This is a genomic window from Cupriavidus sp. LA-1 (assembly GCF_055385985.1).
In genome coordinates this window covers 387,609-443,274 of record NZ_AP031387.1, presented here as the reverse complement: position 1 = coordinate 443,274, position 55,666 = coordinate 387,609, and the positions used below count along the sequence as shown (strand labels likewise).

At 67.3% G+C, this 55,666-nt stretch carries 53 protein-coding genes (2 of these 53 only partly in view); 26 read left to right on the top strand and 27 right to left on the bottom strand.

The features are described 5' to 3' along the window. Together ACZ5MJ_RS02180 and ACZ5MJ_RS02175 are read left to right on the top strand one after the other, a co-directional pair. On the top strand, positions 1–669 hold the 3' portion of the coding sequence (locus ACZ5MJ_RS02180) for an ABC transporter permease (protein ID WP_464222045.1). The gene continues 30 nt to the left of window position 1, outside the view; only the last 669 of its 699 coding nucleotides appear in the window; its start codon lies off the left edge, out of view; the stop codon is at positions 667–669. Continuing rightward, complete coding sequence (locus ACZ5MJ_RS02175; protein WP_464222043.1) at positions 666–1,364, top strand: ATP-binding cassette domain-containing protein; 699 nt, start codon at positions 666–668, stop codon at positions 1,362–1,364. Before ACZ5MJ_RS02180 ends, ACZ5MJ_RS02175 begins: the two co-directional genes overlap by 4 nt. A gap of 181 nt (positions 1,365–1,545) precedes the next feature. Here ACZ5MJ_RS02175 and ACZ5MJ_RS02170 read toward each other — a convergent pair whose 3' ends face one another. The 5 genes from ACZ5MJ_RS02170 to ACZ5MJ_RS02150 all read right to left on the bottom strand — a co-directional run bounded on the left by ACZ5MJ_RS02170 (position 1,546) and on the right by ACZ5MJ_RS02150 (position 9,038). Then, on the bottom strand, positions 1,546–2,901 hold the full coding sequence (locus ACZ5MJ_RS02170) for an IS1182 family transposase (RefSeq protein WP_464219218.1): 1,356 nt from the start codon (positions 2,899–2,901) through the stop codon (positions 1,546–1,548). 87 nt (positions 2,902–2,988) lie between these two features. After that, positions 2,989–4,917, bottom strand: a complete 1,929-nt coding sequence (locus ACZ5MJ_RS02165; RefSeq protein WP_464222041.1) for a chorismate-binding protein — start codon at positions 4,915–4,917, stop codon at positions 2,989–2,991. 108 nt (positions 4,918–5,025) lie between these two features. Continuing rightward, on the bottom strand, positions 5,026–6,162 hold the full coding sequence (dnaJ, locus tag ACZ5MJ_RS02160) for a molecular chaperone DnaJ (protein ID WP_464222040.1): 1,137 nt from the start codon (positions 6,160–6,162) through the stop codon (positions 5,026–5,028). 173 nt (positions 6,163–6,335) lie between these two features. After that, a complete protein-coding gene (dnaK, locus tag ACZ5MJ_RS02155; protein WP_464222038.1) occupies positions 6,336–8,282 on the bottom strand; it encodes a molecular chaperone DnaK in 1,947 nt (648 codons plus the stop codon). 201 nt (positions 8,283–8,483) lie between these two features. Next, complete coding sequence (locus ACZ5MJ_RS02150) at positions 8,484–9,038, bottom strand: cob(I)yrinic acid a,c-diamide adenosyltransferase (protein ID WP_464222036.1); 555 nt, start codon at positions 9,036–9,038, stop codon at positions 8,484–8,486. Between the two features lie 320 nt (positions 9,039–9,358). Between ACZ5MJ_RS02150 and ACZ5MJ_RS02145 the strand changes: the two genes are divergently transcribed. The 12 genes from ACZ5MJ_RS02145 (at position 9,359) to ACZ5MJ_RS02090 (ending at position 19,764) form a co-directional block, all read left to right on the top strand. Next, positions 9,359–10,789 carry an FAD-binding oxidoreductase gene (locus ACZ5MJ_RS02145; protein ID WP_464222035.1) on the top strand — a complete coding sequence of 477 codons (1,431 nt, stop codon included), beginning with the start codon at positions 9,359–9,361 and terminating at the stop codon, positions 10,787–10,789. A gap of 12 nt (positions 10,790–10,801) precedes the next feature. Next, the gene (locus ACZ5MJ_RS02140) at positions 10,802–11,692 is read left to right on the top strand and encodes a LysR substrate-binding domain-containing protein (protein WP_464222033.1); all 891 of its coding nucleotides are present in this window, start codon (positions 10,802–10,804) and stop codon (positions 11,690–11,692) included. A gap of 9 nt (positions 11,693–11,701) precedes the next feature. Continuing rightward, the gene (locus ACZ5MJ_RS02135) at positions 11,702–11,902 is read left to right on the top strand and encodes a hypothetical protein (protein ID WP_464222031.1); all 201 of its coding nucleotides are present in this window, start codon (positions 11,702–11,704) and stop codon (positions 11,900–11,902) included. Beyond that, the gene (locus ACZ5MJ_RS02130) at positions 11,853–12,248 is read left to right on the top strand and encodes a GNAT family N-acetyltransferase (RefSeq protein ID WP_464222030.1); all 396 of its coding nucleotides are present in this window, start codon (positions 11,853–11,855) and stop codon (positions 12,246–12,248) included. The genes ACZ5MJ_RS02135 and ACZ5MJ_RS02130 overlap by 50 nt, the downstream gene beginning before the upstream one ends. 273 nt (positions 12,249–12,521) lie before the next feature. Then, positions 12,522–14,036: an FAD-linked oxidase C-terminal domain-containing protein gene (locus ACZ5MJ_RS02125; protein WP_464222029.1), complete on the top strand. Its 1,515-nt coding sequence runs from the start codon at positions 12,522–12,524 to the stop codon at positions 14,034–14,036. 8 nt (positions 14,037–14,044) lie between these two features. Beyond that, positions 14,045–14,962 (top strand): ion transporter, encoded by a 918-nt coding sequence (locus ACZ5MJ_RS02120; protein WP_464222027.1) that lies wholly within the window; start codon positions 14,045–14,047, stop codon positions 14,960–14,962. A gap of 27 nt (positions 14,963–14,989) precedes the next feature. Beyond that, positions 14,990–16,093 (top strand): glycolate oxidase subunit GlcE, encoded by a 1,104-nt coding sequence (gene glcE / locus ACZ5MJ_RS02115; protein WP_464222025.1) that lies wholly within the window; start codon positions 14,990–14,992, stop codon positions 16,091–16,093. A 53-nt stretch (positions 16,094–16,146) separates the two neighbouring features. Further along, on the top strand, positions 16,147–17,400 hold the full coding sequence (gene glcF / locus ACZ5MJ_RS02110; RefSeq protein WP_464222023.1) for a glycolate oxidase subunit GlcF: 1,254 nt from the start codon (positions 16,147–16,149) through the stop codon (positions 17,398–17,400). Positions 17,401–17,478: 78 nt separating this feature from the next. Next, entirely contained in the window at positions 17,479–17,874 is a 396-nt protein-coding gene (locus ACZ5MJ_RS02105) for a CidA/LrgA family protein (RefSeq protein WP_432258172.1), read from the top strand. Beyond that, positions 17,871–18,596 carry an LrgB family protein gene (locus ACZ5MJ_RS02100; protein WP_432258173.1) on the top strand — a complete coding sequence of 242 codons (726 nt, stop codon included), beginning with the start codon at positions 17,871–17,873 and terminating at the stop codon, positions 18,594–18,596. Before ACZ5MJ_RS02105 ends, ACZ5MJ_RS02100 begins: the two co-directional genes overlap by 4 nt. An 85-nt stretch (positions 18,597–18,681) precedes the next feature. Then, a complete protein-coding gene (locus tag ACZ5MJ_RS02095; RefSeq protein WP_432258174.1) occupies positions 18,682–19,053 on the top strand; it encodes a VOC family protein in 372 nt (123 codons plus the stop codon). A gap of 21 nt (positions 19,054–19,074) precedes the next feature. Next, positions 19,075–19,764 carry a helix-turn-helix transcriptional regulator gene (locus ACZ5MJ_RS02090; RefSeq protein WP_464222021.1) on the top strand — a complete coding sequence of 230 codons (690 nt, stop codon included), beginning with the start codon at positions 19,075–19,077 and terminating at the stop codon, positions 19,762–19,764. Between the two features lie 3 nt (positions 19,765–19,767). On the opposite strand, the gene ACZ5MJ_RS02085 is transcribed toward ACZ5MJ_RS02090, so the two are convergent. The 3 genes from ACZ5MJ_RS02085 to ACZ5MJ_RS02075 form a co-directional block, all read right to left on the bottom strand. Continuing rightward, complete coding sequence (locus ACZ5MJ_RS02085) at positions 19,768–20,262, bottom strand: glutathione peroxidase (protein WP_464222018.1); 495 nt, start codon at positions 20,260–20,262, stop codon at positions 19,768–19,770. 55 nt (positions 20,263–20,317) lie between these two features. Further along, positions 20,318–21,457, bottom strand: coding sequence for a PilT/PilU family type 4a pilus ATPase (locus ACZ5MJ_RS02080; protein WP_464222015.1), 1,140 nt, complete (start codon positions 21,455–21,457; stop codon positions 20,318–20,320). 64 nt (positions 21,458–21,521) lie between these two features. After that, positions 21,522–22,565: a type IV pilus twitching motility protein PilT gene (locus tag ACZ5MJ_RS02075; RefSeq protein ID WP_464222012.1), complete on the bottom strand. Its 1,044-nt coding sequence runs from the start codon at positions 22,563–22,565 to the stop codon at positions 21,522–21,524. Positions 22,566–22,621: 56 nt separating this feature from the next. On the opposite strand from ACZ5MJ_RS02075, the gene ACZ5MJ_RS02070 reads away from it, so the two are divergent. Then, positions 22,622–23,317: a YggS family pyridoxal phosphate-dependent enzyme gene (locus ACZ5MJ_RS02070; RefSeq protein WP_464222011.1), complete on the top strand. Its 696-nt coding sequence runs from the start codon at positions 22,622–22,624 to the stop codon at positions 23,315–23,317. Between the two features lie 46 nt (positions 23,318–23,363). Further along, positions 23,364–24,200 carry a pyrroline-5-carboxylate reductase gene (gene proC / locus ACZ5MJ_RS02065; protein WP_464222010.1) on the top strand — a complete coding sequence of 279 codons (837 nt, stop codon included), beginning with the start codon at positions 23,364–23,366 and terminating at the stop codon, positions 24,198–24,200. A gap of 77 nt (positions 24,201–24,277) precedes the next feature. Here proC and ubiA read toward each other — a convergent pair whose 3' ends face one another. The 4 genes from ubiA to recG form a co-directional block, all read right to left on the bottom strand. Continuing rightward, complete coding sequence (ubiA, locus tag ACZ5MJ_RS02060) at positions 24,278–25,135, bottom strand: 4-hydroxybenzoate octaprenyltransferase (RefSeq protein ID WP_464223633.1); 858 nt, start codon at positions 25,133–25,135, stop codon at positions 24,278–24,280. A 153-nt stretch (positions 25,136–25,288) separates the two neighbouring features. Next, the gene (locus ACZ5MJ_RS02055) at positions 25,289–25,774 is read right to left on the bottom strand and encodes a Dps family protein (protein ID WP_018311510.1); all 486 of its coding nucleotides are present in this window, start codon (positions 25,772–25,774) and stop codon (positions 25,289–25,291) included. A gap of 196 nt (positions 25,775–25,970) precedes the next feature. Continuing rightward, entirely contained in the window at positions 25,971–26,921 is a 951-nt protein-coding gene (locus tag ACZ5MJ_RS02050) for a LysR substrate-binding domain-containing protein (RefSeq protein ID WP_464222008.1), read from the bottom strand. A 134-nt stretch (positions 26,922–27,055) separates the two neighbouring features. After that, on the bottom strand, positions 27,056–29,236 hold the full coding sequence (gene recG / locus ACZ5MJ_RS02045) for an ATP-dependent DNA helicase RecG (protein WP_464222007.1): 2,181 nt from the start codon (positions 29,234–29,236) through the stop codon (positions 27,056–27,058). A gap of 220 nt (positions 29,237–29,456) precedes the next feature. On the opposite strand from recG, the gene queA reads away from it, so the two are divergent. The 5 genes from queA (at position 29,457) to secF (ending at position 35,334) form a co-directional block, all read left to right on the top strand. Next, positions 29,457–30,527 (top strand): tRNA preQ1(34) S-adenosylmethionine ribosyltransferase-isomerase QueA, encoded by a 1,071-nt coding sequence (gene queA / locus ACZ5MJ_RS02040; RefSeq protein ID WP_464222005.1) that lies wholly within the window; start codon positions 29,457–29,459, stop codon positions 30,525–30,527. 16 nt (positions 30,528–30,543) lie between these two features. Next, positions 30,544–31,674 carry a tRNA guanosine(34) transglycosylase Tgt gene (gene tgt, locus ACZ5MJ_RS02035; protein ID WP_464222003.1) on the top strand — a complete coding sequence of 377 codons (1,131 nt, stop codon included), beginning with the start codon at positions 30,544–30,546 and terminating at the stop codon, positions 31,672–31,674. Positions 31,675–31,888: 214 nt separating this feature from the next. Next, on the top strand, positions 31,889–32,215 hold the full coding sequence (yajC, locus tag ACZ5MJ_RS02030; protein ID WP_078197811.1) for a preprotein translocase subunit YajC: 327 nt from the start codon (positions 31,889–31,891) through the stop codon (positions 32,213–32,215). A gap of 210 nt (positions 32,216–32,425) precedes the next feature. Then, positions 32,426–34,297 carry a protein translocase subunit SecD gene (gene secD / locus ACZ5MJ_RS02025; protein ID WP_464222000.1) on the top strand — a complete coding sequence of 624 codons (1,872 nt, stop codon included), beginning with the start codon at positions 32,426–32,428 and terminating at the stop codon, positions 34,295–34,297. A gap of 65 nt (positions 34,298–34,362) precedes the next feature. Then, complete coding sequence (gene secF, locus ACZ5MJ_RS02020) at positions 34,363–35,334, top strand: protein translocase subunit SecF (RefSeq protein ID WP_464221999.1); 972 nt, start codon at positions 34,363–34,365, stop codon at positions 35,332–35,334. An 88-nt stretch (positions 35,335–35,422) separates the two neighbouring features. On the opposite strand, the gene ACZ5MJ_RS02015 is transcribed toward secF, so the two are convergent. The 8 genes from ACZ5MJ_RS02015 to purB all read right to left on the bottom strand — a co-directional run bounded on the left by ACZ5MJ_RS02015 (position 35,423) and on the right by purB (position 44,175). Further along, on the bottom strand, positions 35,423–36,430 hold the full coding sequence (locus ACZ5MJ_RS02015; RefSeq protein WP_464221997.1) for a response regulator: 1,008 nt from the start codon (positions 36,428–36,430) through the stop codon (positions 35,423–35,425). Continuing rightward, entirely contained in the window at positions 36,427–37,560 is a 1,134-nt protein-coding gene (locus ACZ5MJ_RS02010) for an ATP-binding protein (RefSeq protein WP_464221995.1), read from the bottom strand. The genes ACZ5MJ_RS02015 and ACZ5MJ_RS02010 overlap by 4 nt, the downstream gene beginning before the upstream one ends. Before the next feature lie 6 nt (positions 37,561–37,566). After that, complete coding sequence (locus ACZ5MJ_RS02005) at positions 37,567–38,904, bottom strand: sensor histidine kinase (RefSeq protein WP_464221993.1); 1,338 nt, start codon at positions 38,902–38,904, stop codon at positions 37,567–37,569. A 5-nt stretch (positions 38,905–38,909) separates the two neighbouring features. Then, positions 38,910–40,313, bottom strand: a complete 1,404-nt coding sequence (locus ACZ5MJ_RS02000; protein ID WP_464221992.1) for a methyltransferase domain-containing protein — start codon at positions 40,311–40,313, stop codon at positions 38,910–38,912. A gap of 347 nt (positions 40,314–40,660) precedes the next feature. Continuing rightward, complete coding sequence (locus tag ACZ5MJ_RS01995; RefSeq protein ID WP_115012955.1) at positions 40,661–41,251, bottom strand: YceI family protein; 591 nt, start codon at positions 41,249–41,251, stop codon at positions 40,661–40,663. Between the two features lie 72 nt (positions 41,252–41,323). Beyond that, positions 41,324–41,893, bottom strand: a complete 570-nt coding sequence (locus ACZ5MJ_RS01990) for a YceI family protein (protein WP_464221991.1) — start codon at positions 41,891–41,893, stop codon at positions 41,324–41,326. 68 nt (positions 41,894–41,961) lie between these two features. Then, on the bottom strand, positions 41,962–42,516 hold the full coding sequence (locus ACZ5MJ_RS01985; protein ID WP_464221990.1) for a cytochrome b: 555 nt from the start codon (positions 42,514–42,516) through the stop codon (positions 41,962–41,964). Positions 42,517–42,798: 282 nt separating this feature from the next. Continuing rightward, a complete protein-coding gene (purB, locus tag ACZ5MJ_RS01980) occupies positions 42,799–44,175 on the bottom strand; it encodes an adenylosuccinate lyase (RefSeq protein WP_464221989.1) in 1,377 nt (458 codons plus the stop codon). A gap of 385 nt (positions 44,176–44,560) precedes the next feature. Here purB and ACZ5MJ_RS01975 point away from each other — a divergent pair, with 385 nt between their 5' ends. Further along, on the top strand, positions 44,561–45,175 hold the full coding sequence (locus ACZ5MJ_RS01975; protein ID WP_464221988.1) for a glutathione S-transferase N-terminal domain-containing protein: 615 nt from the start codon (positions 44,561–44,563) through the stop codon (positions 45,173–45,175). A gap of 66 nt (positions 45,176–45,241) precedes the next feature. Here ACZ5MJ_RS01975 and mnmA read toward each other — a convergent pair whose 3' ends face one another. Together mnmA and ACZ5MJ_RS01965 are read right to left on the bottom strand one after the other, a co-directional pair. Then, positions 45,242–46,327 (bottom strand): tRNA 2-thiouridine(34) synthase MnmA, encoded by a 1,086-nt coding sequence (gene mnmA, locus ACZ5MJ_RS01970; protein WP_464221985.1) that lies wholly within the window; start codon positions 46,325–46,327, stop codon positions 45,242–45,244. Then, positions 46,324–46,815: an NUDIX hydrolase gene (locus ACZ5MJ_RS01965; RefSeq protein ID WP_464221984.1), complete on the bottom strand. Its 492-nt coding sequence runs from the start codon at positions 46,813–46,815 to the stop codon at positions 46,324–46,326. The genes mnmA and ACZ5MJ_RS01965 overlap by 4 nt, the downstream gene beginning before the upstream one ends. A gap of 273 nt (positions 46,816–47,088) precedes the next feature. Here ACZ5MJ_RS01965 and ACZ5MJ_RS01960 point away from each other — a divergent pair, with 273 nt between their 5' ends. The 4 genes from ACZ5MJ_RS01960 (at position 47,089) to ACZ5MJ_RS01945 (ending at position 51,479) form a co-directional block, all read left to right on the top strand. Beyond that, on the top strand, positions 47,089–48,210 hold the full coding sequence (locus tag ACZ5MJ_RS01960) for a Re/Si-specific NAD(P)(+) transhydrogenase subunit alpha (protein ID WP_464221983.1): 1,122 nt from the start codon (positions 47,089–47,091) through the stop codon (positions 48,208–48,210). Positions 48,211–48,380: 170 nt separating this feature from the next. Beyond that, complete coding sequence (locus ACZ5MJ_RS01955) at positions 48,381–48,722, top strand: NAD(P) transhydrogenase subunit alpha part 2 (protein ID WP_035817213.1); 342 nt, start codon at positions 48,381–48,383, stop codon at positions 48,720–48,722. Then, on the top strand, positions 48,722–50,197 hold the full coding sequence (locus tag ACZ5MJ_RS01950; RefSeq protein WP_464223632.1) for an NAD(P)(+) transhydrogenase (Re/Si-specific) subunit beta: 1,476 nt from the start codon (positions 48,722–48,724) through the stop codon (positions 50,195–50,197). The genes ACZ5MJ_RS01955 and ACZ5MJ_RS01950 overlap by 1 nt, the downstream gene beginning before the upstream one ends. Before the next feature lie 235 nt (positions 50,198–50,432). After that, on the top strand, positions 50,433–51,479 hold the full coding sequence (locus ACZ5MJ_RS01945) for a response regulator (RefSeq protein WP_464223630.1): 1,047 nt from the start codon (positions 50,433–50,435) through the stop codon (positions 51,477–51,479). An 18-nt stretch (positions 51,480–51,497) separates the two neighbouring features. On the opposite strand, the gene ACZ5MJ_RS01940 is transcribed toward ACZ5MJ_RS01945, so the two are convergent. The 5 genes from ACZ5MJ_RS01940 to holA form a co-directional block, all read right to left on the bottom strand. Beyond that, a complete protein-coding gene (locus ACZ5MJ_RS01940; RefSeq protein ID WP_464221978.1) occupies positions 51,498–52,751 on the bottom strand; it encodes a THUMP domain-containing class I SAM-dependent RNA methyltransferase in 1,254 nt (417 codons plus the stop codon). Between the two features lie 64 nt (positions 52,752–52,815). Further along, a complete protein-coding gene (locus ACZ5MJ_RS01935; RefSeq protein WP_464221976.1) occupies positions 52,816–53,421 on the bottom strand; it encodes a DsbA family protein in 606 nt (201 codons plus the stop codon). Positions 53,422–53,466: 45 nt separating this feature from the next. Then, the gene (locus ACZ5MJ_RS01930) at positions 53,467–53,889 is read right to left on the bottom strand and encodes a CopD family protein (protein WP_013957963.1); all 423 of its coding nucleotides are present in this window, start codon (positions 53,887–53,889) and stop codon (positions 53,467–53,469) included. Positions 53,890–53,941: 52 nt separating this feature from the next. Further along, entirely contained in the window at positions 53,942–55,222 is a 1,281-nt protein-coding gene (locus ACZ5MJ_RS01925) for a glutamate-5-semialdehyde dehydrogenase (protein WP_464221974.1), read from the bottom strand. 87 nt (positions 55,223–55,309) lie between these two features. Beyond that, positions 55,310–55,666: the 3' portion of a DNA polymerase III subunit delta gene (holA, locus tag ACZ5MJ_RS01920; protein ID WP_464221973.1), read on the bottom strand. It continues 702 nt past the right edge of the window; only the last 357 of its 1,059 coding nucleotides appear in the window; its start codon lies beyond the right edge, outside the window — the gene reads right to left on this strand; it ends in the stop codon at positions 55,310–55,312.

The following is a 55,666-nucleotide window of genomic DNA, read 5'->3' as shown; positions in this document are numbered from 1 at the left end:
TTCCGCCTGCTGGCCAGCGGCGACGCCGGCCTGTGGTTCATTGTCTGGACCTCGCTGATGGTGGCGGTGCTGGGGCTGGCCATCGCCACGGTGCCGGCGATTGCCGCGGCCTGGCTGGTCGCCACGCGGCAGTTCCCGGGCCGGCGCGCGGTGGTGGTGGTGGCGCAAGCCTTCCTGTCGTTCCCGACCGTGCTGGTCGGGCTGATCCTTTACCTGCTGCTGACGCGCCAGGGCCCGCTGGGCAGCCTGCACCTGCTGTTCACGCCGTCGGGCATGGTGCTGGGGCAGGCGGTGATCGGCTTCCCGGTGGTGCTGGCGTTTGCGCTGTCGACCCTGCAAGGCGCCGACGTGCGCCTGCGCGAGACCGCCTGGGTGCTGGGCGCCGGCCGCTGGCGCACCTTCCTGACCGTGCTCCGCGAGCTGCGCTTCGGGCTGATGGCGGCGGTGGTCGCCGGCTTCGGCCGCGTGATTGCCGAGGTCGGCTCGGCCTTGATGATCGGCGGCAATATCGAAGGCTCGACCCGCACCATCACCACGGCCATCGCGCTGGAAACCAGCAAGGGCGAGTTCGCGCAGGGTATTGCGCTGGGCATCGTGCTGGTGGCGCTGGCGCTGCTGGTCAATATCGGCATGGCCTGGCTGCAGGGTGCCGGAGGCTTGCGCCGATGACACCCTCGGCTGCCCATGACCACAGCCCGCTGCTGACCGTGCGCGGGCTGGCGCGCAGCATCGGCCTGCGCAAGCTGTTTGCGATCGACATGCTGGTGATCCCGCGTGCCACCGCGATCGTGCTGACCGGCATGAACGGCGCCGGCAAGACCACCCTGCTGCGCATGCTGGCCGGGCTGGAGCCGGCACCGGGCGCCACCGCGCGGTGGACCGACGCACAGGGCCAGGCGCACGACGCCCCCCTTAGCCCGCTGCCGCCGGCGCTGCGCCGGCGCATCGCCTACCTGCACCAGCACCCCTACCTGTTCCGCACCTCGGTGCGCGAGAACATCGCCTACGGCCTGCATGCACGCGGCCTGCCGCGCCACGACATCGCCCGCCGCGTGGGCGAGGCGCTGGGCTGGGCCGGCGTGTCGCAACTGCAGGACACCGCGCCCGAATACCTGTCCGGCGGCGAGATCCAGCGCGTGGCGCTGGCGCGCGCCAAGGTGCTGGAACCGGACCTGCTGCTGCTGGACGAGCCCACCTCGAGCCTGGACGGCCATGCGCGCGAGCAGGTGATTGCGCTGGTCGGCGACCTCGCCGCCGAAGGCCGCACCGTGGTGATGATCTGCCACGACCGCGAGCTGATCAACCTGCCGGGCGTGGTGCGCTGGAAGCTGGGCGACGGCGTGCTGGACACGCATCACCCGTAGCGGCTGCGCCTAGGAGTTCGTCGGAGTTGAGGTGAAGCGTGATTCAAAACATCAGGTCGTGACGGGGTTCGCTTCGGTTGGCGGGCTCATCGCAGTCGTGATACGCGATGAAGGTATTTGAGAGTGGATGAGGAAGGCAATCGGGTGCTTTTTGACCGCACAAGAAGCCCGCTGATCGGCCCTATGCACCCCGTAATACGTTCATCCGCTTGATGTTCCACGCGAGCGCCACCAGCGACCATTCCGCCGCGACGTTGGACAGTCCGCGCAGCGAGAACTGCCGGAATCCCATCACTCGCTTGATGATGCCGAACACCGGCTCGACCGTGCTCTTGCGCAGCCCGTACAGTGCTCGCCCCGCCTTCGTTTTGTGTCGGTGTGTCATCCTGACGATTGGATCGGTGCTCTCAGGCGGCGCCGGATCGTCGGCGAAGCGTTCCATCAGCGGCAGATGATGGGCGTCGCGCTGGATCGCAATCAGCGGGGTGATGTCCGCCGCCTCGCAGGTGACGACGTTGGCCGCACTGAAGTAGCCCGCATCCGCCAGCAAAATCTCAGGCTGGCCCAATGGCTCGGGCAGCGCCCCCAGCACGTCGATCATCGGTGCGACCTGGCGCTTGTCGTTGCTTTGCTGGGTCACTGAGGTGCCCACGATCAACATCGTCTCGACATCCACCGCTGCCTGCGCGTTGTAGCCTTGCTCGAAGCCGCCGCTGGACACCGGCATGATGCGCGACTCTTCGTCCGTCAGGTTGATCTGGTCGCGTTCCTTGGCACCGCCTTGCGGCGGCTCCGGGTCCTTGCCCCGCGGCTTCTTGCCGTCTTTGCGCTGCGCCTCGCGACGCGCCACCTTGGCTTCATACTCCTGCTGCTCTTGCTCGAACCGTTCCTGCGCCCGTGCCTCGATCTTCGCCTTCGCTTCGGCCAACGCCTTCAGTCGCGCTTCGCGCCGTGCGATCTCCGCCGGTACATCCATCCCATCTGGCAGACTCTCTCGATCGGCGGTCTCGGCCATCGCCATCAACTGCTGCACTTCTTCATGCAACTGCGCTTCGATCCGGCCGATATACCCGTGCGACAGCGCGCGGTGCCTGCTCGCATTCGCCTTCACCTTGGTGCCATCCAGCGCAATCCGGCCCAGCTTGACCAGCTTCATCTCCTTCGCGATCAGCAGCACCTGCACGAACAGCTTCTCTAACTGGCTCGCAAACCGCTTGCGAAAGGTGGCCAGCGTGTCATGGTCCGGATGCGTGTTCGCCGCAATGTAGCGGAACGCCACCGAGTCATAGGTCGCTCTCTCAATCTTGCGGCTCGAAGACACTCCGGTCGCATACCCGTACACCAGCAAGCCAAGCAGCACCTCGGGGTGATGCGCCGCCATGCCGCGACCCGCGTACGCCCCACTCAGCTCCGACAGGTCCATCTGCTCGATGACTTCCACTACGAACCGCGCCAGATGACCTTCCGGCAACCAGTCCTCCACTGACGGTGGCAACAGATAGTCGGTCTGACGATCAACGGGCACGAAACGACTCATCTATGGGCTCACTCAGCGAACTGTGAATTTATCAACGCCCAACCCGTCCCGCCGGACGACTGGAGATCCCGAAAATCCGACAAACTCCTAGGCCAATAGCGTGGCGGGCAACACGCCGCGCAGCGCGTTGACCACCATGATGGCTTCGGCACGCGCCAGCATCGCGCGCGTGATCACCGCCTCCTCCACCGTCTCTCCCGGCATGCCCAGCGCCGCCCCGCCCTCGTCCAGCACCACCGCGCGCATCACGCCGGGCAGGATGTCGGCCGACAGCGGCGGCGTCAGCCAGCGCCCATCGATCCGCACGAAGACCGAACTGCGCCCGCCTTCCAGCAGTTCGCCGCGCGTATTGAAGAACAGCCGGTCGAAGCCGCCGGCACGCTCGGCAGCCTGCCATCCCGCATCGAACGCCGCGCGCGCACTGGTCTTGTGGCGGCGCAGCGGGTCGGCAACCGGCAGCGGGTCCGGGGCGATGCCGATGCCGACCGGTCCTGCCGGCATCGGCGCCACCGCACCGCCGGCAAATGCCAGCGTGCCAGCCTTGTCCAGGCTCAGGCGCAATCGCCAAATGCCGGCACCCAGTTGCATCACCTGCAGGGCCACCGCCGCGCGCGCGGCATCGGCGTCAAAGGCAAAGCCGAACGCCTGCGCCGACGCCCCGATGCGCGCCAGGTGCCGCGCCAGGTGCTGGCACACCCCGTCCTGCACGCGCATGGTCTCGAACAGCGTGAAGCCGGGATCGTGCCGCGTCAGGAAGCGTGCCTTCCAGCCGCATTCGGCAAACTCTTCCGCCGCCACGCTGTCGTGGACGATGCCGCCGCCCACGCCCATCTCGCCGGCGCGCAGTCCGTTGGCCGCGGCGGGCGCCAGCACCAGCGTGCGGATCGCCACCGACAGCGCGAACGGACCGGCCATGGCATCGGCGCACGGCGCATCGATCCAGCCGATCGCGCCGGTGTACAGCCCGCGCGGCGCGCGCTCCAGGTCGGCGATGATCTGCATGGTGCGCCGCTTGGGCGCGCCGGTGATCGAGCCGCACGGGAACAGCGCCGCCATCAGCGCGCCAAAGCCGGTGCCGGGCCGCGCGGTCGCGGTCACGGTGGAAGTCATCTGCAGCACCGCGCCGAACGGCTGCACCGCAAAGCGCTCGGGCACGGCCACGCTGCCCGGCTGCGCGATGCGGCCCAGGTCGTTGCGCAGCAGGTCGACGATCATCACGTTCTCGGCGCGGTTCTTGGCATCGGCGGCCAGCGCGGCGGCGGCCTGCGCATCGCGCGCGACATCGCCGGAGCGCGGTGCGGTGCCCTTCATCGGCCGCGTCAGCAGATGGCCGTGGCCGTCGTGGCGCACAAACAGCTCGGGCGACAGCGACAGCACCGTGGCGCCGTCCGGCAGGCTGGCCAGCACGCCATAGGGCACCGGCTGCGCGGCGCGCAGCGCGGCGTACAGGGCGAGCGGATCGCCAAACGCGCCGAAGCGCAGGCGCTGGGTGTAGTTGACCTGGTAGGTGTCGCCGGCTTCGATCCACTGGTGGATGCGGGCGATGGCGTCATCGAAGGCTGCGCGGGGGGTGTCGGAAGTGACATCCATCAGGCCCGCGGGGTTCGCGTCTGCCCTGGGCTGCAGCCATGCCGTGACCGCTGCGGCATCGAGCCGGCGCAGGTCACGGAACCACAGCAGGCGCAGCGCGCCGTCGTGGAACGGCATGGCGTGGCCGGTATGCACCGGGGCATCGACCAGCGCGCCGCCGAATTCGTAGGGCGTGAACAAGGTGGCATGCCAGCCCTGGCGCCAGCCGTCGGCGAGCATCGCGTCGAGCTGCGCGATGTCGCTGCCGGCGGGCAGGACGTCTTCGCGGATGAAACCGATGTAGAGGCGCGATGCAGCTTCCGCCGCCTGGGCCGTGGCATCGTCAAGAAGAACGAAGGTGTCTCCTCCCCCCGACTGGGTGCTCCCCTCTCCCGCTTGCGGGAGAGGGGCCGGGGGTGAGGGCGGGGGCTGGATGCTGGCTACCACGGGGAAAATCGTCAGAAAGGAAGCGGCGGGGACAACCCTGGCATTATCGCGCGCCAAAAACAAAACCGGCCACGCTCGCACGTGGCCGGTCCGATACGGCAAACCCGGTCAGCTGAAGAAGCTCTTCACCTTGTCCAGCCAGGATTGCTCCTGCGGGCTGTGGCGCGAGCCGCCCTCATGCACCGAGCGGTCGAACTGGCGCAGCATGTCCTTCTGCGCCTCGGTCAGCTTGACCGGCGTCTCCACGTTCACATGCACGTACAGGTCGCCCGGATAGCCGGAGCGCACGCCCTTGATGCCCTTGCCGCGCAGGCGGAAGGTCTTGCCGGACTGGGTGGCCTCAGGCACCGGGAAGGTGGCCTTGCCGCTCAGCGTCGGCACTTCCAGGTCGCCGCCCAGCGCCGCGGTGGCGAACGAGATCGGCATCTGGCAGTGCAGGTCGTCGCCGTCGCGCTCGAACACCGCGTGCTGCTTGATGTGGACTTCCACATACAGGTCGCCCGGGGGGCCGCCGTTGATGCCCGGCTCGCCGTTGCCCGACGAGCGGATGCGCATGCCTTCGTCGATGCCGGCCGGGATCTTCACTTCCAGCGTCTTCTGCGACTTCAGCTTGCCCTGGCCGTGGCACTTGGTGCAGGGCTTGGGGATGAACTTGCCGCTGCCGTGGCACTTCGGGCAGGTCTGCTGCATGCTGAAGAAGCCCTGCGACACGCGCACCTGGCCTGCGCCATGGCAGGTCGGGCAGGTTTCCACGCTCGAGCCCGGCTCGGCGCCATTGCCGTGGCAGTGGTCGCAATCGTCCCAGTGCGGCACGCGGATCTGCGCTTCGTGGCCGTGCGCGGCCTGCTCCAGCGAGATCTCCATGCTGTAGCGCAGGTCGGCGCCGCGGTAGGCCTGCGGACCGCCGCCACCGCGGCGGCCGCCAGCCTGCTGGCCGAAGATGTCGCCGAAGATATCGCCGAAAGCCTCGGCAAAGCCGCCGTAGCCCTGGCCGCCGCCGAAGCCGCCAGCCATGTTCGGATCCACGCCGGCATGGCCGTATTGGTCGTACGCGGCCTTCTTCTCCGGGTCGGAAAGCATCTCGTAGGCCTCTTTGACCTCCTTGAATTTTTCCTCGGATTCCTTGCTGTCCGGATTGCGGTCCGGGTGGTATTTCATCGCGAGCTTGCGATAAGCCTTCTTGACTTCGTCTTCGCTCGCGTTCTTGCCTACCCCGAGCACTTCGTAGTAGTCACGTTTTGCCATGGTGGCTCATTACCTCATTGGCCGGCGGGCACATGCGGCACCTGCCGGCGAATAGCAAAAAAGCCGAGCGCGGCATCCGACGGCGGTTCCCCGCTGGGTCTGATGGCCGTCGCCCGGCGTCGGGGCGGACAGCGGTGCCGGCCAGTGCCTGCACCGCCGCCCGCGTATCCCGATTACTTCTTGTCGTTGACTTCCTTGAATTCGGCGTCCACGACGTTGTCGTCCTGCGGCTGGGCGTGCTGCTGGCCTCCGGCCGCACCGGCGGCACCGGCCGCCGCACCTTCGCCGGCCTTGGCCTGCATGTCGGCGTAGACCTTCTCGCCCAGCTTCTGGCTGACTTCGGACAGCGCGTTGACCTTGGCGTCGATCTCGGCCTTGTCGCCGCCGCGTGCGGCGTCTTCCAGTTCCTTGATCGCGGCTTCGATCTTTTCCTTCTCGCCCGCGTCCAGCTTGTCGCCGTACTCGGTCAGCGCCTTCTTGGTCGAGTGGATCAGCGCGTCGGCCTGGTTGCGGGCATCAGCCAGCTCGCGGGCCTTCTTGTCTTCCTCGGCGTTGGCCTCGGCGTCCTTGACCATGCGCTGGATCTCGTCTTCCGACAGGCCCGAGTTCGCCTTGATGGTGATGCGGTTTTCCTTGCCGCTGGCCTTGTCCTTGGCGCCCACGTGCAGGATGCCGTTGGCGTCGATGTCGAACGAGACCTCGATCTGCGGCGTGCCGCGCGGTGCGGGCGGAATGCCTTCGAGGTTGAACTCGCCCAGCAGCTTGTTGCCGGTCGCCATTTCACGCTCGCCCTGGTACACCTTGATGGTCACGGCCGGCTGGTTGTCGTCGGCGGTCGAGAACACCTGCGCATGCTTGGTCGGGATGGTGGTGTTCTTGGTGATCATCTTGGTCATCACGCCACCCAGGGTCTCGATCCCCAGCGACAGCGGCGTCACGTCCAGCAGCAGCACGTCCTTGCGGTCGCCCGACAGCACCGAGCCCTGGATCGCGGCACCGACGGCCACGGCTTCATCCGGGTTCACGTCCTTGCGCGCTTCCTTGCCGAAGAACTCCTTGACCTGTTCCTGCACCTTGGGCATGCGGGTCATGCCGCCGACCAGGATCACGTCGTCGATATCGCTGACCTTGACGCCCGCGTCCTTGATCGCGGTGCGGCACGGCTCGATGGTGCGCGTGATCAGCTCTTCCACCAGGGACTCGAGCTTGGCGCGGGTCATCTTCAGGTTCAGGTGCTTCGGACCCGAGGCATCGGCCGTGATGTATGGCAGGTTGATCTCGGTCTGCTGCGAACTCGACAGTTCGATCTTGGCCTTTTCAGCGGCTTCCTTCAGGCGCTGCAGCGCGAGCACGTCCTTGGACAGGTCGACGCCCTGGTCCTTCTTGAACTCGCTGATGATGTAATCGATGATGCGCTGGTCGAAGTCCTCGCCACCGAGGAAGGTGTCGCCGTTGGTCGACAGCACTTCGAACTGCTTCTCGCCGTCCACGTCCGCGATCTCGATGATCGAGATGTCGAAGGTGCCGCCGCCGAGGTCATACACGGCGATCTTGCGGTCGCCCTTCTCGTTCTTGTCCAGGCCGAAAGCCAGCGCGGCCGCGGTCGGTTCGTTGATGATGCGCTTGACGTCCAGGCCGGCGATGCGGCCGGCGTCCTTGGTGGCCTGGCGCTGCGAGTCGTTGAAGTAGGCCGGCACGGTGATCACGGCTTCGGTCACCGGCTCGCCGAGGTAGTCCTCGGCCGTCTTCTTCATCTTGCGCAGCACTTCGGCGGACACCTGCGGCGGCGCCAGCTTCTGGTCACGCGCCGACACCCATGCGTCGCCGTTGTCGGCCTTGACGATGGAATACGGCATCAGGCCGATGTCCTTCTGGACTTCCTTCTCTTCGAACTTGCGGCCGATCAGGCGCTTGACCGCGTACAGCGTGTTGCGCGGGTTGGTGACGGCCTGGCGCTTGGCCGGCGCGCCGACCAGGATCTCGCCGTCTTCCATGTAGGCGATGATCGACGGAGTGGTGCGGGCACCCTCCGAGTTTTCGATGACCTTCGGGCTGTTGCCCTCCAGGATCGCGACGCAGCTATTGGTGGTACCGAGGTCGATACCGATGATCTTACCCATTATTCTCTCCTCTTGAGCCGGCGCTATCCGCGCGGCTGCAATTCAACCTGAGGCCGAAATGTGGCCGTCCGGGGTCTTTTCAAGGGCAGAACCGGTAAATCCGAGTAATTTTCTCGGTTTCTGTCCCTTCTCAACGGCATCCGCCGCCGGGGCTTGAGCCGGCGGCGCCGCCCGGCCGCCGAAAGTGCCCCACTCATTACATCAGGATGCGTCGCGATCGCGCTGCCACAACACGTCCGAACCGCCGCCGACCCGGTTCAGCACCCGCGCCAGCACGAACATCAGATCCGAGAGCCGGTTCAGGTACTGGCGCGGCGCCTCGTTCAGCGCCTCGGCCGCGCCCAGCGCCACCAGCGCGCGCTCGGCGCGCCGGCACACGGTGCGGCAGACATGGGCCTGCGCCGCGGCGCGGCTGCCGCCGGGCAGGATGAACTCGGCCAGCCGCGGCAGGTTGGCGTTGTAATCGGCCAGCCAGGTGTCGAGCTGCGCGACCTGCCCGGGCTTGAGCAGGGTGTAGCCCGGGATGGAGAGCTCGCCACCCAGGTCGAACAGGTCGTGCTGGATATGCAGCAGCGCGGCGCGCACGTCATCCGGCAGGTCCTCGGTCAGCAGCACCCCGACGTGGCAGTTCAGCTCGTCGACGTCGCCGATGGCGGCGATGCGCAGGCTGTCCTTGCCGGTGCGGCTGCCATCGCCCAGGCCGGTGGTGCCGGCGTCGCCGGTGCGGGTGGCAATCTTGGACAGGCGGTGCCCCATGCCGGTCTCCTCGCAAGCATGTTGTTGTGGTACGGCCCGCAACGCAGGCCGGGGGAAAGGCGCATTATCGCGCCGGAACACGTCGGCGGGCCACGCACTTGTGTGCCTGCACTGGCCGTGCGGCAATCGGCCAGTACCTGCCGCCCCCCGACGCTCCACGTGCCCGGCCAGGGTGCATGAGCCGCCGCGCGGCGTAGAATGCCGGTATCCCCCATTCATCGTCCATTCGATAACCGGGTCGCGCCCCGCCGGCCATTCCGGAGCATTTTTCCGGACCACGCCGCCGGCACTACCGCCGCGCCGACCCGCCGGAGACCCGCATGAACCACCCCACGCCGCCCGCCCCCCTCGCCCGCCGTCCGCTGCCGCCCGCCTTCAGCGAAGCCCTTGCGGCACGCTTTGGCGAGCGCTTCACCACCTCCGCCGGCGTGCGCGAGCACCACGGCCGCGACGAATCCCCGTTCCCGCCGGCGCTGCCCGACGCCGTGGTCTTTGCCCACAGCACCGAGGAGGTAGCCGAGGTGGCACGCCTGTGCAACCACCATGGCGTGCCGCTGATCCCTTACGGCGCCGGCTCGTCGCTGGAGGGCCACCTGCTGGCGGTGGCCGGCGGCGTCAGCCTGGACCTGTCGCAGATGAACAGGGTCCTGGCGGTGCAGCCCGAAGACCTGACCGTGACCGTGCAGCCCGGCGTCACGCGCAAGCAGCTGAACCAGGAAATCAAGGACACCGGCCTGTTCTTCCCGATCGACCCGGGCGCCGACGCCTCGCTGGGCGGCATGTGCGCCACGCGCGCCTCGGGGACCAACGCGGTGCGCTACGGCACCATGCGCGAGAACGTGCTGGCGCTGACGGTGGTGACCGCCGACGGCCGCGTGATCCGCACCGGCACGCAGGCGCGCAAGTCGTCGGCGGGCTATGACCTGACCCGGCTCTTTATCGGCAGCGAAGGCACGCTCGGCATCATCACCGAGGTGACGGTGCGCCTTTACCCGCAACCGGAGGCGATCTCCGCCGCGGTGTGCGCCTTCCCCAGCATGGGCAGCGCGGTGCAGGCAGTGATCCAGACCATCCAGCTGGGCGTGCCGGTGGCGCGCGTGGAGTTTGTCGATGCGCTGGCGATCCGCGCCATCAACCGCCACGACAGCCTGACCCTGCCCGAGACCCCGCACCTGTTCTTCGAATTCCACGGCACCGAAGCCGGCGTGCGCGAGCAGGCCGAGACCGTGCAGCAGATCACCGCCGAGCACGGCGGCCAGGGCTTCGAGTGGGCCACGCGCCCGGAAGACCGCAGCCGGCTCTGGAACGCGCGCCATACCGCGTACTTCGCCATGCTGCAGCTCAAGCCGGGCTGCAAGTCGGTGACCACCGACGTGTGCGTGCCGATCTCGCGCCTGGCCGACTGCGTCACCGAGACCGAGAAGGACCTGAACGCCTCGTCGCTGCCCTGCCCCATCGTCGGCCATGTCGGCGACGGCAACTTCCACGTGGCGATCCTGGTCGACCCCGACAAGCCCGAGGAAATGGCCGAGGCCGAGGCCATCAACCAGCGCATCGTCGAACGCGCGCTGGCGATGGGCGGCACCTGCACCGGCGAGCACGGCGTGGGCCTGCACAAGCAGCGCTTCCTGGTGGCAGAGCACGGCGAGGACGCGCTCGACCTGATGCGCGCGATCAAGGACGCGCTGGACCCCAACCGTATCCTGAACCCGGGCAAGATCTTCAGCGCCACGCGCGGCGGCTCGCGGTAAGGCGCCTGGCTGATGGCCGCCATGTTCAATCGCGTCCCGCCGCTGCATCTGCTGATCGCCTTCGAGGCGGCGGCGCGCCTGGGCAGCTTCGCGCGCGCGGCCGAAGAGCTGTCGGTCACGCCCAGCGCGGTCTCGCACCGCATCAAGAACCTCGAGGAACTGTGGGGCGAAGACCTGTTCGTGCGCGCCAACGCGGCGCTGCGGCTGACCGCCGCCGGCACGCGCTACCTGCGCAACGTGCAGGACGCGCTCAAGTCGCTGAACGAGCTGGCGCGGCCCGAGTACAACAAGCTGCGCACCCGGCTGCGGGTGGCGATCCCGCCCACCTTCGGGCGCCAGCACCTGGTGCCGCGCCTGCCCGAGTTCGGCGCGCTGTATCCGCATATCGACCTCGAGCTGCACCTGGCCATTCCGTTCCTGGACGTGAAGGCCGAGGACACCGATGTCGAGATCCGCTACGGCACTGGCCGCTACCCCGACCTGAAGACCACCAAGCTGCTGGTCGAGCCGGTGTTCCCCGCCTGCGGGCGCGAGTACTACGAGCGCGTCAACGGCCGCGCCATCACCAGGCCCGAGCACCTGCACGGCCTGGTGCTGCTGCGCAGCCCGCTGGAGCCGTGGAAGCCCTGGTTCGAGACCGCCGGCCTGGACTGGCCCGAGCCCCAGACCGGTCCGCAGTTCAACGACATCGGCCTGATGCTGGAGGCGATCGCCTCCAACCAGGGCGTGGCGCTGGTGCGCCAGCGCATGGCGCGGCACTGGCTGTCGCTGGGCCAGATGGTGCGGCTGCTCGATGTGGAATCGGTCTCGCCGCACGGCTACTACATCGTCGAGCGCGAGCAGGCCCCGCTCAAGCCCGAAGCGCGCTATTTCGTCGACTGGCTGCTGAGCCTGGACTGGTAGGAGACCTCAGTGGAAAAAGAAGGCATGGAAATCCGCCTGCTGACCCCCGCCGATGCCGCCGCCTTCCGGGCGCTGCGGCTGCAAGGCCTGGCCGAAGCGCCCGAAGCCTTCGCCGCCAGCCTGGAAGAGGAACAGGACCTGTCGCTGGAAGCCATCGCCGGTGCGCCTGGCCGCGACCGGCGACAAGGCCGTGTTCGGCGCCTTTATTGACGACACCGATGGCACCGCACTGGCCGGCGTGGTGGGCGTGATGCGCGAGGAAAAAGCCAAGCACCGGCACAAGGCCTTTATCTGGGGCATGTACGTGGCCCCGCGCTGGCGCGACCGCAAGCTCGGCCGCGCGCTGATGGACCGCGCCATGGCGCGGGCCGCCGCCATGCCTGGCGTGCGCCAGGTGACGCTGTGCGTCAATGCCGGCAGCGCGGGCGCGGTGCGGCTGTACGAGTCGCTCGGCTTCGTGCGGACCGGGCTGGAGCCGGATGCGCTGTACATCGCGCCGCACTTCCACGACAAGCTCGACATGGTCTGCTTCCTGCCGCGGCCGCCGGCGCGCTGAGCCCGCGGGCGCACGCGCGGACCCGCCTTCCCTGCCCGCGCAAGGCGGTGCTACGCTGGACTTGCGGCCACTGCGCGCAACGGCTGGAGGCGGCTGGCGACGCAGCATCATGAGCAATTTTGATCGGCCTGCCATGCGGAATTCACGTCCCGCGTGGTGCCCGCGCCAGGTGCCCTGCGCTATAGTCATCCGTCCTCCGCGGCAGGCCCTGCACCGCCGCGACCGGCAGGCCGCGCACCGGCCGCCATCCCGGAGACCCCACAGGAGTCGCTCATGAATGCCCCGCACGAAGCCCAAACCATCGCCACCGGCAGCGCCCAGGCCACGGCCGAAGGCCGCCGCGGCGCGCTGCTGGCCGGCCTGGCGCAGATCCTGCCGGACGCCGCGGTGCTGAGCAAGCCGGAAGACACCGTCCCCTATGAATGCGACGGCCTGGCCGCGTACCGCCAGGTGCCGATGGCCGTGGCCCTGCCCGACACCGAGGAACAGGTCTGCGCCATCCTGCGGCTGTGCCACAAGCTGGGCGTGCCGGTGGTGCCGCGCGGCGCCGGTACCAGCCTGTCGGGCGGCGCCATGCCGATCGCCGAGGGCCTGGTGCTGTCGCTGGCCAAGTTCAAGCGCATCCTGTCGGTCGATCCGTACGGGCGCACCGCGGTGGTCCAGCCAGGCGTGCGCAACCTGGCGATTTCCGACGCCGCCGCGCCCCACAACCTGTACTACGCGCCGGACCCTTCGTCGCAGATCGCCTGCACCATCGGCGGCAACGTCAGCGAGAACTCGGGCGGCGTGCACTGCCTGAAGTACGGCCTGACCGTGCACAACGTGCTGCGCGTGCGCGCGGTGACGATGGAGGGCGAGGTGGTGGTGTTCGGCTCCGAGGCCCCCGACTCGCCGGGCCTGGACCTGCTGGCGGTGCTGATCGGCTCGGAAGGCATGCTCGCCGTGGTCACCGAAGTCACGGTGCGCCTGATCCCCAAGCCGCAGCTGGCGCAGGTGATCATGGCCTGCTTCGACGATGTCGAGAAAGGCGGCAACGCGGTGGCGGAAGTGATCGCCGCCGGCATCATCCCGGCCGGGCTGGAAATGATGGACAAGCCCGCCACCGTCGCGGTCGAGCAGTTCGTGCATGCGGGCTATGACCTGGACGCCGCCGCCATCCTGCTGTGCGAATCCGACGGCACCCCCGAAGAAGTGGCCGAGGAGATCGAGCGCATGAGCGCGGTGCTGACGGCATCGGGCTGCACCCGCATCGTGGTCTCGCAGAACGAAGCCGAACGCCTGCGCTTCTGGAGCGGGCGCAAGAACGCCTTCCCGGCGGCCGGGCGGATCTCGCCGGACTATTACTGCATGGATGGCACCATCCCGCGCAAGCATATCGGCACGCTGCTCAAGCGCATCGAGGCCATGGAGGGCAAGTACGGCCTGCGCTGCATCAACGTGTTCCATGCCGGCGACGGCAACATGCACCCGCTGGTGCTGTTCGATGGCGCTGACCAGGACGAATGGCACCGCGCCGAGCTGTTCGGCGCCGACATCCTGGAAACCTGCGTCGAGCTGGGCGGCACCGTCACCGGCGAGCACGGCGTGGGCGTGGAGAAGCTCAACTCGATGTGCGTGCAGTTCTCGCCCGCCGAGCGCGAGGCCTTCTTCGGCGTCAAGGCCGCCTTCGACCCGGCGCGGCTGCTCAACCCGGACAAGGCCATCCCCACGCTGGCGCGCTGCGCCGAGTACGGCAAGATGCACGTGAAGAAGGGCCTGCTGCCACATCCCGAGCTGCCGCGCTTCTGACCCACGCCATGCCCAACCCGCAACGACGCCAGCAGCAGGAAGCGTTTATCCGCCAGCGCCTGGGCCAGCCCGAGACCGGCTGGCGCCAGCGCTGGTACACCATCATCTTCGAGGCCGATACCCGCGCGGGCCGGCTCTTCGACGTCGCGCTGCTGATCGCCATCATCGCCAGCGTGATGGTGGTGATGCTCGACAGCCTGCCCGCGGTGCACGACCGCCTGGGTCCGCTGTTCACCGTACTGGAATGGATGTTCACGCTGTTCTTCACGGCCGAGTACGCGATGCGCATCCTGGTGGTGCGCCGGCCGTGGCGCTATGTGTTCAGCTTCTACGGCGTCATCGACTTCATCTCGATCATCCCGACCTGGCTGGCGTTCTTCCTGCCCGAGCTGCACTTCCTGATCGACGTGCGCCTGCTGCGGCTGCTGCGCGTGTTCCGGATCCTGAAGCTGACTGTGTATTTCGAGGAGGCCGAGATCCTGTACCGCGCGCTGGCCAACAGCCGGCGCAAGATCTTCGTATTCCTGGGCACGGTATTCATCATCACCGTGATCCTGGGCACCGTGATGTACGTGGTGGAAGGACCGCAGCACGGCTTCACCAGCATCCCGGTCAGCATGTACTGGGCGGTGGTGACGCTGACCACCACGGGCTTCGGCGACATGGTGCCGAAGTCTCCGCTGGGGCAGTTCATCACCTCGCTGACCATCCTGCTGGGCTACGGCATCATCGCCTTCCCCACCGGCATCGTCGGCGCCGAGCTGGCCGCCAGCATCATCAAGCGGCCGCTGACCACGCGCACCTGCACCCATTGCCTGACCGAGGGCCACGAGCCCGACGCCCTGTACTGCAAGCATTGCGGCAGCCACCTGCCCGAATACCAGAACGACCGGCCGGAAGTGCCCGGCGGACCCGCCGGCACCTGAGCCGACTCTCCCTACCCCACGACGCCTATGCAAGCCACCCTCGACGCCTTCCGCGACGCCGTCAGGCAAGCCACCGAGACCCGCACCGCGCTGCAGCTGCGCGGTGGCGGCAGCAAGGACTTCTACGGGCAGTCCCCGCAAGGCCAGTTGCTGGACACGCGCCCCTATGCCGGCATCGTCGACTACGACCCGGCCGAGCTGGTGATCACCGCGCGCTGCGGCACGCCGCTGGCCGAGATCGAAGCCGCGCTGGCCGACAGGCGGCAGATGCTGGCGTTCGAGCCGCCCCACTTCGCGCTGCCCGGCCAGGCCAGCACCGCGACGCTCGGCGGCGCCGTCGCCGCGGGGCTGTCGGGCCCGCGCCGGCAGGCGGTGGGCGCGCTGCGCGACTTCGTGCTGGGCGCGCAGCTGATGGACGGGCGCGGCGAGGTGATGGACTTCGGCGGCCAGGTCATGAAGAACGTGGCGGGCTATGACGTATCGCGGCTGCTGGCGGGCTCGCTCGGCACGCTGGGGCTGATCCTGCAGGTGTCGGTGAAGGTGCTGCCGGCCCCGTTCGACGAGGCCACGCTGCGCTTCGAACTGGCACAGGTCGAAGCCATCCGCCAACTGAACCAGTGGGGCGGCCAGCCGCTGCCGCTGGCGTCCTCGGCCTGGCACGCGGGCGTGCTGCACGTGCGCCTGGCCGGCGCCACCGCCGCCGTGCGCGCCGCGTGCGCCAGGCTGGGCGGCGAGCGCGTGGACCCGGCGCAGGCCGCATCGCTGTGGCAGTCGCTGCGCGAGCAGACCCACCCGTTCTTTGCCCCGGCACAGGCCGGCCGCGCGCTGTGGCGCCTGGCGGTGCCCACCGTTGCCGCGCCGCTGGAGCTGCCCGGCGCGCAGCTGATCGAATGGGGCGGCGGCCAGCGCTGGTGGCTGCCTGAAGACGGGTCCGCCAGGACCGATGCAGAAAGCGTGCGCGCCGTGGCGCAGGCCGCGGGCGGCCATGCCACGCTGTTCCGCAACGGCGACAAGGCCGTGGGCGTGTTCACGCCGCTGGCCTCGCCGCTGGCCGCGATCCACCGCCGCCTGAAGGAGACCTTCGACCCGGCCGGCATCTTCAATCCGCAGCGCATGTACCCCGGGCTCTGAACCAGCCCATCCAGGGACATCCCAGACCTCCCCAGGCACAACCTCCCCACACCATGCAAACGACCCTGGCCGATTTTCTCCGCGACACGCCCGAAGGCGAGGAAGCCAAATCCATCGTCGGCAAGTGCGTGCATTGCGGCTTCTGCACCGCGACCTGCCCCACCTACCAGCTGCTCGGCGATGAGCTGGACGGCCCGCGCGGACGCATCTACCTGATGAAGCAGGTACTGGAAGGCCATGCCATCACCGAAAGCACGCGCCTGCACCTGGACCGCTGCCTGACCTGCCGCAACTGCGAATCGACCTGCCCGTCGGGCGTGCGCTACGGGCGCCTGGTCGATATCGGCCGCAAGCTGGTCGACGACAAGCTCGAAGCCGAAGGCGTGCAGCGCCCCGCCAGCCAGCGCATCGCGCGCTGGGTGCTGCGCGAAGGGCTGACGCGCCCGGCGCTGTTCGGCACCGCGCTGCGCCTGGGCCAGATGGTGCGCCCGCTGCTGCCGGGCGCGCTGCGCAACAAGGTGCCGGCGCTGTCCAGCGCTGCCGCGCCAGGCGTGTGGCCGCGCACTGTGCATGCGCGCAAGATGCTGTTGCTCGACGGTTGCGTGCAGCCGGCGATGTCGCCCAACATCAATGCCGCCACCGCGCGCGTGTTCGACCGTGTCGGCGTACAACTGGTGGTGGCGCGCGAAGCCGGCTGCTGCGGCGCGATCCGCTTCCACACCGGCGACCACGATGGCGGCCTCGACAATATGCGCCGCAATATCGACGCCTGGTGGCCGCATATCGAAGCGGGCGCCGAAGCCATCGTGATGACGGCCTCGGGCTGCGGCGCGATGGTCAAGGACTACGGCCACCTGCTGCGCGACGATCCCGCCTACGCCGAGCGCGCGCGCCGCGTGTCGGCGCTGACGCGCGACCTGTCCGAGATCCTGCCGGACTTTGCCGACGCGCTGCGCGCGGCCGCCGGCGCGGTCCCGCGCGACCGCCGGCGCGTGGCCTACCACCCGCCCTGCACGCTGCAGCACGGCCAGCAGATCCGCGGCAAAGTCGAAGCGCTCTTGACCGGCCTCGGCGTGGAAGTCAAACTCTGCGCTGACAGCCACCTGTGCTGCGGCTCGGCGGGCACTTATTCGGTGTTGCAGCCGGAACTGGCCTACCGCCTGCGCGACGAGAAGCTCGCCAACCTGCAGGCCACGCAGCCCGAAGCCATCGTCTCGGCCAATATCGGCTGCATCTCGCACCTGCAGAGCGGCACCGGCACCCCGGTGATGCACTGGATCGAACTGGTCGACAAGATGCTCGGCTAGTGCGGGCGGGCAGCATGGGTGGCAGCGCGCATCCCTTCCGGACGCGCGCCGTGCATCTGCGTCCAAACGCCACGCCCCATGCTCCAGACCTTTGCAATCCTGTTGGTTTTCCAGTCCGTCGGCGAGGTGATCAGCTACGCGCTGAAGCTGCCCGTGCCCGGCCCCGTGCTGGGCATGATCCTGCTGTTCGGCTGGCTCGTCTTCGACGACCGCCTGCTGCCCATCATCCAGGGCACCACCTCTGAACTGCTCAAGCACCTGTCGCTGCTGTTCGTGCCGGCCGGCGTCGGCATCATGGTCCACGCCAGCCGCATCGAGGGCGAGTGGATGCCGATCCTGGTGGCGCTGGTGGTATCCACGTGGCTGGCCATCGCCACCACCGCCGTGGTCACCCGCATGCTGATGCGCAAGCGCGCCGATACGCCGGACACGCCCGACGTGCCGCCCGCCGATGCAAAAGGAGAGCAGGCATGATGACGCCCCGCCTGAACGAGATCTGGGTCTACCTGGCCGCAAGCCCGCTGGTCGGGCTGACCGCGACGCTGCTGGCCTACGTGTTCGCCTTCCGCATCTACGAGCGCTCGCGCTTCTCGCCGCTGGCCAATCCGGTGATGATCGCGGTGGCGCTGCTGGTCACGGTGCTGACCGTCACCGGCACGCCCTACAAGACTTACTTCGACGGCGCGCAGTTCGTGCACTTCCTGCTGGGGCCGGCCACGGTGGCGCTGGCGGTGCCGCTGTACCTGCAGCTGCCCAAGCTGCGCACCCATGTGTTGCCGCTGCTGGCGGGGCTGGTGGCAGGCTCGGTGGTAGCCGTGGTCTCGGCGGTGGGCATCGCTTACCTGCTGGGCGCGTCGCCGGAGACGGTGCGCTCGCTCGCGCCCAAGTCGGTGACGATCCCGATCGCCATGGGCGTGGCCGAGAAGATCGGCGGGCTGCCGTCGCTGACGGCGGTGCTGGTGATGGCCACCGGCATCATCGGCGCGGTCAGCGCCACCAGCGTGCTTAACCTGCTGCGCATCCGCGACTACACCGTGCGCGGCTTCGCCACCGGCGTGGCGGCACACGGCATCGGCACCGCGCGGGCCTTCCAGGTCAACCAGGAAGCCGGTGCCTTCGCCGCGCTCGGCATGGGCCTGAACGGCGTGCTGACCGCGATCCTGGTGCCGGTGATGGCGGCGTGGATGCCACACTGACACCCTCCTGACAGGACGCTGTCAGCAGCCCCCGCGCATGATGCGAACTCCTCACTCCCTTTCACCTGGAACCAAGGAGACCATCATGAGCAACCGTCTGATCAACTGGCTGGAAATCCCCGTCGTCGACATGAACCGCGCGGTCGGCTTCTACGAGCAGGTGTTCGATGTCCAACTGCGCCGCGAGACCATGAGCCAGGTCGACATGGCCGTGTTCCCGCACCCGGACCCGGGCGGCGCGCTGGTGTCCGGCGAGGGCTACCGCCCCAGCAACTACTACGGCACGGTGCCCTACCTGCACGCGCCGGAACTGGACCTGCTGCTGGAGCGCGCCGCGCGCGCCGGCGGCAAGACCGTGTTCGGGCCGCTGCGCCTGCCGGGCGAGATCGGCCGCATCGCCCATATCACCGACAGCGAAGGCAACCGCATCGGGCTGCATGAGCCCGTGGCCGGATAAGCCCATGGCAGGCCAATACCGATGAGCCGCCGGGCCGACCGCCTGTTCCAGATCGTGCAGGTGCTGCGCGGGCGCCGCCTGACCACGGCGGCGCTGCTGGCGCAGCGGCTCGGGGTGTCGGAACGCACCGTCTACCGTGATATCCAGGCGCTGTCGCTGTCAGGCGTGCCGGTCGAGGGCGAGGCCGGCATCGGCTACCGGCTGCGCGCCGACTTCGATGTCCCGCCGCTGATGTTCACCGCCATGGAAGTGGAAGCGCTGGTCGCCGGACTGCGCCTGCTGAAAGCCTGGGGCGGCGGCGCGCTGGCCGCCGCGGCCGATCCCGCGCTGGAAAAACTGATGGCCGCGCTGCCGCCGCCGCGCCGGCTGGCGGCTCAGCAAAGCCGCGTGTTCGCGCCGGAATACGTCAACCAGGCGCACGTGCGCCAGGCCTTCGACGTGGTGCACGGCGCACTGGGCGAGCAAAAGCTGCTGCTGCTCGACTACTGCGACGTGCAGCAGCGCATCACCGAACGCGTGGTGATGCCGCTGGGCCTGTTCTTCTGGGGCAATGCCTGGCTGTTGGCGGCGTGGTGCACCACGCGCTCGGACTACCGCAGCTTCCGGCTGGACCGCTGCCGCGCCATCCGCATGCTGGACGACCACTTCCATGAAACCCCGGACCGCTCGCTCAATGGCTTCCTGCGCGCGGTGCGCGCCAGCGGCACCTGAGACTCAGGCAGCCGGGTCGGACAGCAGCTTCTCGATATCGGCGCGCAGTTCATCGGGCTTGGTGGTTGGCGCGTAGCGCTTGAACACCGTGCCGTCGCGGCGCAGCAGGAACTTGGTGAAGTTCCACTTGATGCCCTGGGTACCGAGCACGCCACGCTTCTCCGTGGTCAGCCACTTGTACAGCGGATGGGCGTCGGCACCGTTCACGTCGATCTTGGCGAACATCGGGAAGCGCACCGCAAAGCGCGTTTCGCAGAACTGGCCGATCTGCTGGGCATCGCCCGGCTCCTGCTTGCCGAACTGGTTGCATGGGAAGCCCAGCACCGCCAGGCCACGCTCCTGGTATTCGTCATGGAGCTTCTGCAGGCCCTCGTACTGCGGCGTGAACCCGCATTCGCTGGCGGTGTTGACCACCAGCATCACCTTGCCCTGGAACTGCGACAGCGGTACCGGCTGGCCGGCCAGCGAGTTGGCTTCGAACTGGTAGACATTGCTCATGGCGGACTCCTCAAAGTAGCCCAAGCATACCGCCATGCGCACGACAGTGCACGAATCAGATGACGTTCAGATGCTCGGTGCCGGCGCCCAGGTCGGTGTCCTTGGCGCTCGCGCTGTGCAGCTTGATCATCAGGCGCAGGTCGTTGAGCGAGTCGGCGTTGCGCAGCGCGTCCTCGTAGGTGATCTTGCCTTCCTCGTGCAGGTCGAACAGCGCCTGGTCGAACGAGATCATGCCCTGCTCGCGCGACTTCTTGATGACTTCCTTGAGCTCGTGGATCTCGCCCTTGAAGATCAGGTCGGCCACCAGCGGCGTGCCGATCATGATCTCCACCGCCGGCACCCGCCCCTTGCGGCCCGCGCGCGGCAGCAGGCGCTGCGAGATCATCGCCTTCAGGTTCAGCGACAGGTCGATCAGCAACTGCTGGCGCTTTTCCTCGGGGAAGAAGTTGACCACGCGGTCGATCGCCTGGTTGGCATTGTTGGCGTGCAGCGTGGCCAGGCACAGGTGGCCGGTCTCGGCGTACTGCAACGCGTACTCCATGGTCTCGCGGTCGCGGATTTCGCCGATCAGGATCACGTCGGGCGCCTGGCGCAGCGTGTTCTTCAGCGCCACGTGCCAGGACTCGGTGTCGATGCCCACCTCGCGCTGCGTGACGATGCAGTTCTGGTGCGCGTGCACGTACTCGATCGGGTCCTCGATGGTGATGATATGGCCGTAGGAATGCGCGTTGCGGTGATCCAGCATCGCCGCCAGCGTGGTCGACTTGCCCGAGCCCGTGGCGCCGGTCACGATCACCAGCCCGCGCTTGGACATCACCACGTCATGCAGCGTCGGCGGCAGGTCCAGGTCGGCCACCGAAGGGATGCGCGTGTTGATGGTACGCACCACCATGCCGGCCTTGCCCTGCTGGATAAAGGCCGACACGCGGAAGCGCCCGGCCTTGGGCGCGGTGATCGCAAAATTGCATTCGCGGCTGGTATCGAACTCCTGCACCTGGCGCTCGTTCATCACCGAGCGCACCAGGCCCAGCGCCTGGGTCGGGTTCAGCGGCTGCTGCGACACCGGCGTGAGCTTGCCGTCGACCTTGATCGCCGGCGGGAAGTCGGAGGTGATGAACAGGTCCGAGCCGCGGTTGCCGACCATCAGCTCCAGCAGGTCGTTGATGTACTTGGCGGCGGATTCGCGATCGAGCATGGCTGTGTCCTGCAGGAATGCGGCCGCTGCGCGCGGGCAGCGGCCTGATGACGCGGGCCGGGCCTCAGCCCATGAACGCGTCGGGGTTCTTGGCGATGGCGCGCGCGTCGTTGTAGTTGATCAGGCCGCGCTTGATCAGGTCCGACAGGCACTGGTCCAGCGTCTGCATGCCCAGCCCGCTGCTGGTCTGCATCATCGAGTACATCTGCGCGATCTTGTTCTCGCGGATCAGGTGGCGGATCGCGGGCGTGGCGATCATGATCTCGTGCGCGGCGGTGCGGCCATTGCCGTCGCGCGTCTTCAGCAGCGTCTGCGAGATCACCGCCTCGAGCGATTCCGACAGCATGGTGCGCACCATGTCCTTCTCTTCGGGCGGGAACACGTCGACCACGCGGTCGATGGTCTTGGCCGCCGAGCTGGTGTGCAGCGTGCCGAAGACCAGGTGGCCGGTCTCGGCCGCGGTCAGCGCCAGGCGGATGGTTTCCAGGTCGCGCAGTTCGCCCACCAGGATCACGTCCGGGTCTTCACGCAGCGCCGAGCGCAGCGCGTTGGCAAACGAATGCGTATGCGGCCCCAGCTCGCGCTGGTTGATCAGGCTCTTCTTGGAGCTGTGCACGAATTCGATCGGGTCCTCCACCGTCAGGATGTGGCCCATGTCGTTTTCATTGCGATGGTCGACCATCGCCGCCAGCGTGGTGGACTTGCCCGAGCCGGTCGGGCCCGTCACCAGCACCAGCCCGCGCGGCTTCATGCACAGGTCCCCGAATACGGCCGGTGCGCGCAGCTCTTCGAGCGTGAGCACCTTGGAGGGAATGGTACGGAACACCGCGGCGGCGCCGCGCTGGGTGTTGTAGGCATTGACCCGGAAGCGGGACAGGCCGGCGATCTCGAACGAGAAATCGATTTCGAGGCGTTCCTCGTAGGCCTTGCGCTGGGTGTCGCTCATGATGTCGTACACCATGGCGTGGACATCCTTGTGCGTCATCGAGGCGATGTTGATGCGGCGCATGTCGCCGTGGATCCGCACCATCGGCGGCATGTCCGCGGATAGATGAAGATCAGACGCCTTGTTCTTGACAGCGAAAGCCAATAGCTGCGCGATGTCCATCTATAATGACCCCACCCTGAATTGTTATCGGTACTTTAAGTACTTCTCGCCGGATTATGTCTGTAATTGCCGCCAACTTGCAAGCCGTTCACCAGCGCATCGCGGCGGCCGCACAACAAGCCGGCAGACAGTCCGGGGACATCGCCCTGCTGGCCGTTTCCAAGACCGTTTCCCCCGACCACATAAGGGCCGCATACGCCGCCGGACAGCTTGCCTTCGGCGAGAACTACGTCCAGGAAGGGGTCGACAAGGTCGCCGCCCTGGCCGACCTGCGCAGCCGCCTGCAATGGCATTTCATCGGCCCGCTGCAAAGCAACAAGACCCGCCTGGTGGCGGAGCATTTCGACTGGGTGCACGCCATCGACCGGCTCAGGATCGCCGAGCGGCTGTCGGCCCAGCGCCCGGCCGGCATGGCGGCGCTGCAGGTCTGCATCCAGGTCAATATCAGCGGCGAAGCCAGCAAGAGCGGCGTCGCCCCGGCGGAGGTCCCGGGGCTGGCGCATGCCGTCGCCGCCCTGCCCGGCCTGCGGCTGCGCGGGCTGATGGCGATCCCCGAGCCCGAGGATGACCCCGCCGCGCAGCGCCGCCCGTTCGCGGCCATGCGCGCCATGCTGCAGGCGCTGCGCGCCGACGGCCTGGCGCTCGACACGCTGTCGATGGGCATGTCGGGCGACATGGACGCCGCCATCGCCGAGGGCGCCACGCTGGTGCGGATCGGCACCGCCATCTTCGGCGCGCGCCAGTACCCGTAGCCCCGCGCGCCCTGTCATTTCCCTTCCAGCCCCCCAACGGATTCCCATGCTCGACACCCTTACCTTTGGCTTTCTCGGCGGCGGCAATATGGCCACCGCACTGATCGGCGGCCTGATCGCCCGCGGCGTGCCGGCCGGCTCGATCCGCGTAGTCGACCCCTTCCCCGAGGCCCAGCAGCGCCTGGCGCGCGACCTCGGCGTGCATGCCGCCGGGGCGCCCGATGCTGCCTTCGGCGCCAGCGACGTGCTGGTGCTGGCGGTCAAGCCGCAGCAGTTCCGCGATGCCGCGGCGCAGTTGCTGCCGCATCTGCCGGCCGGCGGCCGCGGCAACCTGGTGATCAGCGTGGCGGCCGGCATCCGCCTGCAGGACATGCAGCGCTGGCTGGACGGCCGCACCCGCCTGGTGCGCGCGATGCCGAATACGCCGGCGCTGGCGGGCATGGGCATGACCGGGCTGGCCGCGCCGGCCGGGCTCTCGGCCGGGGACCGCGCGATCGCCGGCGCCGTGGCCGAGGCTGTGGGCAAGTGCGTGTGGGTGGACGGGGATGACCAGATCGACGCGGTCACCGCCATCTCGGGCAGCGGGCCGGCCTATGTCTTCTACTTTGTCGAGGCGATGGAACGCGCTGCCACGGAACTGGGCCTGACGGCGGAGCAAGGCCGCGAGCTGGCCGTGGAAACCTTCCGCGGCGCAGCTGCCCTGGCCGGGCAGTCGCCTGAGCCGGTGTCGACGCTGCGCGAGCGCGTGACGTCAAAGGGTGGTACGACCTATGCAGCACTGACGGCGATGGAAGCCTCGGGCATCGGTGATGCCTTCGTGCGTGCCATGCATGCGGCAGCGGCGCGGGGCAAGGAGATGGGGGCGGAGTTCGGGAAGGATTGAGCACTGTCTTGTTCTCCCCTCTCCCGCAAGCGCGAGAGGGGAGCAAACCGGCAGCGAACCATTAGCAATCGCCTGAATCACCGAATCGCATAAGCCAACGCCGTCCCAGCGAACACACAGGCCCCCAGCCAGTTGTTATGCCGGAACGCGGCGAAGCAGCGCATCCGGTCCCGATCGCGAATCAGCGTGTAGTGGTACCCGGCGCAAACCGCCGCCGCCGCCAGCCCCACCCCGTACGGCCATCCCAACCCCAGCAGCACACCCGCCCAGGCCATCAGCGCCAGGAACGCGGCATAGCAAAGCATGATCGCCGCCACGTCGAAACGCCCGAAGGTGATGGCGGAAGTCTTCATGCCGATCAGCAGGTCATCGTCACGATCGACCATGGCATAGGCCGTGTCATACGCCACCGCCCAGAACACGTTGGCCAGCAACATCAGCCACGCCACCGGCGGCACCTGGTCCTGGATCGCCGCAAAGGCCATCGGGATACCGAAGCCGAAGGCAATACCAAGGTAAGCCTGCGGAATCGCAAAGAAGCGCTTGAAGAACGGGTACGTACCCGCCACCACCGCCGCCACCACCGCCAGCCACTTGGTCAGCACATTGAGCGGCAGCACCAGCGCAAAGGCCGCCAGCGCCAGCACGGCGGCCACGGCCAGCGCTTCCCACGCGGCGATCTTGCCCGCGGTCAGCGGCCGCTCCCTGGTGCGCTTGACGTGCTTGTCGAAATCGCGGTCGGCCCAGTCGTTGATGGCACAGCCGGCCGAGCGCATCAGGAAGGTCCCCGCCACGAAGATGCAGAACAGCCCCCAGGCCGGGGGCCCGCCCGCGGCCATCCACATGGCCCACAGCGTCGGCCACAGCAGCAGCAGCGTGCCGATCGGCTTGTCGATGCGCACCAGGCGCGCGTAGAGGGAAAGGCGTTCAAGCATGGGCGTGGGGGGCAACGGCGAGAGGGTCTGCACAGCGCGGATCCGGGAAGGAGGACTGTTCAATGAAAACGCGCCGCAGCCCGGACGGTTGCGACGCGCAGTGCCGGCTGCCGGAGAAGGACAGCCGGGGCAGCCAGAGGTGACCAGCAGGCCTCAGGCCAGCATCGAGCGCAGCATCCACGCGGTCTTCTCATGCGTCTGCATGCGCTGGGTCAGCAGGTCGGCCGACGGCTCGTCGCCGGCGGCATCGATCACCGGGAAGATCGAGCGCGCGGTGCGCACCACGGCTTCCTGGCCTTCGACCAGCTTGCGGATCATGTCGGTGGCCTCGGGCACGCCCTCTTCTTCTGCGATCGACGACAGGCGGGCGTATTCCTTGTAGGTGCCCGGTGCCGGATAGCCCAGCGCGCGGATACGCTCGGCGATCGAGTCCACGGCGAGCGCCAGTTCGGTGTACTGGGTCTCGAACATCAGATGCAGCGTATTGAACATGGGACCCGTCACGTTCCAGTGGAAGTTATGGGTCTTGAGGTAGAGGGTGTAGGTATCCGCCAGCAGCTTGGACAGGCCTTCCGCGATCTTCTTGCGGTCCTTGTCGGAAATACCGATATTCACGCTCATCTCATTCTTCTTTGCCATAGTTGGTACGCTCCGTTCCGGTAAAGCCACGAGGGGCGCCGCCGGGCTTTTCATGGATCTGGGGCCGGGCGGCGCGGTACCTCGCATTATTGCATTAGCCAACGATCCGGGCCAAACCCGGGGCCAGGAATGACAACGGCCGCAGCGGAATCTCCGATGCGGCCGTGGGACTTGCCGGTACTGCGGGGCAGGAGGATCAGGCCGCTTCGGCCAGCTCCTTGGCGTCGAGCTTGCGCACGCCGGCCAGCTCGCACGCGGCCACGGCGTTGGCCAGTGCTTCCATCGCAGGCAGGCGGGTAAAGCTCTTGCGCCAGGCCAGCACCACGCGCCGGTCGGGCACCGGGTCGGCGAACGGCACATAGGACAGCATGTCGCCCTTGGCATTCAGGTCGGGCACCGAGGTGCGCGGCAGCACGGTGATGCCGACCCCGCTGGCGACCATATGGCGGATGGTCTCGAGCGACGAGCCCTCGAAGGTCTTCTGGATGCCGTCGGCCGCCTGCGAGAAGCGCGACAGCTCCGGGCACACCCCCAGCACATGGTCGCGGAAGCAGTGGCCGCTGCCCAGCAGCAGCATGGTCTGCCGCTTCAGTTCATCGGGGTCGATGGCCTGCGCCTGCGCCAGCTGGTGGCCACGCGGCACGGCGACGACAAAGGGTTCGTCGTAGAGCGGGCGCACGGTCAGTCCCGAATCCGGGAACGGCTCGGCCATCACCGCGCAGTCGATCTCACCCTGCTTGAGCAGCTCGATCAGCTTGTGGGTGTAGTTCTCCTGCAGCATCAGCGGCATCTGCGGCACGGTCTCGATCATCTGCTTGACCAGCGACGGCAGCAGGTACGGCCCGATGGTGTAGATCACGCCCACGCGCAGTGGCCCCGCCAGCGGGTCCTTGCCCTGCTTGGCGATCTCGCGGATGGCCATGGTCTGTTCGAGCACGCGCTGGGCCTGCGCCACGATCTGCTCGCCGACCGACGTCACCGACACCTCGGAGGTGCCGCGCTCGAAAATCTGCACGTTGAGTTCGTCTTCGAGCTTCTTGATCGCGACCGACAGCGTCGGCTGCGACACGAAGCAGGCTTCGGCGGCCCGGCCGAAATGGCGCTCGCGCGCCACGGCGACGATGTACTTGAGTTCGGTGAGCGTCATGACTTATCAATTTGCGGTAGGCGATAGATTTTACCTTCGATTGCCGCTTCTGTCAGAGCGCCGGCCCGAATTGACCGCCTGGCGCCGGCCCTTGCGCTGGATGACGCACATCCCGGCGAAAAAACCACGCGCCGTCAGGCCTTGAGGTAATGCTCGCGCCCGCCCAGCCAGCGCGACAGGTGCGCTTCCACCGCTTCCGGGTAGCGCGCCAGCATCAGTTCGGCCGCCTCCTGCGCGTATTCCACCAGCCAGGCATCGGTCTGCAGGTCGGCAAAGCGCAACATCGCCTCGCCCGACTGGCGCGCGCCCAGGAACTCGCCGGGGCCGCGGATCTCCAGGTCGCGCCGCGCGATCTCGAAGCCGTCGGTGGTCTCGCGCATGGTCGCCAGGCGCTCGCGCGCGGTGGGCGACAGCGGCGCCTGGTACATCAGCAGGCAGACCGATTCGGCGCTGCCCCGTCCCACCCGTCCGCGCAGCTGGTGCAGCTGCGCCAGGCCAAAGCGCTCGGCATGCTCGATCACCATCAGCGAGGCATTGGGCACGTCCACGCCCACTTCGATCACGGTGGTGGCCACCAGCACCTGCATGCGGTTGGCGCTGAAGTCATCCATCACCGATGCCTTCTCGGCCGGCGGCAGGCGTCCGTGCACCAGGCCCACGCGCAGGTCCGGCAGTGACGCGACCAGCGTTTCATAGGTCTCCACCGCGGTCTGCAGCTGCAGCGCCTCGCTTTCCTCGATCAGCGGACACACCCAGTAGACCTGGCGGCCTTCGGCGGCGGCATGATGGATGCGTCCGATCACTTCGTCGCGCCGCTCGTCGTTGACCAGGCGCGTGACGATGGGGGTGCGGCCCGGCGGCAGTTCATCGATCACCGACACGTCGAGGTCGGCGTAGTAAGTCATGGCGAGCGTGCGCGGGATCGGCGTGGCCGACATCATCAGCTGGTGCGGCACGGCGTCGGCCGCGGGCACCGCGGCATCGGCGGCACCGGCCTTGCCGCGCAGCGCCAGCCGCTGCGCCACGCCGAAGCGGTGCTGCTCGTCGACCACCGACAGTCCCAGCTTCGCAAAGCGCACGGTGTCCTGGATCAGCGCATGGGTGCCGATCACCAGCTGCGCCTCGCCCGATTCCACGCGCGCCACGGCCTCGCGCTTCTCGCGCGCCTTCTGGCTGCCGGCCAGCCACGCCACCGGCACGCCCAGCGGCTCCAGCCATGCGGACAGCTTGCGGTAGTGCTGCTCGGCCAGGATTTCGGTGGGCGCCATCAGCGCGGCCTGGTAGCCGGCATCGATGGCCTGGCAGGCCGCCAGCGCGGCAACGATGGTCTTGCCGCTGCCCACGTCGCCCTGCAGCAGCCGGTGCATCGGGTGCGGGCGCGTCATGTCGGCGGCGATTTCCTCCACGACGCGCTGCTGCGCCCCGGTCAGCCGGAATGGCAATGCGGCCAGGAAGCGCGTGAGCAACCCGCCCTCGCGGCGCGGCATGGTCGGCGCATTTTTTTCGCGCCGCGCCGCGTGCGCGCGCCGCAGCGAAATCTGCTGCGCCAGCAGCTCGTCGAACTTGATGCGCTGCCAGGCCGGGTGCGAGCGGTCGGCCAGCGCGGCCTCGCTCTCCTGCGGCGGGGGCGCGTGCAGCAGCCGCAGGCAATCGGCCAGCGGGCGCAGGTGCAGGCGTGCCAGCGGCCCCTCCAGCAGCGCCTGCGGCAGCGTCTCGGGCATGGGCGTGCGCGACAGCGTGCCGCCGATGGCCTTGCGCAGGTAGGCCTGCGCAATGCCGGCGGTGGACGGATAGACCGGTGTCAGGCGATCCGGCAGCGCTTCGCCTGGCACCACCGGGCGCACCGTCGGGTGGACCATCTCGGCACCGAAGAAACCACCGCGCACCTCGCCGCGCACGCGCAGGCGCACGCCCTCGGCCATCTGCTTGGTCTGGCTGCCATAGAAATTCAGGAAGCGCAGCGTCAGCTCGCCGCTGTCGTCGGCAATCTTGACCACCAGCTGGCGGCGCGGGCGGAACGTGACTTCGCTGGAAATGACTTCGCCTTCGACCTGCGCCGGCAGCCCGAGCCCGGCGCGGTGGATCGCCTCGGCGATCGGCGCCAGCGTGGTCTCGTCCTCGTAGCGCATCGGCAGGTGCAGCACCAGGTCGACGGGACGGCGCAGGCCGAGCTTGGCCAGCCGGGCGGCCGCGGTGGACGTGCCGGAGGCCGCGGCCTTGCCCTTGGCATCGCCTGCCTTGCCGCGCGCGGGCGCCGCCGTGTCCTTGGCGGTGTCGGCGGGGTCGTGGATCGGTTCGGCGGCGGTTCCGGGCATCGGCAAACAATAATCAGCAATCGCTGCGGTTCAGCATGGCTGGCTGGCGCGGCACTGGCGAATAGCCGGTATCACACCCGGCCCGGCGGCAAGCGCGCCCGTGGCCTTACAATATCGGATTCGCCGATTGTACCCATGCCGGCTGCCACCACGGGCAGTGGAGTGCCGTTTTGTGCCCCGCTACGGCCTGCATGGGGATCGCGCAGCCCCCGCTCCCACGATGTTGACGCTTTCCGATTTCGATTTTCCGCTGCCACCAGAACTGATTGCCCAGAGCGCGCTGCCGGACCGCAGCGCGAGCCGGCTGCTGGTGGTCGAACGGCTGGCCCCCGCCGACACCGCCGATGCGGTGCGCATGGTCGACCGTGCCTTCAGCGATATCGTCGACTACCTGCGTCCCGACGACCTGCTGGTCTTCAACGACACCCGCGTGATCAAGGCGCGCTTCTTCGGCCACAAGCCCAGTGGCGGCAAGATCGAGGTGCTGGTCGAGCGCCTGGTCGACACCCACACCGTGCTGGCCCAGGTGCGCGCCTCCAAGACGCCCGCCGAGGGCAGCACGCTGCACCTGGCCGACGAGGCCTTTGCCGTCACCGTGGGCCCGCGCGTGGACCAGTTCTTCACGCTGCGTTTCCCCGAGCCGGCGCTGGACCTGATCGAGCGCTACGGCCGCCTGCCGCTGCCGCCGTATATCACGCATGATCCGGACGCCTACGACGAGACCCGCTACCAGACCGTCTACGCACGCAGCCCCGGCGCAGTCGCCGCGCCCACCGCGGGGCTGCATTTCGATGATGCGCTGTTCGCCCGGCTCGATGCCGCGGGCGTGCGCCGCGCGTTCCTGACGCTGCACGTGGGCGCCGGCACCTTCCAGCCGGTGCGCACCGAGAACCTGGCCGAGCACAAGATGCACTCGGAGTGGTACGCCATTTCCGAGGAACTGGCCCAGGCCGTGCGCGACACCCGCGCGCGCGGCGGCCGCGTGATCGCGGTCGGCACCACCTCGCTGCGCGCGCTGGAATCGGCCGCGCAGGCCGACGGCACGCTCGCCGCCGGCAGCGGCGACACCGATATCTTCATCACCCCCGGCTACCGCTTCCGCCTGATCGATGCCCTGATCACCAACTTCCACCTGCCCAAGTCGACGCTGCTGATGCTGGTGTCGGCGCTGGCCGGGGTGGAAGCCATCCGCGCCGCCTACCGCCATGCGGTCGACCAGCGCTACCGTTTCTTCAGCTACGGGGATGCCATGCTGCTGACCCGCCAGCCTGGTGCCGGCACCAAGGCCTGATTTCCGACTATTCGCCATGCTCAACTTCGAACTCATCACCACCGACGGCAACGCCCGCCGCGGCCGCGTCACGCTGAACCACGGCGTGGTCGAAACGCCGATCTTCATGCCGGTGGGCACCTATGGCTCGGTCAAGGCGATGTCGCCGCTGGAACTGAACGAGATCGACGCGCAGATCATCCTGGGCAACACCTTCCACCTGTGGCTGCGCCCGGGGCTGGACGTGGTCAACGCCCACGAGGGCCTGCACCGCTTTATCGGCTGGGACAAGCCGATCCTGACCGATTCCGGCGGTTTCCAGGTGTTTTCGCTGGGTGACCTGCGCAAGATCACCGAGGATGGCGTCACCTTCGCGTCGCCGGTCAATGGCGACAAGCTGTTCCTGTCGCCCGAGATCTCGATGCAGATCCAGCGCACGCTGAACTCGGACATCGTCATGCAGTTCGATGAATGCACGCCATACGAGATCGACGGCCGCCCCGCCACGCACGAGGAAGCCGCCAAGTCCATGCGCATGAGCCTGCGCTGGGCCAAGCGCTCGCGCGATGAGTTCGGGCGCCTGGCCAACCCCAATGCGCTGTTCGGCATTGTCCAGGGCGGCATGTACGAAGACCTGCGCGATGAGTCGCTGGCGGGTCTGTCAGAGCTGGACTTCCACGGCTTTGCCATTGGCGGGCTGTCGGTGGGCGAGCCCAAGGAAGACATGATGCGCGTGCTGGAACACGTGGCGCCGCGCCTGCCGGCCGACAAGCCGCACTACCTGATGGGCGTGGGCACGCCCGAGGACCTGGTCGCCGGCGTGGCCGCCGGGGTCGACATGTTCGACTGCGTGATGCCGACCCGCAACGCGCGCAACGGCTGGCTCTTCACCCGCTACGGCGACGTCAAGATCAAGAACGCCGTGCACCGCAACGACCCGCGCCCGCTCGACGAGAGCTGCGCCTGCTACACCTGCCGCAACTTCTCGCGCGCCTACCTGCACCACCTGCACCGGGTGGGCGAGATCCTGGGTGCGCGCCTGAACACCATCCACAACCTGCACTACTACCTGCAGCTGATGCGCGAGGTGCGCGAGTCGATCGAGCACCATCGCTTTGCCGATTTCCGCCGCAAGTTCGCCGCCGACCGCGCCCGCGGCACGCAGTAACCACGCCGGGCGGCGCGAACTTTTGCGCCGCCGGCGGTCGAATAGCCGGGTCATGCCCCCGGCGGGCGGTCGCGGCCGGCCATGCCGGCCCTGCCACAAGTTGCCCCGGACGCACCCGAACAAACCCGTATGGCGCCCTAGAATGCGAAAGGGGGACGGAGTGCGAATGGTAGAATGCTCGATTAATTGACTGACTTTGTGACGGAGAATCAACGTGCTGATTTCTAACGCATTTGCCCAGACCGCCGGTGCCGGCGGCGCGGCTGGCGGCCTGATGAGCTTCCTGCCCATCATCCTGATGTTTGGTGTGCTGTGGTTCATCATGATCCGCCCGCAGATGAAGCGTCAGAAGGAATCCAAGGCAATGCTCGAAGCGCTGGCCAAGAACGATGAAGTCGTCACCGCCGGCGGCATCCTGGGCCGCGTGACCAAGGTCACCGACCAGTACGTCGGCCTGGAAATCGCCGCAGGCACCGAAATCACCGTGCAGAAGAATGCCGTGACCACGGTGCTGCCCAAGGGCTCGCTGAAGGCGCTCTGATCCCCCGGATCGCGCGCGCGACTCCCGCCTTTGTCTTTTCCGGCATGCCCGTTCGCGCATGCCACGGCAGCCGCCTGATCCAGCCCGACGAAGCCCCGGCGGCTTCGATGCGTGGCTGCCAGGCGGCTGTTTGCCAAACCGGTTCGGCCCCGCCGACGTGGTGCGCCACGCCAGCGCCGGCCCCGCCAACCGCTGAATGACTGGCCAGAGATGAATCGTTATCCGCTTTGGAAATACCTCGTGATCCTGGTGGCCCTGGCCATCGGCATCACCTATACCTTGCCGAACTTCTTCGGCGAGGCGCCCGCCGTGCAGGTGTCCTCGGGCAAGGCCACGGTCAAGGTCGACCTGTCGATGCAGAAGCAGGTCGAAGAGATCCTGGCGCAGAACCAGCTCCAGCCTGACGGCGTCTTCTTCGATATTTCCGGCCAGTCGGGCTCGGTCAAGGCGCGCTTCCGCACCACCGACGAGCAGCTCAAGGCCAAGGACGTGCTGTCGCGCACGCTGAATCCGGACGCGGCCGACGCCACCTACGTGGTGGCGCTGAACCTGCTGTCGGGCTCGCCGCGCTGGCTGACCGCCATGCACGCGCTGCCGATGTACCTGGGCCTGGACCTGCGCGGCGGCGTGCACTTCCTGCTGCAGGTCGACATGAAGGGCGCCGTCGACAAGAAGCTCGACAGCCTGGCCGGCGACGCGCGCACCCTGCTGCGCGACAAGAACATCCGCCACGGCGGCATCGACCGCGACGGCGAGCGCCTGACGGTGCGCTTCAATAACGCCGACGACGCCGGCCGCGCGCGCGCCGTGCTGGCCGACAACCTGCGTGAAGTGGCATTCGCCATGGACGGCAACAACATCGTCGGCACCTTCACCGACGCTGCCCGCAAGGCGGTGCAGGACGCGGCGGTCAAGCAGAACATCACCACCCTGCACAACCGCGTGAACGAGCTCGGTGTGGCCGAGCCGGTGATCCAGCAGCAAGGCGCCGACCGCATCGTGGTGCAGCTGCCGGGCGTGCAGGACACCGCCAAGGCCAAGGACATCATCGGCCGCACTGCCACGCTGGAAGCGCGCCTGGTCGACAACGACGCCCCGCGCATCCCGCGCCCGGGCGACCCGATCCCGTTCGGCAGCGAGCTCTTCACCCAGGGCAACGGCGCCCCGGTGGTGCTGAAGAAGCAGGTCATCTTCACCGGCGACCGCATTGAAAGCGCCTCGGCCGGCTTCGACCAGAACCAGCATCCTTCGGTCAACATCAAGCTCGACGCCCAGGGCGGCCGCGTGCTGCGCGACGTCTCGCGCGAGAACCTGAAGAAGCCGATGGCGATCGTGCTGTTCGAAAAGGGCAAGGGCGAAGTCCTGACGGTGGCGACGATCCAGTCCGAACTGGGTTCGAGCTTCCAGATCACCGGCTCCTACTCCACCGAAGCCGCCAACGACCTGGCGCTGCTGCTGCGCGCCGGCTCGCTGGCCGCGCCGATGGAAATCATCGAAGAGCGCACCATCGGCCCGTCGCTGGGCGCGGACAACATCAAGAAGGGTTTTGACTCGGTCGCCTACGGCTTCGCCGCCATCGCCGTGTTCATGATCCTGTACTACATGCTGTTCGGCATGTTCTCGGTGTTTTCGCTGGGCGTGAACTTGCTGCTGCTGATCGCGGTGCTGTCGATGCTGCAGGCCACGCTGACGCTGCCGGGCATTGCCGCTATTGCGCTGGTGCTGGGCATGGCCATCGACGCCAACGTGCTGATCAACGAGCGCATCCGCGAAGAACTGCGCGGGGGCGCGTCGCCGCAGATGGCGATCGCGGTCGGGTTCGACCGCGCCTGGGCCACCATCCTGGACTCCAACGTGACCACGCTGATCGCCGGCCTGGCGCTGCTGGCCTTCGGTTCGGGCCCGGTGCGCGGCTTTGCCGTGGTGCACTGCCTGGGCATCATGACCTCGATGTTCTCAGCGGTGTTCTTCAACCGCGGCCTGGTCAACCTGTGGTACGGGCGCAAGAAGAAGCTGCAGAGCGTGGCCATCGGCCAGATCTGGAAGCCGGGCAGCGCCACCGACACGCCGGTCGCCAAGTAAGGCCACCGGTCAGCGATCAGCGATCAGCGATCAGCAACAACTAGCAGTACAGAACAGGATTCAACATGGAATTCTTCCGCATCCGGCGCGACATTCCGTTCATGAAGCGCGCGTTGGTCTTCAACGTGATCTCCTTCCTGACGTTTGCCGCGGCCGTGTTCTTCCTCTGGCACAAAGGCCTGCACCTGTCGATCGAATTCACCGGCGGCACGGTGATGGAGGTCAACTACCAGCAGGCGGCCGACCTGGAAAAGATCCGTGGCCAGGTGGGCAAGCTGGGCTACACCGACGTGCAGGTGCAGAACTTCGGCACCTCGCGCGACGTGATGATCCGCCTGCCGCTGCAGAAGGGCCCGGACGGCAAGCCCGTCACCTCGGCCCAGCAGAGCGAGCAGGTGATGACCGCACTGCAGGGGGCCTCGCCTGACGTCAAGCTGCAACGGGTGGAGTTCGTCGGTCCGCAGGTGGGCAAGGAACTGGCCACCGACGGCCTGCTGGCGCTGTTGTGCGTGGTGGCCGGCATCGTGATCTACCTGTCGTTCCGTTTCGAATGGAAGTTCGCGGTGGCGGGCATCATTGCCAACCTGCACGACGTGGTCATCATCCTGGGCTTCTTCGCCTACTTCCAGTGGGAATTCTCGCTGTCGGTGCTGGCGGCGATCCTGGCGGTGCTGGGCTACTCGGTCAACGAATCGGTGGTGATCTTCGACCGGATCCGCGAGAACTTCCGCAAGTACCGCAAGATGACCACGCACGAGATCATCGACAACGCGATCACCAGCACCATCTCGCGGACCATCATCACCCACGGTTCGACCCAGATGATGGTGCTGTCGATGTTCTTCTTCGGCGGCCCCACCCTGCACTACTTCGCGCTGGCACTGACGGTCGGTATCCTGTTCGGCATCTACTCGTCGGTGTTCGTGGCCGCGGCGCTGGCGATGTGGCTGGGCGTCAAGCGCGAGGATCTGGTCAAGGGCGAGAAGAAGTCCGAGTCGACCGACCGCAACGACCCCAACTACGGCGCGCAGGCATAAGCCCTGCCCTGCCGGCAAAACGGAACGGCGCCCCGCGGGGCGCCGTTTTTCATGGCTGCAAAGCCTGGGTAAAACCCAGCCGGGAGATTCAGGCCGGCATCGAGAACCGCTCGATCCACGCCGCCAGCCGGTCGGCCGCAAAGGCCTCGCTGCGCGGGACCGCGCGGCACACCACGGTCTCGCCGTCACGCGCGAATTTCACCGCGCCGCCTGCCTCTTCCAGCCACAGCAGGCTCGCCAGCCAGGCGGCGTGCGACGCCGACACCGGCGATCCCACCGGCTGCGCCAGGAACTCGGCCAGCGTTGCCGGTGCGGCCCACACCACGGTATCGCCGTCGCGGCGCACTACTTCGCTGCCGAGCGCGTCGGCGATCACCGCCGTGGCATCGGCCGCGCCCTTGCCCGCATGGGTGCTGCGCAGCTGCCCCAGGCGCGTGCCGACGGCATGGCCGAAGCTGCCGCTGCGTTCAGCTTCGGCGCGCACCAGGTCGGCGTAGTCCATGCGCTGCCAGTCCGGATCGACATTCGCCGCGCCAGCCAGGTCGACCGCCGCGAGGTAGGTCTCCACCGGCTGGAAGCGGCCCGGCCCGATCAGGCTGGCGCACAGCGCGTGCACCATGCCGATGCGCGAAGCCACGGTCTGGGTCTGCAGCACCGACAGCTTCTCGCGCACCAGCTGGTCGCGTTCCTTGCGCAGGCCCGACAGTTCCAGCGCCTGCCTGAGCTCCATGCGCAGCGCGGTGATGTCCCATGGCTTCTTGATGTAGCGATGGATCTGCCCCTGGTTCACCGCCTCGACGGTCTGGTCGAGCTCGGAATACGCGGTGGTCAGGATGCGCACGATATGCGGGTAGCGTTCGCGTGCGTAGCGCAGCAGTTCATTGCCATGCTCGCCCGGCATGCGCTGGTCCGACACCAGCACCGCCAGGCTGCCGGCATGTGCATCCAGCATTGCCTTGCCCTCCTCCACGGAGCCGCCGGTGACCACCGGTGCCAGCGCCCCGATGGCACGCTGGAAATACTTGACTGCCGTAGCCTCGTCATCGACGAACAGAATCGCCGGGGGTGGTGCCTGGGTGGCATTCGGTTCGGTCATCGGTCACTCCTATGCTTTCGACTCTTGAAACTTGGAAAGTCCAGCGTCACCGTCGTGCCGGCGCCGGACGCGGATTCGATCCGGATCCCGCCGCCAAAGGACTGCATGACGCGGTTGCAGAAAATCATGCCCAGGCCGCTGCCGCCGGCGCTGGCGTGCGTGGTGACGGGATCGACCAGCAGCCGGTCCATCACCTCGGGCGGGATGCCCGGCCCGTTGTCGCAGATACGGATCTCGGCACGTGGCTGCGCCACCACCACAAAGCGCAGCGACGGCGCGCCGATATCGGCCAGCGCCCGCAGCGCATTGCTCATCACCGAAGACAGCACCAGCGCCACGCAGTTGGGCAGGGTCTGCACGGGGAAGTCCCCCTGCATATCGACCTCCACCCAGCTGCGCTGCTCCCCCGCGAAGGGGTAGCTGTCCAGCAGCGAAGAGACCAGCGCGCCGGCGCTGATCTCGTTGCCGGTCCCGCGCCGCACCGGCCCGCTGCCGGCGCTGTTGCGCACCGACTGCAGGAACGACGACAGCACCGCCAGGCAATACTGGGCGTTGTCGTGCATAGCGCCGGCGGCCTGGCCGATCTCGCCCTGGCGCTGCGCGCTGTATTCGCCGGCCGCGCGTGCGCCGATGCCGCGCGCAAAGTTGGCAATGGCCGCCAGCGGCGTGTTCAGTTCATGCGCCAGGAAGGCCAGGGTCTCGTCGATCGCCATCAGCCGGTGCTGGCGCAGGGTGCGCTCGCGGTGGCGCTCTGCGGCCCGCGCCAGCACGTCGCGCAGGTTGCCCACGCTCAGCGGCTTTTCCAGGATCTGGAAGATCTCGCCGCTGTTGACCGTTTGCAGCAGCACTTCCTTGTCGGCATAGGCCGTCACCAGGATGCGCACGATCTGCGGATACGCCTGCGCCACCTGGCGCAGCAGCACGCCGCCATCGCGCCCGGGCATGCGGAAGTCGGTCACCAGGATCGCCACGCGGGCCGGGTCCGAGCGCAGCACGGACATGGCTTCGTCGGCGCTGCTGGCCAGCAGTACCTCATAGTCGCTGCCGACCGCGCGGGCGAAGTACTTGCGCGCCATGTCTTCGTCGTCGACGTAGAGGACGGCAGGCCGTGCCTGCATGACTTCGCTCATGGCTGGTTACTCCGCACGCGGCAGGTCGAAGCTGAAGGCGGTCCACTGGCCGAGTTCGCTCTCGGCAAACAGCTGGCCGCCATGGCGCTCGATCACCGCGTAGCTGATCGACAGGCCCAGGCCAAGCCCCTGCCCCACCTCGCGCGTGGTGAAGAACGGCTCGAACACGCGCGCCAGGTTTTCCTGGGGAATGCCAGGGCCGTTGTCGCGCACCGTGACATGCAGGCGGTGGTTGTCCCACCTGGCCGTGGTATGGATGGCCGGCGCCGCCGTGCCCGCCTTGCGCATGGCCAGCGCGGCATTCGAGAACAGGTTGATCAGCACGCCGATAACGGCCGCTTCGTCGCCCAGCACCAGGGTGTCGGTGACCAGCTCCCGCGTCAGGGCGACGCCGCGCAGCTCGTGCGCGGTCAGGCGGATCGACGAATCGAGCGCCTTCTCGAACAGGAACGGCGTGCCCTCGACCTCGGCACCGGGCTTGCGGTAGGCGAAGGTCTTCAGGTCGGAAACGATATGCTGGATGCGCTGCATGCCCTGCCTGGCGTCGACCAGGCACTCTTCCAGCGCCGGGGCCTCCTTGGCCTGCGGCTCTTCCATCGCCACTTCGATCGCCATCAGGCAGAAGTTGACCGGGTTGTTCACCTCGTGCAGCAGGCCGGCCGCCAGGGTACCGATGGCGGCCATCTTTTCCTGCTGCAGCATCTGGCCCTTGATGTCGGCCAGGCGCCGGTTGATGTCGGCAAGCTCTTCATTCTTGTGCGCCAGTTCTTCCTTCAGGCGGATCAGGTGGAAGTGCCCGCGCTCGTTCATGAAGGTGTAGACCGCGCTGGCGACGATCGAAAACAGGATGAACAGCGAGTTGACGATAAAGTGCGCGCGCTGCGTGAGCCCGTCCGGGTGGATCAGGCAGGCGGCGAAATACAGCAGGTAGGTCACCACGCCAAAGCCGATGGTCTGCCACAGCCCCATGGGCATGGCGATGCCGACCGCGAAGATGACCAGGTTCAGTCCGGCGTAGTAGATGGATGAGGCGCCGTCGGTGGTGGCGATCATCCAGGCAATCATCATCTGCGGCAGCAGCAGCCAGGCCAGCGTGAGCGGCTGCACGAAGCGCCTGCCGGCCTGGTTGGCCAACAGCAGCAGGATCAGCCCGATCAGGACCGAGACCATCAGGCGGGCGACAAAGAACTGCAACTGATGGCCGGGATAGATGCCGTAGTCGAGCCCGACGCCGGCCATCACCAGCACAATGGCCGTCAGCGCGCCCGCCCGGCTCGATACGAGGCGGAACTCGCGCAGGTCAGTCTCGTAGGGGGAATACCTGCCCGAAGTCCTTTTCAGCATAGTGGTCAGGCCTTGGCCGGGTCGGTCACGACCGCTTCCACAAACACATTGACGCCGGTCGGGTCGACGTAGGTGAGGCCGTCACGCGTATTGGACGGCAGCAACGCCTTCATGCCGGCCTCATCGCGGTAGATCAGGTACCACTCCAGCATATGTTCCATGCTGTACCGTTCCGGGTTATCGACGTGGACGTTGGTGGCCAGGATGCGCCCCTCGGGGTGCGTGCGCGTGGAGAAATAGCTGAGCAGGCGCGCGCAGACGCGGTCGGACAGGTAGTCGAACAGGCCGGCGCAATAGACCCCGTCGAACTCGCGCAGCGACGGATCGTGGTCGATGCGGCGCTTGAGCAGTTCATGCACGGAGTGGTGGACATATTCCACCTCGACCTTCGCATTCGCCTTGCGGCAGCTTTCGTTGATGCGCTCGCGGGCGTAGTCCAGCGTTTCCTGGCTGAAGTCGAGCAACTGGAACGACAGCCAGTGCGGCTCGGGGTACTCGGTAATGAAGCGGTTGATCTCGACCGCGGGGCCACAGCCGACATTGAGCAGGCGGAACGGCTTGCCCGCGGCACGGGCCTGGTCGGCCATGCGCACCAGGAAGTCGACCAGCAGGTCGATGCGGTTGCGGTGGGCCGCGGCCACGGACGACTGCAGGAACGTCGCATTGACGATCTGGAAGTAGGTGCTGGGGCCCTGGCGCGGATCCGACAGGATCTGGTTGACCATCTCGTAGTCGCCGGCATAGCCCAGCGGCTTGGTGTAGGTCCGGAACACGAACGGCGAGCGCAGCAGCAAGGGATGCAGCGCCGCCTGGGTGAAGGTGCGGTGCATCACCGTGTCCTCTTCCGGCACGTGCGCGGCTTCGCCGTCGAGGCGCGCGGAATATTCGCGGATCTTCAGTGCGATCGGGGCGGCCAGTTCCTCGAACACGTCCATGCGCAGGGTATCGCCTTCCTTGGGCAGTGTGCTCGTCATGTCAACCTGCTCCACCCAGCGCGACACTTCGGACAGGAACGCGCGCATCTCGTTGACCACGATCTGGTAGTCGCGCCGGATATTGAACCGCTTATCCCAGTCCTGCACAAACCGCAGCGACTCGCGCGCGACCGATTTGGGCTCGTCGTCGAGATTGCTCAGTTCCAGCCATTCGTCAATCAGCGTCAGCGACACCACCGCGGTCAGGCCGGTGTTCACCAGGCTCATGACCACGGCCTTGCCGAGGTAGGCATTCTTGGCGCCCATACGGACGCCGAGTTCGCTCAGCACCTCGCTGACCTGCACGATCGAATACGGGTTGTAGATTTCCATCACCAGAGACTTTCTCTGGAGATTGACAATCGTGCCCCGCACCTGCTCGCCCTGCGAGTTGCGGAAACTAACTACCGGATCGATTTGCGTTTTGGAATACACGGTATTGCGCCAGGGAAAACCGGGAAACGCTGCAGGCCATACAGCCAGGGCAGAACGGCCGGGTACAGCATGAGAGGCGAGGTGGTCGCAGGATGGCTACCGGTATCGGGACATGCAGCGAATGCTCATAGTGAAGCGCTATAGCCGGTTGCGGGCATGGCTGCCCCCGCCTTGGCAGGAGTAGCAATACCCCGATCAAGGTGGATTGCCGCGGGCCATTGTACTGTGCCGGTCGCAAGTCGTACAACAAAGTGCCCTGGCAGGCCCCCCGGATGGTGCAGGACAACAAAAAAGGCCGGCATGGCCGGCCTTCACTAGCTGGGAGCCCGCCACAGCGGGCCGCGCGCTCAGTCCGCGCGCACGCCTTCCACCTGGATGGCGAGCTTGACTTCGGGCTTGAAGCCCATCTTGACGCCATAGTCCAGGCCGAAATCGGCACGGTTGAACTGGCCCACGGCGTCGGCGCCGCAGGCTTCGCGCTTGAGCATCGGGTGCTGGATGCACTTGAAGTCGCGGATTTCCAGCTTGACCGGCTTGGACACGCCGCGCAGGGTCAGCACGCCGTCGACCTCGGTCGGCACGTCACCCTTGAACTTGGAGAACTTGCCCTTGTAGGTGGCCTCGGGGAAGGCTTCCACGTCGAACATGTCCGCGCTCTTGGCGTGCTGGTTCAGCTTGGCGTTGCCGAAATCGATCGAAGCCGCGTCGATCTTGACCTCGACCGAGCCCGCCTTGGCGGCGCGGTCCAGCGTCACCACGCCGCTGGACTTCTCGAACTTGCCGCGCCAGGTCGACAGGCCGCCCAGGTGGTCGGCCTCGAAGCTCGGGTAGGTATGGGTCGGATCGAGGTTATACGTCACGGTATTGGCCGAAGCCACGCCGAAGGCGGCGGTTGCGGAAATGGCCGCGACGGCGGCAACGAGGGAACGCAGTTTCATGAAATCTCCGGACAAATCAGGTTGGGACGCACGTTTCAGGTACGTCCGGGGTACGTCAGCGGAATGCCGGCCTTACTTCCTGGCCAGCACGATACGGAATTTGATCTGGACGTCGTCGGCCACCACGGAAGTGTCCTTCCATTCGCCGTCGCCGATATTGAACGCGGTGCGCTTGATCGGCAGCGCGCCCTCGAACACCTGCACGGCGCCTTCCTGGCGGTAGGTGGCAGGCACCACCACGTCCACGGTCTTGCCCTTGATAGTCAGCTTGCCGGCCACGTCGTACTTGCCCGGCGTGCCGTTCTTGATGCTGGTGGACTGGAACACCGCCTTGGGGTACTTGGCGGCGTCGAACCAGTCCTTGCCCCTCACTTCCTTGCTGGTCTCGGCATCGCCGATCTCGAAGCTGGCCACATCGATCTCGACCTTGGCCGACGAGGTCGCCAGCTTGGCCGGGTCGAAGCTGACGGCGGCATCGAATTTCTTGAACTTGCCTTCCATCGGCACGCCGATCTGGCGCGCGACCGCGGTTACCGAGCTCTTGGCTGCATCGACCTGGGCCCAGGCCAGGTTGGCGGCGATGCCAGTGGCGGCCAGGACGGCGGCGATGACCAGCGAGCCGCGGCGGGAATTGCGTTTCATCTCAGAAGACTCCTGTCAGGGTCGGCGCCGCGGCGCCGCGGTACGAAAAAATTGGGCGGTTGCCTGGCTCAGCGCAGGAACGGCAGCATCCGGCCCAGCGTGCCGTCGCGGTCGACGAACTGGTGCTTCACCGCAGCGGCCGCATGGACAACGACCACGGCCGACATCAGGTAGTTCAGCCAGACATGGGCGAACTTCAGCACGTCCTTCAGTTCGTCGTTCTTTTCCAGCAGCGCCGGCATCTTCCACAGGCCCAGGTACACCACCGGCACGCCCGCGGCCGAGCTGTAGAGGTAGCCGGTGATCGGGACGATCACGATCAGCAGGTACAGCAGGTGGTGGGCGCCAGCCGCGGCCCTGGCCTGCCAGGCCGGGGTGCCGGCGACTACCGGCGGGGCCGCATGGGTAGCCCGCCACAGCACGCGCAGCACGGCGACGGCGAAGATCGTCACGCCCAGCCACTTGTGCCAGGAGTAGAGCTTGAGCTTGGTCGGCGTCAGCCCCGGAATGTCGGTCATGTACAGGCCCAGCCCGAACGCGGCAAAGATTGCCAGCGCAATGACCCAATGCAGGGCAATCGCGGTAGCACCGTAGCCAGCGGGGGCATTGGCGGTAGAACGCATCGGAATCCTCTCGCCCATGGCACGGGCGTTTCACAATTTTGGGGAAGCTGCGGGCAGGGGCAAGCCTGCCCGTGCGCTTAAGATTCTCGCATTATTGCGGGCGGACGTGCGCCGATGCAGGACAGTCCTTCATTAAGTTATTCAAATGCTTTGAAGCGACATTCTGCCGCAAGCGGCACAAAGACGCGGCGCCCCTTGCCGGCCAGCCCGGAAAAGCAAAAAAGCCATCCTGGTGGATGGCTTTTCCTGTACAACGCCCGGGCCAGGGCGCCACATGTGATGTCAGATACGCTCAGCGAGCACCGCGGCCTTACCGATGTAGCTGCCGGGAGTCATCTCCAGCAGCAGCTTCTTGGCGTCGTCCGGGATGGCCAGGCCGCTGATGAAGGTCTGCAGCGCCTCGCGCGAGATACCCTTGCCGCGGGTCAGCTCCTTGAGCTGCTCGTACGGGTTGGGCACGCCAAAGCGGCGCATCACGGTCTGCACCGGCTCGGCCAGCACTTCCCAGCAGTTGTCCAGGTCTTCGTTGAGGCGCTCGGGGTTGGTCTCCAGCTTGCCCAGGCCGCGCAGGCATGCCTCGTAGGCCAGCAGGCTGTAGCCGAAGGCCACGCCGATATTGCGCAGCACGGTCGAGTCGGTCAGGTCGCGCTGCCAGCGCGACAGCGGCAGCTTCTCGGACAGGTGGCGCAGCACGGCATTGGCCAGGCCCAGGTTGCCTTCGGAGTTCTCGAAATCGATCGGGTTGACCTTGTGCGGCATGGTCGACGAGCCGATTTCGCCGGCCTTGGTCTTCTGCTTGAAGTAGCCCTGCGAGATATAGCCCCAGACGTCGCGGTTCAGGTCGAGCAGGATGGTGTTGGCGCGGGCGATCGCGTCGAACAGCTCGGCCATGTAGTCGTGCGGCTCGATCTGGATGGTGTAGGGGTTGAAGCTCAGGCCCAGGCGGGTCTCGATGACCTGCTTCGAGAAGGCTTCCCAGTCGAAGGTCGGGTAGGCCGACAGGTGAGCGTTGTAGTTGCCCACGGCACCGTTCATCTTGCCCAGCAGCTCGACCTGCTCGATGCGCTGGATCGCGCGCGCCAGGCGCGCGGCCACGTTGGCCATTTCCTTGCCCAGCGTGGTCGGGCTGGCCGGCTGGCCGTGGGTGCGCGACAGCATCGGCTGGGCCGCATTCAGTTTGGCCAGTTCCACCAGGCGGGCATGCACGCGCTCGAGCGCCGGCACCACCACGCTTTCGCGGGCGCCCTTGAGCATCATGCCGTGCGAGGTGTTGTTGATGTCTTCCGAGGTGCAGGCGAAGTGGATGAACTCGCTGGCGGCTTCCAGCTCGGCGTTGCCCTTGACCTGTTCCTTGAGCCAGTACTCGACCGCCTTCACGTCATGGTTGGTGACGGCTTCGATTTCCTTGATGCGGGCGGCGTCGGCCTCGCTGAACTTGTCCACCAGCGCCAGCAGTGCGGCCTCGGACGCGGGCGAAAATTTGGGCATGTCGGGCAGGCCGGCCTGCGACAGCGCGATCAGCCAGTGCACCTCGACCTTGACGCGGTTGCGCATGAATGCCGCCTCGGACAGCCATTCGCGCAGCGCATCGGCCTTGGCGGCATAACGGCCATCGATCGGGGACAGGGCGGTGAGCGGCGAAAGCGAAGAGGAGGTCATGCTGGAAACCGGGAAAAGGGAGGAGTAGAAGAAGGCGACGTGCAAGCAGCGCCGCGGGGGCCAGCGCTGTCAGCGTTGGGGGGCGGGAACGATGGCCCGATGCGTCCAAAGCGCCGCACCGGCAGGCCCGCCCGCGCACGCGGCACCGGTGCCGGCGCTGCGCAATGCGGGATTTTACCATCCCTGCCCCCGCTCAGGGGCAGCGGTCAAGCACGGCCGCGGGACTTCGGTGCGCGAGCCCGCATTCCCCAGGCGCCACGGGTATACTCGCGCACGCCGTTCCAGTAGCCTGTTATGAAGTGCATCGGGCAAGCCCCCCGCCCTCCCCGGCGTTGCCACTGCCACCGAGCGACGATGCACTTCATAACAAGCTCAAGGGGAGAACATGAAGCTGTATGCATCCCGGACCAGTCCCTACGCGCGCAAGGTGCGCGTGGTAATGGCGGAGAAAAAGATCGAGTGCCAGCTCATCGAAGAGGATGTCTGGTCGCCCGAGACGAAGATCGGCCAGTACAACCCGCTTGGCAAGGTGCCTTGCCTGGTCATGGAAGACGGCGGCGCAATCTTTGATTCGCGCGTGATCGTCGAATATGTCGACACCCTGACGCCGGTCAGCCGCATGATCCCGCAGGGCGGGCGCGAACGCCTGGAAGTCCGGTGCTGGGAAGCGCTGGCCGACGGCCTGCTCGACGCCGCGCTGCTGGTGCGCCTGGAAGCAACCCAGCGCGAGCCGCACGAGCGCAGCGAGCGTTGGGTGCAGCGCCAGCGCGGCAAGATCGACGCGGCACTGGTGGCCATGGCGCACGGCCTGGCCGACCGCCCCTTCTGCACCGGCATCCACTATTCGCTGGCCGATGTGGCGGTAGGCTGCGCGCTGTCCTACCTGGACTTCCGCTTCCCCGATATCGCCTGGCGCGAGCGCCATCACAACCTGGCGGCGCTGGAAGAAAAGCTGTCGAAGCGGCAGTCGTTCATCGACACCGCGCCGCCGCGCGGCTGAAGCCCCCTGCCGCTCAAGGAAAAACACCCGCATCAAGCGGGTGTTTTATTGATGGCGTGGCAGGCCTTACTGGATGATGCCGCCACCCAGGCAGATATCGCCGTCGTACAGCACCGCCGACTGGCCGGGCGTGACCGCCCACTGTGCCTCGGCAAACCCGAGCGTCAGCGCGTCGTTGTCCACCGCCTGCACCGTGCACGCCGCATCGCTCTGGCGGTAGCGCGTCTTGGCCGCCATCGCCGCGCCCGCGGCAGGCGGTTCGCCCGCCACCCAGGACAGGTCCGACGCGCTCAGCACTGGCGTCAGCAGCCACGGGTGGTCGTGGCCCTGCACCACGTAAAGCGTATTGTTCGCCATATCCTTGCGCGCCACGTACCAGGCGTCGCCGTTGCCGTCGCGGCTGCCGCCCAGGCCGATGCCCTTGCGCTGGCCCAGCGTGTAGAAGGCCAGGCCGATATGCTCGCCCACCACCTTGCCCTCGGGCGTCTTCATCGGGCCCGGCCTGGTCGGCAGGTAGCGGTTCAGGAAATCGCGGAACGGGCGCTCGCCGATAAAGCAGATGCCGGTCGAATCCTTCTTCTTCGCGTTCGGCAGGCCGATCTCGGCGGCGATCTCGCGCACGCGCGTCTTGGGGATCTCGCCCAGCGGGAACAGCGTGCGCGACAGCTGCGCCTGGTTCAGCCGGTGCAGGAAATAGCTCTGGTCCTTGGTATGGTCCAGCGCCTTGAGCAGCTCGAAGCGGCCGGCCGCGTTCTGGCGCACGCGCGCATAGTGGCCGGTGGCGATGGTCTGCGCGCCCAGCGACATGGCATGGTCGAGAAAGGCCTTGAACTTGATCTCGGCATTGCACAGCACATCCGGGTTGGGCGTGCGGCCGGCCGAGTATTCGCGCAGGAAATCGGCAAAGACGCGGTCCTTGTACTCGGCGGCGAAGTTGACCGCCTCCACGTCGACGCCGATCAGGTCGGCCACCGACACCACGTCCAGCCAGTCCTGGCGCGTCGAGCAGTACTCGCTGTCGTCATCGTCTTCCCAGTTCTTCATGAACAGGCCGATGACCTCGTAGCCCTGCTGCTTGAGCAGCCATGCGGTGACCGACGAATCGACCCCGCCCGACATGCCCACGACAACACGTTTTCCCGCACCGCTCACGACTGCGCCCCCGCTTGCAGCACCGACGGGTGCGTGTACAGCGCGTCCAGCGCAAAACGCTTGCCGGCCAGGTAGTCATCCACGCAGGCCATCACCAGCGGGGAACGGTGGCGTTCCGGGCAGGCGCGCAGCTCTTCCGCGCTCATCCAGACCGTGCGCACGATGCCGGTGTCGAGCTGGCGGCCCGCATCGAGCGAGCCCAGGTCGCCGGTAAAGGCAAAGCGCACATAGGTCACGTCGGTGCCGGTGCGCGACGACAGCGAGCGGCCCATGTAGCAACCCAGCAGCGCGCGCGGCTCGAAGGTGTGCGCGGTTTCTTCCAGGGTTTCGCGGATCACGGCGCGGACCAGGCTTTCGCCCGGGTCCAGGTGCCCGGCGGGCTGGTTCAGGCGCAGCCCGTCGGCGGTTTCCTCTTCTACCAGCAGGAAGCGGCCGCCGCGTTCGATCACGGCGGCAACGGTCACGCTGGCATTCCAATCACTTGACATGATGCTCAATTTTTAGGCAATCCCGCATTCTACCGGTTGCGGGCCCATCGTGCAGCGCCACGGGCGCCGCCTGAAATCCGGGCCAGGGAGCCACGCAGGCGCTGCACCCCCCGTTTTGGCGGTCGCGCCAAAAGCCGACCGGCCGGTCACCATAGAGCGTCAGATTCCTGTAAGCTGCGAAAAAATTGTGCGCTGCGGCTTAAACCTCGGCGCCCCGGACCAGACGTCGGTCCGCCCAACCAGACAAGACGCCAGCTAAAGGAGAAATCGACGATGTACATCGGCATCCCGCAGGAGACGCGGGCCGGCGAGACTCGCGTCGCCGCCACCCCGGAGACCGTCAAGAAATACGTCGCCCAGGGCCACAAGGTAGTCGTGCAGGCCGGTGCCGGCCTGAGCGCCAGCCAGCCCGACAGCGCGTATGAGGCGGTCGGCGCCACCATCGGCAGCGCCGCCGAGGCATTCGGTGCGCAACTGGTGCTCAAGGTGCGCGCACCGGACGCCACCGAGCTCGCGCAGATGAAGCCAGGCACCGTACTGGTCGGCATGCTCAATCCCTTCGATGCCGAGAACAACGCGCGCATGTCCGCCGCGAACATCACCGCCTTCGCGCTCGAAGCCGCGCCGCGCACCACGCGCGCGCAGAGCATGGACGTGCTGTCGTCGCAGGCCAACATCGCCGGCTACAAGGCCGTGCTGGTGGCCGCGCACCACTACCAGCGCTTCATGCCGATGCTGATGACCGCCGCCGGCACCGTCAAGGCCGCGCGCGTGCTGATCCTGGGCGCGGGCGTGGCGGGCCTGCAGGCCATTGCCACGGCCAAGCGGCTGGGCGCGGTGATCGAAGCCTCCGACGTGCGCCCCGCGGTCAAGGAGCAGATCGAATCGCTGGGCGGCAAGTTCCTCGACGTGCCGTTCCTCACCGACGAAGAGCGCGAGATCGCCCAGGGCGTGGGCGGCTATGCCCGCCCGATGCCGCCGGACTGGATGAAGCGCCAGGCCGAGCTGGTGCACCAGCGCGCGACCCAGGCCGACATCGTCATCACGACCGCGCTGATCCCGGGCCGCAAGGCGCCGGTGCTGCTGCAGGAAGCGACCGTGGCGCAGATGAAGCCGGGCTCGGTGGTGGTGGACCTGGCCGCCGCGCAGGGCGGCAACTGCCCGCTGACGGTGGCCGACGAGGTGGTCAACCACAACGGCGTCATCATCATCGGGCACACCAACCTGGCCAGCATGGTCGCGGCCGACGCCTCGGCACTCTACGCCCGCAACGTGCTGGATTTCCTCAAGCTGGTCGTCGACAAGGACGGCCAGTTCGCGCTGAACCTTGAGGACGACATCGTCGCGGCGTGCCTGATGTGCAGGGACGGCCAGGTCGTGCGCGAGGCGGCTTAATTTCCAAGGGCGCCGTGCGCCCGCTGCTTTTGCCCCCCTCTCCCGCAAGCGGAAGAGGGAGCGCGCCGTCGGTCAGTCAGAGCCACTGACCCTTGGCACGCCGTAATGCAGCAAAGAAAAAACACAGCAAAACGCCGCATCCCGGATTCAAAGCAACGGAGGAGAAGTCGATGGAGATGGTGAACCACACGGTGATCAACCTGATCATCTTCGTGCTGGCGATCTACGTGGGTTACCACGTGGTCTGGACGGTCACGCCAGCCCTGCATACACCCCTGATGGCGGTGACCAACGCGATATCGGCCATCATCATCGTTGGCGCCATGCTCGCGGCGGGCCTGACCGAAGGTGGCGTCGGGCGCGTGATGGGCACGCTGGCGGTGGCGCTGGCCGCGGTCAATGTGTTCGGCGGCTTCCTGGTCACCCAGCGCATGCTGGAGATGTTCAAGAAGAAGGAACCGAAGGCCAAGGCGCCTGAGGCCAAGCCGGCACTGGCCAAGGAGGGCGCGTGATGACGGGTCTTGTCAGCATGAACCTGGTCACCCTGCTCTACCTGGTGGCCTCGGTGTGTTTCATCCAGGCGCTCAAGGGGCTGTCGCACCCGGCCTCGGCGCGCAAGGGCAATGCCTTCGGCATGATCGGCATGGCCATTGCCGTGGTGACCACGCTGGCCCTGATCGTCAAGCTCAAGAATGACTTCCTGGCGGCCGGCACGGCCCAGTCGTCGGTGGGCTCGGGCCTTGCGCTGATTTTCGGCGCGCTGGTGGTGGGTGGCGGCATTGGCGCCTATGTGGCGAAAAAGGTCGAGATGACCAAGATGCCGGAACTGGTGGCGGCGATGCACTCGCTGATCGGTCTGGCGGCGGTGTTCATCGCGGTGGCGGCAGTCGCCGAACCGGCGGCGTTCGGCATCACGCCGGCAGGCTCGCACCTGATCCCGCTGGGCAACCGCATCGAGCTGTTCATTGGCTGCTTTGTCGGCGCCATCACCTTCTCGGGCTCGGTGATCGCCTTTGGCAAGCTGGCCGGGCGCTACAAGTTCCGCCTGTTCCAGGGCGCGCCGGTGGTGTTTGCCGGCCAGCACTGGCTGAACCTGCTGCTGGCAGTGGCGATGGTGGGCTTCGGCGTCATCTTCTTCCTGTCGCAGGACTGGCTGCCGTTCCTGATCATGCTGGCGATCGCCTTCGTGCTGGGCGTGCTGATCATCATCCCGATCGGCGGCGCCGACATGCCGGTGGTGGTGTCGATGCTGAACTCGTACTCGGGCTGGGCGGCGGCGGGCATCGGCTTCTCGCTGAACAACCCGATGCTGATCATCGCGGGCTCGCTGGTGGGTTCGTCCGGTGCCATCCTCTCGTACATCATGTGCAAGGCGATGAACCGCTCGTTCTTCAACGTGATCCTGGGCGGCTTCGGCGGCGACGCGTCGGCAGGCGCGGCCGCCGGCGCGCAGGCGCAGCGCAATGTGAAATCGGGTTCGGCCGACGACGCCGCCTTCTTGATGGGCAATGCCGAGACCGTGATCATCGTGCCGGGCTACGGTCTGGCCGTTGCGCGCGCCCAACACGCGCTCAAGGAACTGACCGAAAAGCTGGCGGAAAAGGGCGTGACCGTGAAATACGCGATCCACCCGGTGGCGGGCCGCATGCCCGGCCATATGAACGTGCTGCTGGCCGAGGCCGAGGTGCCGTACGACCAGGTCTTCGAGATGGAAGACATCAACAGCGAGTTCGGCCAGGCGGACGTGGTGCTGGTGCTGGGCGCCAACGACGTGGTCAACCCGGCGGCCAAGACCGACCCCAAGTCGCCGATCGCAGGCATGCCGATCCTGGAGGCCTACAAGGCCAAGACCATCATCGTCAACAAGCGTTCGATGGCCGCCGGCTACGCCGGGCTGGACAACGAGCTGTTCTACATGGACAAGACCATGATGGTGTTCGGCGACGCCAAGAAGGTGGTCGAAGACATGTTCAAGGCAGTCGACTAAGGCCGGAACCCCGCCGTGCCCGCGCAGGCCGGGGCCTCCCCGGCCCTGCCGCGGGCCGTTCCAGCCGCCGCGCTCCCCCGGACTGCCGCCGCCCTCTTTTGCTGCCCTGCCGCAAGCGGCCACGGCAGCGAGGCGTGCCTTGCAAGGCAGCCGCGGCGCGCTATACTGGGCTGCGAATACGCATGCTGGCTTGCAGCTTGCGCCATGCATGTGCCGAACCCCTGCCCGCCGCTCCATGACCTTCAACCCGCACGACAGGAACCTGTCGGTCTTCCATCACCCGGTCCTGACCGTCCTGGTCGATGACAGCAAGTCGTTTATCGACAGCCTGGCGTTCCAGATGGATGCCTCGCGCGCGGTGATCACCTTCACCGACCCGCGTGAAGCGCTGCAATGGATCCGCGAAGCCTATGCCACCCGCTTCCCGGGCTTCCTGCCGGTGCGTGTGACGCATGACGACCTGACCTTCCTGACCGAGCGGCGCACCGTGCAGCTCGACATCGACCGCATCTACCGCCAGATCCACGACTTCAAGCGTTTCCTGCAGCCGGGCGTGGTGGTGGTCGACTATTCGATGCCGCAAATGGACGGGCTGGAGTTCTGCCAGGCGCTGCAGGACCTGCCCTGCAAGACCATCCTGCTGACCGGCACCGCCGACGAGAGCATTGCCGTGCAGGGCTTCAACCACGGGCTGATCGACCGCTACGTGAAGAAGCACGACAGCAATATGGTGGAGCGGCTGGACCAGGAAATCGACGCGATGCAGCAGGCGTACTTCGCCACGCTGTCGCGCACGCTTCGCGAGCTGCTGACGCGGCATTCGTTCTCGTTCCTGTCCGATCCGGCCATCACCGAGCGCGTGCGCCAGCTTATTGCCCGCTATGGCTTTGTCGAGTACTACCTGTACCCCAACCCGGCCGGCATCCTGCTGCTGACCGCGCAGGGCCATGCCACGCTGATGGTGATCGAGACCCGCGCCGGGCTGATGACGCAGGTTGAGTCGGCCGAAGCCTACGACGCCCCCGCCGCGCTGATCGAAGGCCTGCGCGAAGGCCGCCTGGTGCCGTTCTTCTGGCCCGGCAACGGCATGTACACGCCGGCCTGCGTGGACTGGGAGCAATACTGCCTGCCGGCCGAGCGCTGCGAAGGCAATGAAGAGTTCTTCTACGCACTGTTCGACCTGCCGCGCCACCTGCTGCAGGAGCCGGTGGTCAGCCTGCAGAGCTTCCTGGCGGACTTCGGCCGCAATCCGGACGCGCTGACGGGGCGCAAGCGCCCCTGAGCGCCCGCCCGGGCGCGGTCAGTCCGCCTGCGGCGCCCGGTTGGCGCCGCGCACCATGTCAAAGCGGAACAGCCGGCACTCGATATTGCCGTTATAGAGCGGCGTGCGGCGCGACTCCTTCAGCCGCAGCCGGCGCGGGAAGCCCAGGTCGCCGGTAAATACCCACGCCTGCCAGCCCGAGAAATGCTGCTTCAGGGTGGTGGCAAAGGCGCTGGCAAACTGGTTGGCCGCGGCCTCTTCCACCTCGTCGCGCGGCATCTCTTCCTCGGGCGCGCGGCGCTGTCCGCGCACCGCGATCCGCTCGCCGTACGGGGGATTCATCAACAGCAAACCCGGTTCCTCATAGGGCGGCTGCACGAAGCGCGCGTCCACCTGCTTGGTGCGGGCCTCGCCCGGCAGGCCGGCGCGTTCCCAGTTGGCGCGCGTGATCGCCAGCATGTCGGTGGAGATGTCCGAGCCGACCACCTGGAGCTCATCGGCCGAAGCCAGCATGCGGGTGCGCTGCGCGTCCGACTTCAGCTTCTGCCAGGCCTTGGTATCCATGCCCTTGAGCCATTCGAAGGCAAAGCTGCGGCTGCCGCCCGGGGCAATGCCCAGCGCCACCTGCGCGGCCTCGATCAGGAAGGTGCCGCTGCCGCACATCGGGTCGTAGAAGGGCCTGAAGGTCTGCCCCGGTACCCAGCCGGCCAGGCGCAGGATGCCGGCGGCCAGGTTTTCCTTCAGCGGTGCCTCGCCCTTCTCGGTACGCCAGCCGCGCTTGAACAGCGGCTCGCCGGTGGTGTCGAGGTACAGCGTGCAGTCGCGCTCGGTCAGGTGGGCATAGATACGCACATCCGGGCTGACGGTATCCACGCTGGGGCGCGCGCCCAGGCGCTCGCGCATGGCATCGCAGACGCCGTCCTTGACGCGCAGCGCGGTGAAATTCAGGCTGCGCAGCGGCGATTTGTGCGAGGTGATGTCCACGCGCAGCGATTCGTCGGGCGAAAACCATTGCTCCCAGCGCACGCCGCGCGCAAGCGTATAGATGTCGTCCTCATGCCGATAGCCGCGCGCGGCCACGCGCATCAGCACCCGGCTGGCAATGCGCGAATGCAGGTTGACCGCATAGGCAGCGGCCATCTCGCCCGAGAAATTGACGCCGCCCGGCACCTCCTGGTGCACCGCGAACGGCGCCAGCGCGGCCATGCCCGGCAGCGCGGCGATCTCGCGCAGTTCTTCGGCGAGCGCGCTCTCCAGGCCGCGCGGGCAAGGGGCAAAGAAGGCTTGGGTCATGAGATGGGATTCCTGCAAACAAAAACGTCCGCCGTGGCGGACGGGATATATCAGATAGCTTAGATCAACCTGCCGCCAGGGCGCGGTCGAGGAAGTCGAGCCGGTCCTGGCCCCAGAAGGGCTGGCCGTCATGCACGTACCACGGCGCGCCGAACACACCGGCCGAAATCGCGTCCTGGGTGTTCTGCGCATAAGCCGCCTGCACCGACTGCGCCTCGCTGGCCTTGAGCAGGCTGGCGCCGTCAAGGCCGGTTTCGTCGGCGATCTGCGCCAGCGTGGCGGCATCGGCGATATTGCGCTGCTGCGCCCACACCGCCGCGCCGATCGCGCCGGTCAGCTGCATGGCGCGCGCGGTGCCGTGCGCCAGCTGCGCGGCGATGATCAGCTTGCTGGCCGCGTCGCCCGACACCGGGAAGAAGGTCGGCTGCAGATGCAGCGGCATGTCCAGGAATGCGCTCCAGCGCGCCAGCTCCACCAGGCGATAGGCCTGGCGCTGCGGCGGGCGCTGCGACAGGGGCAGCCCGCCGGAGACAGTGAACACTTTGCCCAGGTCGCACGGCTTCAGGTTCACCTGCGCGCCGTGGCGCTCGGCGATGGCGGCAAAGCGCGCATGGCCCAGGTAGACGAACGGCGACTGCGGCGTCAGGTAATAGTCAACCAGCTTGCTCATTTCGGTTCCGCAACAGGATAGGCAACAACAGACCGGGCGCCAGGCTCAGAACGGCTTGACGACCACCAGGATCACCACCGCCAGCAGCACCAGCACCGGCAGTTCGTTGAACCAGCGATAAAACTTGTGCGAGCGCGTATTGCGGCCCGCCTCGAACTTGCGCAGCAGCACGCCGCAGCCGTGGTGGTAGCCAATCAGCACCAGCACCAGCGCCAGCTTGGCATGCATCCACCCCTGCCCCGCGCCGCGGCCGATGCCGTAGCCCAGGTACAGCCACAGCCCGAACACCACCGCCGGCACCGCCAGCATGGTCATGAAGCGGAACAGCTTGCGCGCCATCAGCAGCAGGCGCTGCGTGCTGGCGGCATCGGTTTCCATCGCCAAGTTGACGAAGATGCGGGGCAGGTAGAACAGGCCGGCGAACCACGAGACCACGAAGACGATATGCAGCGCTTTGACCCAGAGCATCGGCAGGCAGGCGTGTGAGAACGGTTGTTATTGTTGGCGCCGTCGGTGCAGCTCAGGTACGGATCTCGCCGTGCCCGAACACCACGTACTTAAGCGAGGTCAGCCCTTCCAGCCCGACCGGCCCGCGTGCGTGCAGCTTGTCGTTGGAGATGCCGATCTCGGCGCCCAGGCCGTATTCGAAGCCATCGGCGAAGCGGGTCGAGGCATTGATCATCACGCTGGCGGAATCGACCTCGCGGATAAAGCGCATGCCCGCCGAGTAGTTCTCGGTGATGATCGAATCGGTATGGTGCGAGCCGTATTCGTTGATATGGGCAACGGCCTCGTCCAGGCCGGCGACGGTCTTGATGGCCAGGATCGGGGCCAGGTATTCCAGGCGCCAGTCTTCCTCGGCGGCATCGACCAGGCCGGTGAAGCCAGCCGCTTCCAGCGTGGCGCGGGTGGCCGGGCACACGCGCAGCTCGACGCCCTTCTCCTGGTAGATGCGGCACAGCGGCGGCAACGCGGCGGCGGCGATGTCCCGCGACACCAGCAGCGTCTCCATGGTGTTGCACGGCGCATAGCGCTGGGTCTTGGCGTTGTCGCAGACGCGCACGGCCTTGTCCAGGTCGGCATCGGCGTCGATATAGACGTGGCAGATGCCGTCCAGGTGCTTGATCATCGGCACGCGGGCTTCTTCCATCAGCCGCGCGATCAGGCTCTTGCCGCCGCGCGGCACGATCACATCGACGTACTCGGTCATGGTGATCAGCCGGCCCACCGCGGCGCGGTCGGTGGTCTCGATCACCTGCACCGCCTCGGACGGCAGGCCGGCCGCGGACAGGCCCTCGGCCACCAGCGCGGCCAGCGCGGTATTGGATTCGATCGCCTCGGAACCGCCGCGCAGGATGGTGGCGTTGCCCGACTTCAGGCACAGCGCCGCGGCATCGATGGTCACGTTCGGGCGCGACTCGTAGATGATGCCGATCACGCCCAGCGGCACGCGCATCTGCCCGACCTGGATGCCGGTCGGACGGAACTTCATGTTCGAGATCTCGCCGATCGGGTCGGCCAGCGCGGCGATCTGCTCCAGGCCCGCGGCCATGGTGGCAATGGCCTTGTCCGACAGCGTCAGGCGGTCGACAAAGGCGTCGTCCTGGCCGTTGGCGCGGGCGCGCTCGACATCGCGCGCATTGACTGCCTTGAGCTTGTCGGCATCGCGGCGGATGGCCGCGGCGATGGTCAGCAGCGCACGGTTCTTGTCGGCGGTCGAGGCACGCGCCATGGCGCGCGACGCCGCGCGGGCCTGGCGGCCGACGCGGTCCATGTATTGGTTGAGGTCGAGCTCGTTCATGTCAGTGGCCCTGGGTGGTGGCCGTCAGTGTGTTTTTCGTTCCTCCGCCGCGTGCGGCAGGGGAAGCAAACTTGTAGAGATGCGTCGTCAGCGCGCGATCATCAGGGCAAGCTGCTGCAGCCCGTCCCATGGTTCCGCCGGCAGCGGGCTGCCGCCCGGTGGCGGCAGGTCCGACAGGCCCTTGACCTGGCGGTCCAGCCGCGCCGCCAGTGCCAGCGCCGCCTCCAGCCTTGGCTGCGCCAGGCGCTGCGCGGCTTGCGGCACCAGCCGCTCGCGCGGGCCCCAGACGCGCAGTTCGCGCATCAGCACGCCCGCCGGCTTGCCGGCCGCCAGCCCGTGCCGGACCTTGGATAATACGCGAATTTCCTCGGTCAGCGCCCACAACACCAGCACCGTGGCCTCGCCCTCGCCGCGCAGCCCTTCGAGCATGCGCACCAGCCGCGG

What these genes read in the sequence shown, in the direction of transcription:
- ACZ5MJ_RS02175 (WP_464222043.1), top strand. Translation starts at nt 666, where the DNA reads ATGACACCCTCGGCTGCCCATGACCACAGCCCGCTGCTGACCGTGCGC.
- ACZ5MJ_RS02170 (WP_464219218.1), bottom strand. Translation starts at nt 2,901, where the DNA reads ATGAGTCGTTTCGTGCCCGTTGATCGTCAGACCGACTATCTGTTGCCA.
- dnaJ (WP_464222040.1), bottom strand. Translation starts at nt 6,162, where the DNA reads ATGGCAAAACGTGACTACTACGAAGTGCTCGGGGTAGGCAAGAACGCG.
- dnaK (WP_464222038.1), bottom strand. Translation starts at nt 8,282, where the DNA reads ATGGGTAAGATCATCGGTATCGACCTCGGTACCACCAATAGCTGCGTC.
- ACZ5MJ_RS02150 (WP_464222036.1), bottom strand. Translation starts at nt 9,038, where the DNA reads ATGGGGCACCGCCTGTCCAAGATTGCCACCCGCACCGGCGACGCCGGC.
- ACZ5MJ_RS02145 (WP_464222035.1), top strand. Translation starts at nt 9,359, where the DNA reads ATGAACCACCCCACGCCGCCCGCCCCCCTCGCCCGCCGTCCGCTGCCG.
- ACZ5MJ_RS02140 (WP_464222033.1), top strand. Translation starts at nt 10,802, where the DNA reads ATGGCCGCCATGTTCAATCGCGTCCCGCCGCTGCATCTGCTGATCGCC.
- ACZ5MJ_RS02125 (WP_464222029.1), top strand. Translation starts at nt 12,522, where the DNA reads ATGAATGCCCCGCACGAAGCCCAAACCATCGCCACCGGCAGCGCCCAG.
- ACZ5MJ_RS02120 (WP_464222027.1), top strand. Translation starts at nt 14,045, where the DNA reads ATGCCCAACCCGCAACGACGCCAGCAGCAGGAAGCGTTTATCCGCCAG.
- glcE (WP_464222025.1), top strand. Translation starts at nt 14,990, where the DNA reads ATGCAAGCCACCCTCGACGCCTTCCGCGACGCCGTCAGGCAAGCCACC.
- glcF (WP_464222023.1), top strand. Translation starts at nt 16,147, where the DNA reads ATGCAAACGACCCTGGCCGATTTTCTCCGCGACACGCCCGAAGGCGAG.
- ACZ5MJ_RS02105 (WP_432258172.1), top strand. Translation starts at nt 17,479, where the DNA reads ATGCTCCAGACCTTTGCAATCCTGTTGGTTTTCCAGTCCGTCGGCGAG.
- ACZ5MJ_RS02100 (WP_432258173.1), top strand. Translation starts at nt 17,871, where the DNA reads ATGATGACGCCCCGCCTGAACGAGATCTGGGTCTACCTGGCCGCAAGC.
- ACZ5MJ_RS02095 (WP_432258174.1), top strand. Translation starts at nt 18,682, where the DNA reads ATGAGCAACCGTCTGATCAACTGGCTGGAAATCCCCGTCGTCGACATG.
- ACZ5MJ_RS02090 (WP_464222021.1), top strand. Translation starts at nt 19,075, where the DNA reads ATGAGCCGCCGGGCCGACCGCCTGTTCCAGATCGTGCAGGTGCTGCGC.
- ACZ5MJ_RS02085 (WP_464222018.1), bottom strand. Translation starts at nt 20,262, where the DNA reads ATGAGCAATGTCTACCAGTTCGAAGCCAACTCGCTGGCCGGCCAGCCG.
- ACZ5MJ_RS02080 (WP_464222015.1), bottom strand. Translation starts at nt 21,457, where the DNA reads ATGCTCGATCGCGAATCCGCCGCCAAGTACATCAACGACCTGCTGGAG.
- ACZ5MJ_RS02075 (WP_464222012.1), bottom strand. Translation starts at nt 22,565, where the DNA reads ATGGACATCGCGCAGCTATTGGCTTTCGCTGTCAAGAACAAGGCGTCT.
- ACZ5MJ_RS02070 (WP_464222011.1), top strand. Translation starts at nt 22,622, where the DNA reads ATGTCTGTAATTGCCGCCAACTTGCAAGCCGTTCACCAGCGCATCGCG.
- proC (WP_464222010.1), top strand. Translation starts at nt 23,364, where the DNA reads ATGCTCGACACCCTTACCTTTGGCTTTCTCGGCGGCGGCAATATGGCC.
- ubiA (WP_464223633.1), bottom strand. Translation starts at nt 25,135, where the DNA reads ATGCTTGAACGCCTTTCCCTCTACGCGCGCCTGGTGCGCATCGACAAG.
- ACZ5MJ_RS02055 (WP_018311510.1), bottom strand. Translation starts at nt 25,774, where the DNA reads ATGGCAAAGAAGAATGAGATGAGCGTGAATATCGGTATTTCCGACAAG.
- ACZ5MJ_RS02050 (WP_464222008.1), bottom strand. Translation starts at nt 26,921, where the DNA reads ATGACGCTCACCGAACTCAAGTACATCGTCGCCGTGGCGCGCGAGCGC.
- recG (WP_464222007.1), bottom strand. Translation starts at nt 29,236, where the DNA reads ATGCCCGGAACCGCCGCCGAACCGATCCACGACCCCGCCGACACCGCC.
- queA (WP_464222005.1), top strand. Translation starts at nt 29,457, where the DNA reads ATGTTGACGCTTTCCGATTTCGATTTTCCGCTGCCACCAGAACTGATT.
- tgt (WP_464222003.1), top strand. Translation starts at nt 30,544, where the DNA reads ATGCTCAACTTCGAACTCATCACCACCGACGGCAACGCCCGCCGCGGC.
- secD (WP_464222000.1), top strand. Translation starts at nt 32,426, where the DNA reads ATGAATCGTTATCCGCTTTGGAAATACCTCGTGATCCTGGTGGCCCTG.
- secF (WP_464221999.1), top strand. Translation starts at nt 34,363, where the DNA reads ATGGAATTCTTCCGCATCCGGCGCGACATTCCGTTCATGAAGCGCGCG.
- ACZ5MJ_RS02015 (WP_464221997.1), bottom strand. Translation starts at nt 36,430, where the DNA reads ATGACCGAACCGAATGCCACCCAGGCACCACCCCCGGCGATTCTGTTC.
- ACZ5MJ_RS02010 (WP_464221995.1), bottom strand. Translation starts at nt 37,560, where the DNA reads ATGAGCGAAGTCATGCAGGCACGGCCTGCCGTCCTCTACGTCGACGAC.
- ACZ5MJ_RS02005 (WP_464221993.1), bottom strand. Translation starts at nt 38,904, where the DNA reads ATGCTGAAAAGGACTTCGGGCAGGTATTCCCCCTACGAGACTGACCTG.
- ACZ5MJ_RS01995 (WP_115012955.1), bottom strand. Translation starts at nt 41,251, where the DNA reads ATGAAACTGCGTTCCCTCGTTGCCGCCGTCGCGGCCATTTCCGCAACC.
- ACZ5MJ_RS01990 (WP_464221991.1), bottom strand. Translation starts at nt 41,893, where the DNA reads ATGAAACGCAATTCCCGCCGCGGCTCGCTGGTCATCGCCGCCGTCCTG.
- ACZ5MJ_RS01985 (WP_464221990.1), bottom strand. Translation starts at nt 42,516, where the DNA reads ATGCGTTCTACCGCCAATGCCCCCGCTGGCTACGGTGCTACCGCGATT.
- purB (WP_464221989.1), bottom strand. Translation starts at nt 44,175, where the DNA reads ATGACCTCCTCTTCGCTTTCGCCGCTCACCGCCCTGTCCCCGATCGAT.
- ACZ5MJ_RS01975 (WP_464221988.1), top strand. Translation starts at nt 44,561, where the DNA reads ATGAAGCTGTATGCATCCCGGACCAGTCCCTACGCGCGCAAGGTGCGC.
- ACZ5MJ_RS01965 (WP_464221984.1), bottom strand. Translation starts at nt 46,815, where the DNA reads ATGTCAAGTGATTGGAATGCCAGCGTGACCGTTGCCGCCGTGATCGAA.
- ACZ5MJ_RS01960 (WP_464221983.1), top strand. Translation starts at nt 47,089, where the DNA reads ATGTACATCGGCATCCCGCAGGAGACGCGGGCCGGCGAGACTCGCGTC.
- ACZ5MJ_RS01955 (WP_035817213.1), top strand. Translation starts at nt 48,381, where the DNA reads ATGGAGATGGTGAACCACACGGTGATCAACCTGATCATCTTCGTGCTG.
- ACZ5MJ_RS01950 (WP_464223632.1), top strand. Translation starts at nt 48,722, where the DNA reads ATGACGGGTCTTGTCAGCATGAACCTGGTCACCCTGCTCTACCTGGTG.
- ACZ5MJ_RS01945 (WP_464223630.1), top strand. Translation starts at nt 50,433, where the DNA reads ATGACCTTCAACCCGCACGACAGGAACCTGTCGGTCTTCCATCACCCG.
- ACZ5MJ_RS01940 (WP_464221978.1), bottom strand. Translation starts at nt 52,751, where the DNA reads ATGACCCAAGCCTTCTTTGCCCCTTGCCCGCGCGGCCTGGAGAGCGCG.
- ACZ5MJ_RS01935 (WP_464221976.1), bottom strand. Translation starts at nt 53,421, where the DNA reads ATGAGCAAGCTGGTTGACTATTACCTGACGCCGCAGTCGCCGTTCGTC.
- ACZ5MJ_RS01930 (WP_013957963.1), bottom strand. Translation starts at nt 53,889, where the DNA reads ATGCTCTGGGTCAAAGCGCTGCATATCGTCTTCGTGGTCTCGTGGTTC.
- ACZ5MJ_RS01925 (WP_464221974.1), bottom strand. Translation starts at nt 55,222, where the DNA reads ATGAACGAGCTCGACCTCAACCAATACATGGACCGCGTCGGCCGCCAG.